At 69.8% G+C, this 55,299-nt stretch carries 58 protein-coding genes (1 of these 58 cut by a window edge); 31 read left to right on the top strand and 27 right to left on the bottom strand.

Annotated elements, in window-relative coordinates:
• Together ACFOYY_RS06865 and wecB are read right to left on the bottom strand one after the other, a co-directional pair.
• Positions 1–196: the start of a glycosyltransferase family protein gene (locus tag ACFOYY_RS06865; RefSeq protein WP_386188694.1), read on the bottom strand. Its footprint begins 1,877 nt before the window's first position; the window shows 196 of its 2,073 coding nt (coding positions 1–196); the start codon lies at positions 194–196; its stop codon lies beyond the left edge, outside the window.
• Between the two features lie 62 nt (positions 197–258).
• Entirely contained in the window at positions 259–1,428 is a 1,170-nt protein-coding gene (wecB, locus tag ACFOYY_RS06860) for a non-hydrolyzing UDP-N-acetylglucosamine 2-epimerase (RefSeq protein ID WP_362912264.1), read from the bottom strand.
• A 56-nt stretch (positions 1,429–1,484) separates the two neighbouring features.
• Between wecB and ACFOYY_RS06855 the strand changes: the two genes are divergently transcribed.
• The 7 genes from ACFOYY_RS06855 to hisC all read left to right on the top strand — a co-directional run bounded on the left by ACFOYY_RS06855 (position 1,485) and on the right by hisC (position 10,762).
• Positions 1,485–3,155 carry a glycosyltransferase family 4 protein gene (locus ACFOYY_RS06855; RefSeq protein WP_362912266.1) on the top strand — a complete coding sequence of 557 codons (1,671 nt, stop codon included), beginning with the start codon at positions 1,485–1,487 and terminating at the stop codon, positions 3,153–3,155.
• Positions 3,156–3,353: 198 nt separating this feature from the next.
• Positions 3,354–4,616 (top strand): nucleotide sugar dehydrogenase, encoded by a 1,263-nt coding sequence (locus tag ACFOYY_RS06850; RefSeq protein WP_362912268.1) that lies wholly within the window; start codon positions 3,354–3,356, stop codon positions 4,614–4,616.
• A 19-nt stretch (positions 4,617–4,635) separates the two neighbouring features.
• Positions 4,636–5,724, top strand: coding sequence for a glycosyltransferase (locus ACFOYY_RS06845; protein WP_352011150.1), 1,089 nt, complete (start codon positions 4,636–4,638; stop codon positions 5,722–5,724).
• Positions 5,725–5,784: 60 nt separating this feature from the next.
• A complete protein-coding gene (locus ACFOYY_RS06840; protein WP_386188690.1) occupies positions 5,785–7,599 on the top strand; it encodes a DUF4434 domain-containing protein in 1,815 nt (604 codons plus the stop codon).
• Between the two features lie 19 nt (positions 7,600–7,618).
• Positions 7,619–8,284 carry an NUDIX hydrolase gene (locus ACFOYY_RS06835; protein WP_352011148.1) on the top strand — a complete coding sequence of 222 codons (666 nt, stop codon included), beginning with the start codon at positions 7,619–7,621 and terminating at the stop codon, positions 8,282–8,284.
• 357 nt (positions 8,285–8,641) lie between these two features.
• Positions 8,642–9,505 carry a hypothetical protein gene (locus tag ACFOYY_RS06830; RefSeq protein WP_386188688.1) on the top strand — a complete coding sequence of 288 codons (864 nt, stop codon included), beginning with the start codon at positions 8,642–8,644 and terminating at the stop codon, positions 9,503–9,505.
• Positions 9,506–9,700: 195 nt separating this feature from the next.
• Positions 9,701–10,762, top strand: a complete 1,062-nt coding sequence (gene hisC / locus ACFOYY_RS06825; RefSeq protein ID WP_362912272.1) for a histidinol-phosphate transaminase — start codon at positions 9,701–9,703, stop codon at positions 10,760–10,762.
• Positions 10,763–10,855: 93 nt separating this feature from the next.
• Here hisC and ACFOYY_RS06820 read toward each other — a convergent pair whose 3' ends face one another.
• The 5 genes from ACFOYY_RS06820 to purD all read right to left on the bottom strand — a co-directional run bounded on the left by ACFOYY_RS06820 (position 10,856) and on the right by purD (position 17,651).
• Positions 10,856–11,794 (bottom strand): EamA family transporter, encoded by a 939-nt coding sequence (locus ACFOYY_RS06820; protein ID WP_386188686.1) that lies wholly within the window; start codon positions 11,792–11,794, stop codon positions 10,856–10,858.
• A 416-nt stretch (positions 11,795–12,210) separates the two neighbouring features.
• The gene (locus ACFOYY_RS06815) at positions 12,211–13,500 is read right to left on the bottom strand and encodes a GTP cyclohydrolase IIa (RefSeq protein WP_352011144.1); all 1,290 of its coding nucleotides are present in this window, start codon (positions 13,498–13,500) and stop codon (positions 12,211–12,213) included.
• A gap of 227 nt (positions 13,501–13,727) precedes the next feature.
• Entirely contained in the window at positions 13,728–14,993 is a 1,266-nt protein-coding gene (gene murA / locus ACFOYY_RS06810; RefSeq protein ID WP_352011143.1) for a UDP-N-acetylglucosamine 1-carboxyvinyltransferase, read from the bottom strand.
• Between the two features lie 268 nt (positions 14,994–15,261).
• On the bottom strand, positions 15,262–16,296 hold the full coding sequence (locus ACFOYY_RS06805) for a hypothetical protein (RefSeq protein WP_352011142.1): 1,035 nt from the start codon (positions 16,294–16,296) through the stop codon (positions 15,262–15,264).
• Between the two features lie 122 nt (positions 16,297–16,418).
• A complete protein-coding gene (gene purD, locus ACFOYY_RS06800; RefSeq protein ID WP_386188684.1) occupies positions 16,419–17,651 on the bottom strand; it encodes a phosphoribosylamine--glycine ligase in 1,233 nt (410 codons plus the stop codon).
• Positions 17,652–18,091: 440 nt separating this feature from the next.
• Between purD and corA the strand changes: the two genes are divergently transcribed.
• The gene (gene corA / locus ACFOYY_RS06795) at positions 18,092–19,207 is read left to right on the top strand and encodes a magnesium/cobalt transporter CorA (protein WP_352011140.1); all 1,116 of its coding nucleotides are present in this window, start codon (positions 18,092–18,094) and stop codon (positions 19,205–19,207) included.
• 2 nt (positions 19,208–19,209) lie between these two features.
• Here the strand turns inward: corA and ACFOYY_RS06790 are convergent, their stop codons facing one another.
• Positions 19,210–20,136, bottom strand: a complete 927-nt coding sequence (locus ACFOYY_RS06790) for a glycerophosphodiester phosphodiesterase family protein (protein WP_386188682.1) — start codon at positions 20,134–20,136, stop codon at positions 19,210–19,212.
• A 159-nt stretch (positions 20,137–20,295) separates the two neighbouring features.
• Between ACFOYY_RS06790 and ACFOYY_RS06785 the strand changes: the two genes are divergently transcribed.
• Both ACFOYY_RS06785 and ACFOYY_RS06780 read left to right on the top strand, forming a co-directional pair.
• A complete protein-coding gene (locus ACFOYY_RS06785) occupies positions 20,296–20,871 on the top strand; it encodes an RNA polymerase sigma factor (protein ID WP_386188680.1) in 576 nt (191 codons plus the stop codon).
• Positions 20,868–22,043, top strand: a complete 1,176-nt coding sequence (locus ACFOYY_RS06780; protein WP_386188678.1) for a hypothetical protein — start codon at positions 20,868–20,870, stop codon at positions 22,041–22,043. The genes ACFOYY_RS06785 and ACFOYY_RS06780 overlap by 4 nt, the downstream gene beginning before the upstream one ends.
• A gap of 649 nt (positions 22,044–22,692) precedes the next feature.
• Here the strand turns inward: ACFOYY_RS06780 and ACFOYY_RS06775 are convergent.
• Positions 22,693–23,256, bottom strand: coding sequence for a TetR family transcriptional regulator (locus ACFOYY_RS06775; protein ID WP_386188676.1), 564 nt, complete (start codon positions 23,254–23,256; stop codon positions 22,693–22,695).
• 80 nt (positions 23,257–23,336) lie between these two features.
• Between ACFOYY_RS06775 and ACFOYY_RS06770 the strand changes: the two genes are divergently transcribed.
• Positions 23,337–24,203 carry an SDR family NAD(P)-dependent oxidoreductase gene (locus ACFOYY_RS06770; RefSeq protein WP_386188674.1) on the top strand — a complete coding sequence of 289 codons (867 nt, stop codon included), beginning with the start codon at positions 23,337–23,339 and terminating at the stop codon, positions 24,201–24,203.
• Between the two features lie 90 nt (positions 24,204–24,293).
• Positions 24,294–24,803: a GNAT family N-acetyltransferase gene (locus tag ACFOYY_RS06765; RefSeq protein ID WP_386188672.1), complete on the top strand. Its 510-nt coding sequence runs from the start codon at positions 24,294–24,296 to the stop codon at positions 24,801–24,803.
• A 468-nt stretch (positions 24,804–25,271) separates the two neighbouring features.
• On the opposite strand, the gene ACFOYY_RS06760 is transcribed toward ACFOYY_RS06765, so the two are convergent.
• From ACFOYY_RS06760 to ACFOYY_RS06735, 6 genes are all read right to left on the bottom strand, one after another.
• Entirely contained in the window at positions 25,272–25,565 is a 294-nt protein-coding gene (locus ACFOYY_RS06760; protein WP_352011133.1) for a BldC family transcriptional regulator, read from the bottom strand.
• A 10-nt stretch (positions 25,566–25,575) separates the two neighbouring features.
• Positions 25,576–25,809 carry a hypothetical protein gene (locus ACFOYY_RS06755; protein ID WP_352011132.1) on the bottom strand — a complete coding sequence of 78 codons (234 nt, stop codon included), beginning with the start codon at positions 25,807–25,809 and terminating at the stop codon, positions 25,576–25,578.
• 259 nt (positions 25,810–26,068) lie between these two features.
• Entirely contained in the window at positions 26,069–26,398 is a 330-nt protein-coding gene (locus tag ACFOYY_RS06750) for a hypothetical protein (protein ID WP_386188670.1), read from the bottom strand.
• A gap of 59 nt (positions 26,399–26,457) precedes the next feature.
• On the bottom strand, positions 26,458–26,802 hold the full coding sequence (locus ACFOYY_RS06745) for a hypothetical protein (RefSeq protein ID WP_386188668.1): 345 nt from the start codon (positions 26,800–26,802) through the stop codon (positions 26,458–26,460).
• Entirely contained in the window at positions 26,799–27,014 is a 216-nt protein-coding gene (locus tag ACFOYY_RS06740) for a hypothetical protein (RefSeq protein WP_386188666.1), read from the bottom strand. The genes ACFOYY_RS06745 and ACFOYY_RS06740 overlap by 4 nt, the downstream gene beginning before the upstream one ends.
• 150 nt (positions 27,015–27,164) lie before the next feature.
• On the bottom strand, positions 27,165–28,364 hold the full coding sequence (locus ACFOYY_RS06735) for a helix-turn-helix domain-containing protein (protein ID WP_386188664.1): 1,200 nt from the start codon (positions 28,362–28,364) through the stop codon (positions 27,165–27,167).
• A gap of 388 nt (positions 28,365–28,752) precedes the next feature.
• On the opposite strand from ACFOYY_RS06735, the gene ACFOYY_RS06730 reads away from it, so the two are divergent.
• On the top strand, positions 28,753–29,229 hold the full coding sequence (locus ACFOYY_RS06730) for a DNA-binding protein (protein WP_386188662.1): 477 nt from the start codon (positions 28,753–28,755) through the stop codon (positions 29,227–29,229).
• A gap of 654 nt (positions 29,230–29,883) precedes the next feature.
• Here the strand turns inward: ACFOYY_RS06730 and ACFOYY_RS06725 are convergent.
• Positions 29,884–30,552, bottom strand: coding sequence for a TetR/AcrR family transcriptional regulator (locus ACFOYY_RS06725; RefSeq protein ID WP_386188660.1), 669 nt, complete (start codon positions 30,550–30,552; stop codon positions 29,884–29,886).
• 85 nt (positions 30,553–30,637) lie between these two features.
• On the opposite strand from ACFOYY_RS06725, the gene ACFOYY_RS06720 reads away from it, so the two are divergent.
• The 3 genes from ACFOYY_RS06720 to ACFOYY_RS06710 are packed head-to-tail and all read left to right on the top strand — an operon-like array spanning position 30,638 to position 33,605.
• Positions 30,638–32,581 carry a fumarylacetoacetate hydrolase family protein gene (locus ACFOYY_RS06720; protein ID WP_386188658.1) on the top strand — a complete coding sequence of 648 codons (1,944 nt, stop codon included), beginning with the start codon at positions 30,638–30,640 and terminating at the stop codon, positions 32,579–32,581.
• A complete protein-coding gene (locus ACFOYY_RS06715; RefSeq protein WP_386188656.1) occupies positions 32,578–33,174 on the top strand; it encodes a DUF2867 domain-containing protein in 597 nt (198 codons plus the stop codon). The genes ACFOYY_RS06720 and ACFOYY_RS06715 overlap by 4 nt, the downstream gene beginning before the upstream one ends.
• Positions 33,171–33,605: a DUF6463 family protein gene (locus tag ACFOYY_RS06710; protein ID WP_386188654.1), complete on the top strand. Its 435-nt coding sequence runs from the start codon at positions 33,171–33,173 to the stop codon at positions 33,603–33,605. The genes ACFOYY_RS06715 and ACFOYY_RS06710 overlap by 4 nt, the downstream gene beginning before the upstream one ends.
• Positions 33,606–33,678: 73 nt before the next feature.
• Here ACFOYY_RS06710 and ACFOYY_RS06705 read toward each other — a convergent pair whose 3' ends face one another.
• Positions 33,679–34,128, bottom strand: coding sequence for a carboxymuconolactone decarboxylase family protein (locus ACFOYY_RS06705; protein WP_386188652.1), 450 nt, complete (start codon positions 34,126–34,128; stop codon positions 33,679–33,681).
• A gap of 83 nt (positions 34,129–34,211) precedes the next feature.
• Between ACFOYY_RS06705 and ACFOYY_RS06700 the strand changes: the two genes are divergently transcribed.
• From ACFOYY_RS06700 to ACFOYY_RS06685, 4 genes are all read left to right on the top strand, one after another.
• Complete coding sequence (locus ACFOYY_RS06700) at positions 34,212–35,117, top strand: sigma-70 family RNA polymerase sigma factor (protein WP_386188650.1); 906 nt, start codon at positions 34,212–34,214, stop codon at positions 35,115–35,117.
• 81 nt (positions 35,118–35,198) lie between these two features.
• Positions 35,199–35,675 carry a lamin tail domain-containing protein gene (locus ACFOYY_RS06695; RefSeq protein WP_352011121.1) on the top strand — a complete coding sequence of 159 codons (477 nt, stop codon included), beginning with the start codon at positions 35,199–35,201 and terminating at the stop codon, positions 35,673–35,675.
• 115 nt (positions 35,676–35,790) lie between these two features.
• Complete coding sequence (locus ACFOYY_RS06690; protein ID WP_352011120.1) at positions 35,791–36,309, top strand: SigE family RNA polymerase sigma factor; 519 nt, start codon at positions 35,791–35,793, stop codon at positions 36,307–36,309.
• Positions 36,306–37,421 (top strand): hypothetical protein, encoded by a 1,116-nt coding sequence (locus ACFOYY_RS06685; protein WP_386188648.1) that lies wholly within the window; start codon positions 36,306–36,308, stop codon positions 37,419–37,421. The genes ACFOYY_RS06690 and ACFOYY_RS06685 overlap by 4 nt, the downstream gene beginning before the upstream one ends.
• A 57-nt stretch (positions 37,422–37,478) precedes the next feature.
• On the opposite strand, the gene ACFOYY_RS06680 is transcribed toward ACFOYY_RS06685, so the two are convergent.
• Positions 37,479–38,870 carry a hypothetical protein gene (locus ACFOYY_RS06680; RefSeq protein WP_386188646.1) on the bottom strand — a complete coding sequence of 464 codons (1,392 nt, stop codon included), beginning with the start codon at positions 38,868–38,870 and terminating at the stop codon, positions 37,479–37,481.
• A gap of 310 nt (positions 38,871–39,180) precedes the next feature.
• On the opposite strand from ACFOYY_RS06680, the gene ACFOYY_RS06675 reads away from it, so the two are divergent.
• Positions 39,181–40,863 (top strand): hypothetical protein, encoded by a 1,683-nt coding sequence (locus tag ACFOYY_RS06675; RefSeq protein WP_386188644.1) that lies wholly within the window; start codon positions 39,181–39,183, stop codon positions 40,861–40,863.
• A gap of 40 nt (positions 40,864–40,903) precedes the next feature.
• On the opposite strand, the gene ACFOYY_RS06670 is transcribed toward ACFOYY_RS06675, so the two are convergent.
• Positions 40,904–41,479 (bottom strand): TetR/AcrR family transcriptional regulator, encoded by a 576-nt coding sequence (locus tag ACFOYY_RS06670; protein ID WP_352011116.1) that lies wholly within the window; start codon positions 41,477–41,479, stop codon positions 40,904–40,906.
• 55 nt (positions 41,480–41,534) lie between these two features.
• On the opposite strand from ACFOYY_RS06670, the gene ACFOYY_RS06665 reads away from it, so the two are divergent.
• Positions 41,535–42,458, top strand: coding sequence for an alpha/beta fold hydrolase (locus tag ACFOYY_RS06665; protein ID WP_386188642.1), 924 nt, complete (start codon positions 41,535–41,537; stop codon positions 42,456–42,458).
• A gap of 164 nt (positions 42,459–42,622) precedes the next feature.
• Here ACFOYY_RS06665 and ACFOYY_RS06660 read toward each other — a convergent pair whose 3' ends face one another.
• Complete coding sequence (locus ACFOYY_RS06660) at positions 42,623–43,096, bottom strand: hypothetical protein (RefSeq protein WP_386188640.1); 474 nt, start codon at positions 43,094–43,096, stop codon at positions 42,623–42,625.
• A gap of 73 nt (positions 43,097–43,169) precedes the next feature.
• The gene (locus tag ACFOYY_RS06655) at positions 43,170–44,150 is read right to left on the bottom strand and encodes a GlxA family transcriptional regulator (RefSeq protein ID WP_386188638.1); all 981 of its coding nucleotides are present in this window, start codon (positions 44,148–44,150) and stop codon (positions 43,170–43,172) included.
• A gap of 121 nt (positions 44,151–44,271) precedes the next feature.
• Between ACFOYY_RS06655 and ACFOYY_RS06650 the strand changes: the two genes are divergently transcribed.
• A complete protein-coding gene (locus ACFOYY_RS06650; protein ID WP_386188636.1) occupies positions 44,272–44,856 on the top strand; it encodes an HD domain-containing protein in 585 nt (194 codons plus the stop codon).
• Positions 44,857–44,861: 5 nt separating this feature from the next.
• Here the strand turns inward: ACFOYY_RS06650 and ACFOYY_RS06645 are convergent, their stop codons facing one another.
• Positions 44,862–45,359, bottom strand: coding sequence for a winged helix-turn-helix transcriptional regulator (locus ACFOYY_RS06645; protein WP_386188634.1), 498 nt, complete (start codon positions 45,357–45,359; stop codon positions 44,862–44,864).
• Positions 45,360–45,421: 62 nt separating this feature from the next.
• Here ACFOYY_RS06645 and ACFOYY_RS06640 point away from each other — a divergent pair, with 62 nt between their 5' ends.
• Complete coding sequence (locus ACFOYY_RS06640; protein ID WP_352011109.1) at positions 45,422–45,820, top strand: nuclear transport factor 2 family protein; 399 nt, start codon at positions 45,422–45,424, stop codon at positions 45,818–45,820.
• 94 nt (positions 45,821–45,914) lie between these two features.
• Here ACFOYY_RS06640 and ACFOYY_RS06635 read toward each other — a convergent pair whose 3' ends face one another.
• From ACFOYY_RS06635 to ACFOYY_RS06625, 3 genes are all read right to left on the bottom strand, one after another.
• Positions 45,915–47,198 carry an adenylosuccinate synthase gene (locus ACFOYY_RS06635; RefSeq protein ID WP_352011108.1) on the bottom strand — a complete coding sequence of 428 codons (1,284 nt, stop codon included), beginning with the start codon at positions 47,196–47,198 and terminating at the stop codon, positions 45,915–45,917.
• A 113-nt stretch (positions 47,199–47,311) separates the two neighbouring features.
• Positions 47,312–47,728: a DUF3151 domain-containing protein gene (locus ACFOYY_RS06630; protein WP_352011107.1), complete on the bottom strand. Its 417-nt coding sequence runs from the start codon at positions 47,726–47,728 to the stop codon at positions 47,312–47,314.
• A 73-nt stretch (positions 47,729–47,801) separates the two neighbouring features.
• Complete coding sequence (locus ACFOYY_RS06625; protein ID WP_362777731.1) at positions 47,802–48,290, bottom strand: MarR family winged helix-turn-helix transcriptional regulator; 489 nt, start codon at positions 48,288–48,290, stop codon at positions 47,802–47,804.
• 68 nt (positions 48,291–48,358) lie between these two features.
• On the opposite strand from ACFOYY_RS06625, the gene ACFOYY_RS06620 reads away from it, so the two are divergent.
• The 4 genes from ACFOYY_RS06620 to ACFOYY_RS06605 are packed head-to-tail and all read left to right on the top strand — an operon-like array spanning position 48,359 to position 51,286.
• Complete coding sequence (locus ACFOYY_RS06620; RefSeq protein WP_352011105.1) at positions 48,359–49,114, top strand: SDR family NAD(P)-dependent oxidoreductase; 756 nt, start codon at positions 48,359–48,361, stop codon at positions 49,112–49,114.
• Positions 49,111–49,821, top strand: coding sequence for a hypothetical protein (locus ACFOYY_RS06615; RefSeq protein ID WP_386188631.1), 711 nt, complete (start codon positions 49,111–49,113; stop codon positions 49,819–49,821). Before ACFOYY_RS06620 ends, ACFOYY_RS06615 begins: the two co-directional genes overlap by 4 nt.
• On the top strand, positions 49,818–50,639 hold the full coding sequence (locus ACFOYY_RS06610) for an SGNH/GDSL hydrolase family protein (RefSeq protein ID WP_352011103.1): 822 nt from the start codon (positions 49,818–49,820) through the stop codon (positions 50,637–50,639). The genes ACFOYY_RS06615 and ACFOYY_RS06610 overlap by 4 nt, the downstream gene beginning before the upstream one ends.
• Entirely contained in the window at positions 50,636–51,286 is a 651-nt protein-coding gene (locus ACFOYY_RS06605) for an NAD(P)-dependent oxidoreductase (protein WP_386188629.1), read from the top strand. The genes ACFOYY_RS06610 and ACFOYY_RS06605 overlap by 4 nt, the downstream gene beginning before the upstream one ends.
• A 240-nt stretch (positions 51,287–51,526) precedes the next feature.
• On the opposite strand, the gene fbaA is transcribed toward ACFOYY_RS06605, so the two are convergent.
• A complete protein-coding gene (gene fbaA, locus ACFOYY_RS06600) occupies positions 51,527–52,549 on the bottom strand; it encodes a class II fructose-bisphosphate aldolase (RefSeq protein ID WP_352011101.1) in 1,023 nt (340 codons plus the stop codon).
• Positions 52,550–52,716: 167 nt separating this feature from the next.
• Between fbaA and ACFOYY_RS06595 the strand changes: the two genes are divergently transcribed.
• Positions 52,717–53,436 (top strand): DedA family protein, encoded by a 720-nt coding sequence (locus tag ACFOYY_RS06595; RefSeq protein ID WP_352011100.1) that lies wholly within the window; start codon positions 52,717–52,719, stop codon positions 53,434–53,436.
• An 88-nt stretch (positions 53,437–53,524) separates the two neighbouring features.
• Complete coding sequence (locus ACFOYY_RS06590) at positions 53,525–53,932, top strand: hypothetical protein (RefSeq protein ID WP_352011099.1); 408 nt, start codon at positions 53,525–53,527, stop codon at positions 53,930–53,932.
• Here the strand turns inward: ACFOYY_RS06590 and pyrE are convergent, their stop codons facing one another.
• Positions 53,933–54,469 (bottom strand): orotate phosphoribosyltransferase, encoded by a 537-nt coding sequence (gene pyrE, locus ACFOYY_RS06585; protein ID WP_362777740.1) that lies wholly within the window; start codon positions 54,467–54,469, stop codon positions 53,933–53,935.
• 267 nt (positions 54,470–54,736) lie between these two features.
• On the opposite strand from pyrE, the gene ACFOYY_RS06580 reads away from it, so the two are divergent.
• On the top strand, positions 54,737–55,299 hold a 563-nt coding region (locus tag ACFOYY_RS06580; protein WP_449343609.1), incomplete at its 3' end, for an NYN domain-containing protein.

Raw genomic sequence — 55,299 nt, 5'->3', positions numbered from 1 at the left:
GCACCTTCGTGGACTCCAGCTTCCACTGGGCGTAGTCGGCGCGCGCCTCGGCGATGGCCAGCCGCCGTTCCAGGTCGCGGACGCGCTCCTCGAAGCGCTCGACGACCTTGCGCTCCTCGGGAAGCCAGTTGATCGGCCCAAGACGCTGGAACTTCGGCTCTTCGGGGGTCTGCTCAGACTGCTCAGGGGAACTCATGGGAATCGCCTTTACACCGAGGTCGTGCCAGCGTACGGCGTGCGCCGTACCGAAAGGGCGGTTTACAGGGAATTGGGCGGTATGACCTGGCCTGCGGGGGAGAGGTTGCCCCCCTTGAGCCAGGCGGCGATCACCCGGGCGATCCTGGGACCGGCCTTGCCGTCCCAGAGCGGGGGAAGGTCCCCGGACGGCGTCGTGGCGCCCTCGGCCAGCGCGCGGTCCGCGGCGACGGCCAGCTGCGCCGGGGTGACCAGGCGGTTCGTGCCGTGGGTGATGGTGATCGGCCGCTCGGTGTTCGGCCGGACCGTCAGGCACGGCACGCCCAGCATGGTCGTCTCCTCCTGCACCCCGCCCGAGTCGGTGACGACCAGCGAGGCGCCGCGGACCAGCGACAGGAAGTCGACGTAGCCGAGCGGATCGACGATGAGCAGGTTCCCGCCGGTCACCAGCCCCGCGTCGGCCAGCCGCTGCCTGCCCCTGGGGTGGATCGGCACCACGATCGGCAGGCGCGCGCTCACCTCAAGGACGGCGTCGACGAGCTCCTTGGCCGAGGCCGGGTCGTCCACGTTCGCGGGCCGGTGCAGGGTGGCCACGCCGTACCGGCCGGTCAGGCCGAGGCGGGAGCGGATCGGGGCCGGGTCGAGGTGGTCCAGCGCGGAGAACAGGCTGTCGATCATCGGGTTGCCCACCAGGTGGACCCGCGCCGGGTCGACGCCCTCGTTGGACAGGTGGGACAGCGCGTCCGGCGAGGTGGCGAACAGGATGTCGGACAGCGCGTCGGTGACGACCCGGTTGACCTCCTCGGGCATCTCCCGGTCGAAGGAGCGCAGGCCCGCCTCGACGTGCGCGGTCGGCACGTGCAGCTTGGAGCACACGAGGATCGCCGCGAGCGTGGAGTTCACGTCGCCGTAGACGACGACCAGCGTGGGACGGTGCTCAAGCACGACGTCCTCAAGGCCGGTCAGCAGGGCCGCGGTCTGCCGCGCGTGGGAGCCGGAGCCCACCCCGAGGTTGGCGATCGGCTCGGGCAGACCCAGGTCGGCGAAGAACACGTCCGACATCAGCGCGTCGTAGTGCTGACCGGTGTGGATGATGCCCTGCCGCACCCCCAGCTCCGCGAGCCCGCGCACCACCGGGGCCGCCTTCACGAAGTTGGGCCGCGCGCCGAGCACGTGCAGGACGAGGGGATTGTCGGGGTCCGGGGTCGTCCCCGTGGGGGCGTAGTCCCTCATTGACCTCGCCTTTCATGCGGGAGTGGGGCAAACGATGCCTATGGTACGGTCACGGCGTGGTATCCGATGCCAGCACGCCAGACTCCTCAAAGGTTTCCGCGAAGTCGGCCCGTGCCGGGCTGAGCGGCCTGCTGAAGGGGTTCGCCAAGCACCCCGTGATCGTCTCCCGGGTCGTGGCGGCCAAGGTCAAGTCCGATCCGGTGCGTGTGGCCCAGGCCGCCGCCGAGACGCTCCCGCCGAGCCTGCGCCCCGTCGTGGGCCGCTTCGCGTGGCCGGCGGCGCGACAGGCCAGGCTGGTCGTCCGCAAGCTCGGTATGCGCATGGTCAAGGGGCCGTGGGCCGAGGCCAAGGAGCACTTCGACTCGGGCCGGATGAGCGAGGCCGTCGCCGTGCTCCAGGGGCACACCAGGTATCCCTTCATCAAGCGCAGGGCCACCTACTACGCCGGTGAGCTGGGCGCCATCCAGCCCAACCCGATCCCGCCCAAGGACAAGGTCATCGTGGGGGAGCGGGTCGAGGGGCGGGTGCTGCACTGCGTCACCAACGCGCTGCCGTTCACCCAGGCCGGCTACACCGTGCGCACCCACCGCATCGTCACCGCGCAGAAGGCCGCGGGTCTCGACCCGCACGTGGTGACGAGCTGGGGCTGGCCGATGATGCAGGGCCACGCCGACGCGACGCCGTACGAGGAGATCGACGGCATCCCCTACCACCGGCTGATCCCCGACGGCGGTGAGGTGCCCTTCGAGAGCCAGGGCCGCATGATCAGGGGCGCCGGTGAGGTGACCGAGCTGGTCAGGACCCTCAGGCCGCAGATCCTGCACGCCGCGACCGACCACCGCAACGGCTCGGTCGCGCTGGCCGTACGGGAGCGGACCGGCACGCCGATGGTCTACGAGGTCCGCGGCTTCCTTGAGGAGACCTGGGCCTCGCGCGACCCCAAGCGGATCGGCAGCCAGCGGCACGTGCTCCAGCGCGACCGCGAGGCGTTCATCATGCGCTCGGCCGACGCCGTGGTGACGCTGGCGGAGACCATGGCCACCGAGATCGTCGAGCGCGGCGTGCCGAGGGAGAGGATCTTCCTGGCGCCGAACGCGGTCGACGACTCGCTGCTGTCCGCCGAGTACGACGGCGCCGCGTTCCGTTCCGCGTACGGCATCGCCCCCGGCGAGGTCATCATGGGCTCGGTCTCCAGCATCGTGGCCTACGAGGGCTTCGCGACGATGCTGAGCGCCGCGGCGCTGCTGCGCGACCGGGGGACCCCCGTCAAGGTCCTGCTCGTCGGCGACGGCGCCGAACGGCCCGCGCTGCTCGAACAGGTCGAGGAACTCGGCCTCGGCGACGTGGCGATCCTGCCCGGCAGGGTCGGTCCCGACGAGGCGCTGCAGGCCCAGGCGGCCATCGACATCTTCGTCTGCCCCCGCGAGGACCTGCGGGTCTGCCGACTTGTTACACCATTGAAACCTGTCGAGGCGATGGCGCTCGGCAAGCCGGTCGTGCTGAGCGATCTCCCCGCCCTCTCGGAGCTCGTCGGCTCCGACGGCGCCGGGCTTCTCGTCGCCCCGGGCGACCCCGAGGCCCTCGCCGACGCGCTCGCCGCGCTGCGCGACGACCCCGAACGGCGGGCCGAGATGGGGCAGGCGGGACGGGCCGAGGTGGCCGCCAAGCGCACGTGGAGCCGCGTCGCGGAGACGTACCGTGACCTTTACCGATCACTTACCGCTTGATGACCTTCGGAAGACTCCCAGAAAACAACCGGTTTGTGATGCGTTCAATGGCATTAGACGTGGCTCGTTCGGACTTGAGATAGCCTTTGCGACCATGAAGTGTTGTTTCCGGCATCCCAAGGTCACCCGGTGAGCGAGCGCAACGAGCCCGCCGGCGACACTGGCGCCCCCGTGGGCGGGGCCGGCGAAGGAGGCCGAGTGAGCACCTACGACCTGGCCGTCATCGGTCTCGGATATGTCGGCATGCCCCTGGCGAAGGAGGCCGCGGGGGCCGGACTGCGCGTCGTCGGCTTCGAGGTCGACCCCCTGAAGGTGGAGGCCCTCAACGCGGGCCGCTCCTACATCGACGACCTGACGGACGCCGACCTGGAGCACATGCTGGCCGGTGGTTTCACCGCCACCCTGGACGAGTCGGTCCTGGCTGAGAGCGCGACCGTGGTCATCTGCGTGCCGACCCCGCTCGACGAGGACCACCGCCCCGACCTGTCGGCCGTCGAGGGCGCGACCGCGACCGTCGCCCGTAACCTCTCCAGGGGCACCCTGGTCGTCCTTGAGTCGACCACCTGGCCCGGCACCACCGACGAGGTCGCCCGCCCCATCCTTGAGGCCTCCGGCCTCGCCGCGGGCACCGACTTCCACCTCGCCTTCTCGCCCGAGCGCATCGACCCGGGCAACGCCAAGTACGGCATGCGCAACACCCCCAAGGTGGTCGGCGGTTACACGCTCGCCTGCCGGGAGCGCGCGGTCGGGTTCTACTCCCGCTTCGTCGAGCAGGTCGTGCCGGTCAGCGGCACCCGCGAGGCCGAGATGGCCAAGCTGCTGGAGAACACCTACCGGCACGTCAACATCGCCCTCGTCAACGAGATGGCGATCTTCTGCGACGAGCTGGGCGTGGACCTGTGGGAGGCCATCGAGGCCGCCTCGACCAAGCCGTTCGGCTTCCAGAAGTTCCTGCCCGGACCGGGCGTCGGCGGCCACTGCATCCCGGTCGACCCGTCCTACCTCTCCTACACGGTGCGCAAGCTGGGATACCCCTTCCGGTTCGTCGAGCTGGCCCAGGAGATCAACGAGCGGATGCCGGCCTACGTGGTCGCCCGCGTCCAGCGGCTGCTCAACCGGCACAGGAAGGCCGTCAACGGCTCCAAGGTGCTTCTGCTCGGCGTCACCTACAAGCCCGACATCGCCGACGAGCGCGAGACCCCGGCCCTCCCGGTCGCGCGGGCGCTCGTCGAGCTCGGCGCCGACCTGGTCTTCGCCGATCCCTACGTCAAACAGTGGCGGGTCGACGGCGTCGAGGTTCCCCGCGAGGAGGACCTGGCGAAGGCCGTCACGGAGGCGGATGTGACGCTGCTGCTCCAGCAGCACGCCGCCTTCGACCTATCGATCGTCGAGGACCACGGCAGGCTCGTGCTCGACACCCGAGGCGTTCTCGCCGAGGGTGAACGCGTCGAGCGGCTCTAGTAACGAAGGGCTGCGCGCAGTGCACGTGCTCGTCATGACGGTGGTGCATCACCCCGAGGACGCCCGGATTCTGCACCGGCAGATCCGCGCGCTGGTGGACGCCGGTCATGAGGTCACGTATGCCGCGCCGTACACCGCGCGGGGCGTCATGGCCCGGTCGTGGGTGAACGGCGTCGATCTCCCCAGGGCAGCCGAGCGTAAGCGGCTCACCGCCGTGCGCGCCGCCCGCAAGGTCTTCAAGCGCATGCGTGGCCAGGTGGATCTCGCGATCGTGCACGACCCCGAGCTGCTGCTCGCGGTCGTCGGCGTGCGCAACCGGCCCCCGGTGGTCTGGGACGTCCACGAGGACACCCCCGCGACCCTGTCGCTGAAGCCCTGGCTGCCCGCGTTCCTGCGCCCGCCGGTGCGTTTCCTGGCCCGCCTGCTTGAGGGTACGGCCGAGCGCCACCTGCACCTGCTGCTGGCCGAGAGCGCCTACGCGGGCCGCTTCCACAGGACGCACCTGGTGGTGCCGAACGAGACGTGGGTCCCCGACCAGGTGACGGCGCCGGGCGGCGACCGGATCGTCTACCTCGGCTGGTTGTCGGAGGCGCGCGGGGTGCGCGAGGCCATCGAGGTGGCCAGGCTGCTACGGCCGCACCGGGTCGCGGTCGAGCTGATCGGCTACGCCGACCCGCAGTCGCGCCCGATGCTGAACGAGGCGGTCGCCGAGGGCCTGCTCGAATGGCGTGACTTCATGCCGAACGACGAGGCGCTCAAGCGGCTCGACGGCGCGCTGGCCGGGCTCTCGCTGCTGCGTGACGAGCCCAACTACCGGCACTCCATGCCCACGAAGATCGTGGAGTACATGGCGCACGGCATCCCGGTGATCACCACTCCCTCGCCACGGGCGGTCGAGCTGGTCGAACGCTACAACAGCGGTGTCGTCGTGCCGTGGCAGGACCCCAAGGCCGTGGCCCAGGCCGTCGTCTTCCTGCGGGACGACGTCAAGGAGCGGCATGGCCAGGGCGCGCGGGGGTACGCGGCGGCCCGTGCGAACCATCACTGGCCGAACTCGGCACGTCGTTTCGTCTCCCAGCTTGAGGCGTGGGCGGGGGTCAAGAGCTGATCTCCGGCACGGGGAAGCCGTTTATGTCCGCCTGATCGTGAGAACGGTAGTGTCCTGAAAGTGCGCTGGCTGACCGCTTTCCTGGGCCTGGCGATCCTCGCAACCGCCGTCGTGGCGGTCGTGATGGTCCTGCCCCGTGGCGAGAGCGCCTCCACGGCCCAGAGCACACCGTCCACCTCTTCGCAGAGCCCGCCGGACCCGTCGGCCTCCCCCTCGGGCACGCCGTACACCGATCCGTGCGGGACGTTCGACACGGCCGTGCGGTCGCCGTACGCGCTGACCGGCTACTGGCTGATCCCCACGACCGACCACTGCACCTGGCGCAGGCAGTTCACGGCCATCCACGAGGTGGGCGGCGACACCGTGATCCGGATCGGCTGGGGCCTGCAGGCCCGCAGGACCTCCGAGGACGGCCGTGTCCTGGAGAAGGAGGGGAGCAAGGCCGACCCCCGCTACGCCTCCTGCGTCGAGGACGGTGTGCCGTGCGTCGAGGCGGCCGAGCGGGACCTCAAGGCGGCCAACCCGGGCAACCGGGTGAGCTGGACGTTCGTCTACCGGACCGACGAGGCGTTCGGCGACGGGCTGTTCCGCTGCCCGGCCTACGAGCGCCGGATCGTCGCCGGGGACACGGTCTTCTACCGGTTGCTCGCGCCCGACGACGGCACCGACGACCCCAGCTGCGACAACGTCAGGAACAGGGGACGCGGCTACCACCTGATCCTGGTGGCCGCCGCGAAGAAGGACAGCCTCACCGAGCTGCTCGACCTCGGCGACCGGTTCGGGGTGAAGGTCTTCCCGGCGCTGCCGCTGGCCCCGCGTGACCCGGCGCAGAGCACCCGCGCCTCGGAGCGCGGCACCGACACCCTGACCACGCTCACCCGGCGCATCCTGCAGGACTACGGCGACCGCTTCGCGAACCGGACCTCGCTCGGCGGGTTCTACCAGCCGTTCGAGCTGCAACTGCGGGACATGAAGGCCGAGCATCCGACGCTGGCGGTCTACGCCTCCCAGCACCAGATCGTCGAACAGGAGATGCCGGGCAAACCCATCCTGGTCAGTCCCTACCTGGACGCGCGCAAGCGGCTGCCGTTCAGCGCGACGCCCCAGGAGGTGGCCAAGGGCTTCGAGGCGCTGGCCAGGACCGGCGTCGGCATCATCGCGCCGCAGGACAGCCGGGGCACGGGCAAGGTGGGGCTGTTCTGGCCCGACCAGCGGGGCCAGCGGGTGGACGAGCGGCTGAGGTCCGTCGTGGGGGAGACGACCAACGGCGACGCCTACCACGGCTCGACCCGCGACTACTACCGGGAGATGGCGGCGGCCAGGACCAGGATGGTCGAACAGGGCTACGACGTGCAGCTCTGGGCCAACGTCGAGGCGTTCGAGCCGTCGTCGGACGAGCCGTGCGCCGCCAGGACGGGCACCAGGGGGCGCACCGACAAGAAACGGCTCGACACCGCGGTGACCCAGGTCGGCCGGTACGTCTCGAAGATCGTCTCCTACATGTGGAGCGACTTCTTCACCTGCGGTTCGCCGTCCCTGTCCGAGGAGGTCGCCAGGGACGCGGGCAGGCCGATCCCGGTCGACGCCGTCCACCGTCCGCGTGACATCCAGGACGGCGTCGAGATCCGCGGCTACGACATCCCGGTCGGCTCGACGGTGACGATCACCTGGCCCGGTCAGGAGACCCCCGAGGTCACCAAGGTCACCGGGGTCGATCTCGAAGCGCTCCCGGCCGACCTGCCGGAACGCGTCAGGACGGCGTGGTTCCCGTTCAACTGGAACGGCGTGCCGCAGGGGACGTGGGTGCGGATCAAGGTGACCGCGCCCGACGGGCGCGCGGCGGCCGAGTCCTTACACGTTCGCGTGGGCTCCTGAGCGGTGTAACGTGCCTGACATGGTTCCGCGCATCCCCGTCAGCGTGGACCTTGTCGTTCTCACAGTGCGGTGCCAGGAGCTGAGCGCGCTCGTCTGGCGGCGGGACAAGCAGCCCTACGAGGGGCGCTGGGCCCTGTCCGGCGGCTTCATCCACCTCGACGAGGACCTCCCCGCCGCCGCGGAGCGCGTGCTCGCCGAGCGGGCGGGCCTGCCCGGGGCGCCGGTCCACCTGGAGCAGCTGCAGACCTACGGCTATCCCGACCGTGACCCGCGCCAGCGCGTCCTGAGCGTGGCCTACCTCGGCCTGGCCCCCGACCTGCCCGCCTCGACCGAGGCCCACATGAGCTGGCAGCCGGTCTCCTCGCTCAGGGAGATGGCCTTCGACCACCGGCGCATCATGGTCGACGGGATCGAAAGGGCCAGGGGCAAGCTCGAATACACCCCGCTGGGCGCCGCCTTCTGCCCGCCCGAGTTCACGGTCGCCGATCTTCGCCGGGTTTACGAGATCGTCTGGGGTCGCGCGCTCGATCCGCGTAACTTTCACCGGAAGGTCACCAAGGCGGAGGGCTTCCTGGTGCCGACGGGCCGTACGACCACCCGTGACGGGGGCCGTCCGGCCAAGCTGTACCGCAGGGGACCTGCGGTTTTCCTGCATCCCCCGATGCTGCGCTCCCTGAAGGAGTAGGTCCGGAGACAGTCCCCACGGGGAAGGCTTCCGACGCATCGAATCTCAAGGGATGAAAACCATTCCCTCGTTATAGACATGAAAATGGTTATCGCTTACGCTATTTCCACACTGAGAGGTTAAGAACGCAAAATCTTGAAATTTCAGGATGTCGTCGGGGTTGTTCCGCGACGATTGTCCTGGTGGTCTCGGCGACCGTGAACCCGGCACCGGACGGCGACGGCTCACCCGGCGAACGGCCATGCCTCCTCACCGTCAGGTGGTGGGGGCGGAGGCCGGGCCGGGGCGGGAACCGTCCGGACGCGTGACGCCCTTCCTAGGCACGGAACAGGCTTTTCTCAAGACAGGAGAGTGCTGATGGCGCGGCGGACACTTGCGCCCGGCGTGGAGATCTTCTCGGTGACGACCGGGACGGTACGGCAGGCGGCGGGCACGACGGGACGTTCCGAGACCGAGCCCCGCGGGCGACTGCGGGCCGGGGCGGGCAACGGCCACGCGGAACGCCGCGCGGGCCGGGCCGTACCCGAGGAGTCCGCGAAGGTGACGGTGCTGCGGACCGCCGCGGGCGAGTTCCTCCCCGTCCAGCAGGAGATCGGCGGAGACCTCGACCAGCTCGACCCGGGAACGCTGCGGACCTTCGAGGACCGTGGGCTGCTGGTCGAGCGTGAACCCCGCTCCTGGCCGGGTCCCGTCGCCGTGGTCGGCGGCGGAGCCATCGCGCTCGCGCTGTCCGAACTGCTCGCGCGGATCGGCGCCGAGGTCCACCGGGTGCCGACCCCGGACGCCGCCCTCGGCTGCGCCGCCGTCAGCTGGTGCCAGGACGACCACCCGCCCGCCGAGTGGGCCAAGGCCGACGTCCTGCTCACCGAACGCTCGATCGCCTGGCAGCGCTGCTCGGTCGAGGGCGCGACCGCGGTGCTCGAACCCATCTCCTCGGGCCCCGAGGACCTCACCCACTCCGACGTCAGGGCCAGGCGGCTGGCCGCCTCCGCCACTCCCGGGCACCTGCAGGCCTACTGGAGCAGCGAGCGCCGCAGAGGGCCCTCCCCGGTCGGCCCCGCCGAGGCCTGGTTCGTCGCGGCGCTGCTCGCCGCCGACCTGGAGGCCTGGGCCGCCCGCCGTACGGTGTCACGGGGGTTGAGGCTGGTCGACCTGATCAGCCTGACCGTGACGGAACAGCCGATCCTCCCGCTGTCGGTGGTCTCCTCAGGGGACGCCTGACCGCGAAACGCCCATGGACAGGCGCCGGGTCCCCGGGGGGGTGGAACCGGCGTCTACCGGCCGGCGACCGGACATCCCACGTCCGGTCGCCGGCCGGACATCTTTCACCCGTTCGGCTCGGAGACCTGCTCGGAGGCCTCCGCTCCGGCATTCCAGGAGGATGCCCCATCCGCCTGCTCCTCATAAAGTAAGGTCATGCCTCGTTTCCGTGCGATTCTGGACACCGTGCCCCCCTATCGGGCGGGCAAGGCCGTGGTGTCAGCCGACGGCCGGTCCTTCAAGCTGTCCTCGAACGAATCCCCCTACGGTCCGCTTCCCTCCGTGGTCGAGGCGATCTCCAAGGCGGCCGCCCAGGCTCATCTGTACCCCGACCCCGGGGTGGGCGCGCTGACCAACGCGCTGGCGGAGCGCTACGACGTGCCCGCGGAGCACGTCGCGGTCGGCGCGGGCTCGGTGACGCTGCTGCAGCAGCTCTTCGAGACCGTGGGCGAGCCGGGGGCCGAGGTGATCTACGCCTGGCGGTCGTTCGAGGCCTACCCGCTGATGGCCGACCTGTCGGGTTCCACCTCGGTGCGGGTCCCGCTGGCCGACGAGACGCACCACCTCGACGCCATGGCCGAGGCGATCACCCCGCAGACCCGCATGATCTTCGTCTGCAACCCGAACAACCCCACCGGCACGGTCGTGCGCTCGGCCGAGCTGGCGGCCTTCCTCGACCGGGTCCCCGAGGACGTGCTGGTCATCCTCGACGAGGCATACCGCGAGTACGTCAGGGACACCGACGTCACCGACGGTCTCACGATCTACCGCGACCGGCCCAACGTGGCCGTGCTGCGCACCTTCTCCAAGGCGTACGGCCTGGCCGGGCTGCGGGTCGGCTACCTGATCGGCAACGAGCCCGTCGCCGCGGCCGTCCGCAAGACCGTGGTGCCCTTCGCGGTCAACCACCTCGCCCAGGTGGCCGCGGTCGCCTCGCTTGAGGCCGAGGCCGAGCTGCTCGAACGGGTCGAGACCGTGGTCAAGGAGCGCGACCGGGTCCGTGACACGCTGATCTCCCAGGGGTGGACGGTGCCGGTCACCGAGGCCAACTTCGTCTGGCTGCGCCTGGACGGGCGCACCCTTGAGTTCGCCGGGGCCTGCGCGGCCGAGGGCGTCGCCGTGCGTCCCTTCGAGGGTGAGGGCGCCCGCGTCTCCATCGGCTCCCCCGAGGCCAACGACACCTTCCTGGCCGTCGCGGAGGCCTTCCTGAAGGGCTGACGCACCCGGGGCCCTGGGGGAAGTCCCCTGGGGTGTCCCAGGGCTCCCACGGGGCTCTCAGGCCCCTGTGGTCCCTTTTGCAGGAACCCGTCCCTACGCGGGGGCGGGTTCCTTCTCTGTCACGACCGGCGCCTTCCTGCGTTCGGTCGAGACCACCAGCGCCACACCGACGACGATCACCAGGCCCGCGACGACCATCGAGCCGGTGACCACCTCGCTCAGGATGAGTCCGCCAAGGACGACCGCGACGACGGGGTTGACGTAGGCGTAGGTCGAGACGAGGGAGATGGGGGCGTTGCCCAGCAGCCACGCGTAGGCGGTGAAGCCGACCAGCGAGCCCATCACGATGAGGTAGGCGAGCCCGATCCAGGAGCGCCCGGAGACGGCCGCGAGGTTCAGGTGCTCGCCCGACGCCGTGCCGACCAGCGTCAGTCCGACGCCGCCCACGAGCATCTCGACCGTGCTGGCCGCGAAGGGGTCGGCGGGCATCGGGATGCGCGAGGACAGGAACGAGCCCACCGACCACGAGATCGAGGCCAGCAGGATGATCGTGATCGCCGTGCCGTTCGACGAGCCGCTCGCCCCGGTCAGGGAGAGCACCGCGACACCGGCGAACCCGACGAGCACCCCGGCCAGGGTCAGCGCCCGGGGCCTGTCCCGCGCGACGACGCGCAGGATCACCAGCCACAGCGGCACGGAGGCGACCAGCAGCGCGGCCAGGCCGCTGGAGATGTGCTGTTCGGCCAGCGCGACCAGGCCGTTGCCCGCGGTCAGCAGCAGCACGCCGACCAGTGCGGCGCCGCCGAACTGCTTGGCCGTCATCCTGAAGGGGCCCGGTCCCTTCAGCAGCAGAATGACCAGGCTGAGAATCACCGCGGCGGAGGTGAAGCGCATCGCTCCGCTGAGCAGCGGGGGAAGCGTCTCGATGACCACCCGGATGGCGAGATAGGTGGAACCCCAGACCACGTAGACGATCGCCAGCGCGCCCCAGACGAGGAGAGACGTGCGTCTGTCAGCAGCGTCATAAGCCATAGCTCCTGACAATATCCCCTTATATGGAGAAACCTCTCGCGGATTTCAGTCCTTGAGACGACCCTCCCGAGCCTCGGAAACAGCAAGCGCCGTCACCCCCCGGATGTCCTCGCGGACCCGGAGGGTGACGGCGCGGCGGCCCCGGGGTATGGGCCGTGCTGCAGTACGGCGCAGGCCCCGGAGCCACGGACACACGAAGGTCGCGGCCCAGACCGCGACAGGGGCCCCGGCGGAGGCTGCGACCTCAACGGTCTCAGTGGCCTCGGCGGAGCCCGGACAGCCCTTCTCCGCCCCGGAAGCCCCAGGGGTCTCCGAAGTCCTGGCAGGGACTCCGGTGGGGACTTCGTGGGAGGCGTCGAAGGGAGCCTCGACAGCCGCGGCAGCGAACCCGGCGGCCTCGGCGGTCTCGGCGGACCTCAGCGGGTTCCCAGCTTCTCCACGATCAGCCGGTAGAGCTGGCGTGGACGACCGGGCTGCGGAGTGCGGTTCGGCGGAAGCGGCCACGCGAGCCCCTCGTCGACCAGCGTGCGCAGCAACCGCCGTGCCGTACGCGGGGTGACGCCGAGCATCTTGCCCGCGCCCTCCGCGTCCACCACGGTGTCCCCGCCCTCCAGCTTGGCGGCCAGCCGTGCCAGCACCTCCACGCCCTTGGGCTTCAGCGGTCCGCCGCCCTGCGGAGGCATCCTGGGCGCCGGGATGAGCGCCCTGCCCTCCCGGTCGACGGCGAAGCCCTGGGCCTGCTTGCCCGCCTGCGTGCGCGCCAGGGCGGCCCTGGCGTGCGACTCGGCGTCATGCGTCGTACGGCCCATGCCGACCCCGACCTCGACCGCCAGCCCCAGCTCGTCACGCACCCGGGCCGCGAAGGGCAGCACCCGGAAGCCCTCGGTCGCCGTGGCGACCGAGCCGCGTGTCGCGGTGACCATGTAGCTGTGGTCGTCGACCGCGGTCACCGAGGCGTTGATGCGGTTCGCCTCCTGCACCAGCAGCCTGTGCAGCGACAGCCTCAGCTCGTCACGCCAGTAGCGCGGCGCGGCCCTGCGGACCGGCTCGCGGAGCGTGGGAACCTCGACCAGCACCACCGTGAGCTGAGACTCCTCCAGCCTGTGGTGCGCCCCGAGCAGCGCCGCGGTGTGCAGCGCCGTACGGACCGCGGCGGAGGTGGGGCGGATCCTGACCACCGGAACCCCGGCCGTCTGCAGCCGGTCGGCGACGGCGGGCAGGCAGGTGAGCGCCCCGCTGGTGTTCCCCTGGCGCGCCAGGCGCTCGTGGAAGGACGCGATCGTGCCGGTGGCTCCCGGCTCGTCGCGGCTGTGCACGTCCCCGGCGGGCAGCCCGAGGTCGGCGTAGGCCTCCTCGATGTCGGCCCGTCCGAGCACGTCGATGCTGACCCTCCTGGGGTCGATCCGCTCGTCCAACGCTGCCCTGGCCAACGCGGCGATCAGTGCCGCGCCGCCGAGCTGGACATACGTCGCGGGCATCGTCAGCACCCCCGATCGTCTGGCCAGGTCGTAGGGAACCGGGCTGGCGAACAGACAGGCGTCGACTCCCGCCCCGAGGCGGGTCACCTTGTCGGCCGCCTCCTGTTCGTCCCGGTACGCAGCGGCCACCAGGCGGCACGGCAGAGGTGCCGCCGCATGTCCCATAAGCATCACTCTTTCTACGAGGTCATGGGGGCCCACCACACCGATAGTGAGGTCCGGTGTCATGGCACCCGGGCGTGACACTCGTGGAGTTTCTTCGGCCCGCTCGACCAATGTTCGTCCCATCCTGCCGTCCCTGTTGATTCGGCTCTCTTTTGGAACGATCGCTTGCGAGGGCCGTAATGTCACGCCCGTTTAGAGGTCAATTCTTGGAGGAACCCACGGTCTAAACCCTGACTGACAGTGTTTACACAGGTCAGAGCGCTTTTTGGGAGACTGAAACCGGTTGATTATCAGGCAGAAATCTCTCGGTGGACATCCGCGCCCAGCGCCTGCATACGCTCGGCCAGATAAGAGTGGCCCCGGTCGATGAGATATCCTGACCCGATCACGGTCTCTCCCTGGGCCGCCAGACCGGCCAGGACCAGGGCGATGCCGGAGCGCAGGTCATGGGCGGTGACGTCGGTTCCGGTGAGCGGAGTGGCGCCCCGGACGACGGCGCTGTTCTCCTTCACTTCGATGTCGGCGCCCATTTTGTTCAGTTCTGCGGCCAATGCGAACCGACCGTCGAAAATCCGTTCGTGGATGTAGCTCGCGCCGTCCGCGAGACAGGCGACCGTCATGATCGGCGACTGCAGATCGGTGGCGAAGCCGGGGTAGGTGTCGGTGATCACGTTGATCGGGCGCAGCGGGCGGTCCCTGCGCACGTGCAGCACGGCGCCGTGGTCGGCGAACTCCACCCCCATCTGCTCCAGCTTGTAACGGACGACACCGAGGTGGTCCAGGTCGGCGCCGACCAGGTTGACCTCGCCGCCGGTGATCGCGGCGGCCATGGCGAACACGCCGGCGTCGAGCCGGTCGGGCATCACGGTGTGCTCGACGGCCTGCAGCTCGTCGACGCCCTCGACGGTGATGAAGCCGGTCCCGCCGCCGCTGATCCGCGCGCCCATCCTGGTCAGCATCTCGATCACGTCGAGGACCTCGGGCTCAAGGGCCGCGTTCTCGATCACGGTCGTGCCGCGCCCGAGGACGCCCGCCATGATCAGGTTCTCGGTGCCGGTGTGCGAGGGGGTGTCGAGGTACAGCGTGGCGCCGGTGAAGCCCGCCGTCTTGACGTGGATGACGGCGTCGCCCTCGTCCACGACCGCGCCGAGCCGCTTGTAGCCCAGGTAGTGGAAGTCGAGGTTGCGACTGCCCAGGTTGCAGCCGCCGACCCCCTCGATGACGGCCTCGCCGAGGCGGTGCAGCAGCGCCGGGACGAACAGCACCGAGCCGCGGAACCGGCGGGCGATCTCGGCGGGCAGCACGGGGCTGCTCAGCGTCGAGGCGTCGATCACCAGCGTGCGTTCGGCCTCGTGGAGCTCGACCTTGGCGCCGACGGCCTCGGCCAGCTCGACCGCGCGGCGGACGTCCTCGATGATGGGGACGTTGCGCAGCACGGTACGGCCTCTGGGCGCCAGGAGGGCCGCGCCGATCATGGGAAGCACGGCGTTCTTGGCGCCCTGGATGAAGGCGGTTCCACGGAGGGGATTGCCACCGCGCACGCGGTAACGGACCATGCTTCATGCTCCTTGGGGGTGGGGGACGATATTCGTACGACATGGGGGGCGGTGGCCGGAAGGCGTCGGCCAACACTAGCCGTTGGATGCCCCTGAACCTGCTATTTCGTGGGGAAACCGGACCCGGTCAGCGGACTGACCAGAAGCTTCCGCGCGAAAGTCTCGACGGTTCCCACATGACAATTTCCACTCGGCCGTGAAAGCTCCAGCGGTTCGTGTGCCCCGCCGGGCGGACCGTGCGACGCCTGCGTCACCGGCCAGAGTTTATTCACGCGGTACGGGTGCCCCTGCCCGAGGGGGTCAGCGGGGAGGCGGCCGTCAGCAGGGTGTCGGCCCGCTGGTCCACGAAGCGGGTCACGACCTGCTGGCCGTACCCGAAGACCATGGCCCAGACCAGGATCGCAGGCTGGGAGCCGAGCCCGGACATGCCCGGGACGAACCCGGAGTTCAGGATCAGCAGCCCGAGCACGGCCGTCGCCACCCCGGCGGGCGCCTTGAGCAGGGTCTGGGCGACCGCCAGCGAGTAACGCGTGGACAGGTCGGCGCGGGTGGACAGCGAGGCCGCGCTGGACAGCGCCGCGCCCAGCACGCCGACCAGGGCGACGAGCGGGACGTCGCCGTGACCGGGCCGGTGGCCGCCGGTCGGGCAGATCTGGGCGGGCATCAGGCCCTGGGCCTGGACCACCGACTGGTTGCCGCACATCGGTACCGCGTCCGGCCAGATGGCGCCGACCGCCACCAGGCCGAACACGATCACCGACAGCATGAGGACCCCGCCGAGCAGCAGGTTGCGGAAGCTGCGGACCCGGCCGCTCTCCATCGCCTGCGCGGTGTAGGCCGCCCGCAGCACCGACTGCATCAGCGGCCGGTCACCCTCGCCCAGGTCTCCGGCGGCGATCCTGGCCTGCAACTGGACCAGCCTGGGGTCGTCTCCGGGCAGGTAGGCCCTGCCGATCGCGAGGACCTCGGTCGCCCGGCCGCACAGCTCGGGCGTCGGCAGCACGCCGTACAGCATCACGGTCGCGCTGTTGACGTTCGACCAGGCGCCCTCGACGGCGTGACCGGTCAGCCAGCGGCGCAGGCCGTGCCTGCTCCTGGCGTAGGACTCGGCGCGGGCCAGGTGCGTGCCGATGCCCTCGCCCGCCGAGGCGGACGAGCCCGTGCGCTCGCACGCGGTCAGCGCGCGCTCGGCGTCGGCCCTGATCTCCTCGCTGCGGGTCGCCACGTACACGCGCCAGATGCCGGGCCAGCGCAGGACGCCGGTGTCGCCGATCCGTTCCGGGGAGACTGCGTCGAGCGACATCGTTCCTCCGTTGGGCGCGGGCCGTGGGGGATCGGGCCGGGAGTGTTCCCGGCCCTCGGGGTGTGCCGATTCGACGGTACGTCCCCGTGCCCCGGGACGCCGGGCCTTCGCGGAGCCGGGGCTCAGAGGCCCTGGACCGCGATGTCCGTACGGTGGTGCGAGCCGCGCATCCGGATGCGGCCGACCGCCTGGTAGGCGGCCTCGCGGGCGGCGGCGACGTCGGCTCCGGTGCCGACCACGCTGAGCACCCGCCCGCCCGCCGACAGGACACGGTCGCCGTCGGCGGCGGTCCCGGCGTGCAGCACGTAGGCGTCGTCCGCCACCTCGGAGAGCCCCTCGATGACATCGCCCTTGACCGGGTCCGCGGGGTAGTTCTCCGCCGCGACGACCACGGTCACCGCCGCGCCCTCGTGCCAGGCGAGCGGACCGAACCGGTCGAGCGTGCCGTTCGCGCAGGCCAGCAGCAGGCCGGCGAGCGGCGTCGCGAGCCGGTCGAGCACGACCTGGGTCTCCGGGTCGCCGAACCGCGCGTTGAACTCGATCACCTTCGGGCCGTCCTTGGTGAGCGCGAGCCCGACGAAGAGCACCCCCGTGTACGGCGTGCCGCGTTCGGCCAGCTCGGCCACGGTCGGCAGGACGGTCTCGGCCATCACCCGGTCGGTCAGGTCGGCGGGTGCCCAGGTCAGCGGCGTGTAGGCGCCCATGCCGCCGGTGTTGGGGCCCTTGTCGCCGTCGTAGGCGCGCTTGTGGTCCTGGGCGGGCAGCAGCGGCACGGCCGTCGAGCCGTCGCAGAGCGCGAACAGCGAGACCTCGGGGCCGTCGAGGAACTCCTCGATGACGACCCGTCCGCACGCCGCCGCGTGCCCGAGCGCCTCCTCGCGGTCGTCGGTGACCACGACGCCCTTGCCCGCCGCGAGCCCGTCGTCCTTGACCACGTACGGCGCGCCGAACGCGTCGAGCGCCGCGGCGGCCTCCTCGGGCGTCTCACAGGTGTGGGAGCGCGCGGTCGGCACGCCCGCCGAGGCCATGACGTCCTTGGCGAAGGCCTTGGAACCCTCGATCCTGGCCGCCTCGGCCGAGGGGCCGAAGCACGGGATGCCCGCCTTCCTGACCGCGTCGGCGACCCCGGCGACCAGCGGCGCCTCGGGGCCGATCACGACCAGGTCGGCCCGCAGGTCCTCCGCGAGCCCGGCGACGGCCCCGGGGTCGGTCGGGGTGACCGGGTGGAGGGTCGCGATCCGCGCGATCCCCGGGTTTCCCGGAGCACAGTGGACCTCGGTGACCTGGGGGTCCGTCGCCAGAGACCGGCACAGGGCATGCTCGCGCCCGCCGGATCCAATCACAAGAATGCGCACTCGGGAGAGCTTATCCGCCGGGCATGGGACGACTGTCCACAGGCTGTGGACAAGGTGTTCGACCGCGTACCGCCCGGGGTTGACGAACTTCCGCGTGTCGATCTTCTCTGTGACATATCCTGATGAAAGAGCTGATCTAGCTGTAAACGGGACATGAATTTCGTTGGGTTCCGCATGATCGCCCCTTGTGACCGAGGGTATCCTGGGAGTCCGCCCCCAAGCATGTGCTAAGTTTGGGCGGCTTTGGCGTGTCTGATGCTGATTGGAGGTGGTTGGGGATGACCTCTGGCGATCCCAGCAGTACGTGCTCGCGCACACGTGCTGTGCGCACTCTCGACCACTCCACACCGGTGTCCGACCGGCTGCGCACGCATTCTCTTTGAGTTGAGGTGACACAACGTCGCGTGCGATCAGTGCCGGTTCGGGCGGGAAGGCCTGACATGCGCTCTTCGCTTCTGTTCCCCCGCATCAAGCACGTACGTGCCGTTCGTACCCCGCGTCCCAGCCTCTCGGCTGCCGACCGTGCGAACTCCCCCTGTGTCCCGCCGAGCGACTCGCTCGTCGAGTACGCCGCCTACGTCAACGGCAAGAAGATCGACGCCCTGGGCATCGTCGACGCCCTCGAACTCGTCCGCGAGCACAACGCCGCGCAGGAGAAGGGCAACGCCTTCGTCTGGGTCGGCCTGCACGAACCCGACGCCCCCGAGGTCGAGTGGCTGGCAGAGGTCTTCGCCCTGCACCCCCTCGCCGTCGAGGACGCCGTCAAGGCTCATCAGCGTCCGAAGGTCGAGCGGTACGGCGACTCGCTGTTCGTCGTCCTGAAGACCGTCGCCTACCTCGACCACGACGAACTCACCGCGACCAGCGAGATCATCGGCACCGGCGAGATCATGGCCTTCGTCGGCCCCGACTTCGTGGTCACCGTACGGCACGGCACGCACTGTCCGCTGACCGAGGTGCGCCAGCGCCTTGAGGACAAGCCCAAGCTCCTCAGCAGGGGCCCGACCGGCGTGCTGCACGCCATCGCCGACCACGTCGTCGACAAGTACCTCACCGTGGCCGACCTCATGCAGACCGAGCTCGAAGACGTCGAGGCCATGGTCTTCGCCGAGGTCAGCGCCCGCGACATCGGCCGGATCTACAACCTCAAGCGCGAGATGATCGAGATGAAGCGGTCGGTGACCCCGCTGCAGTCACCGCTCGCCACGCTCGCCCAGCGCCGGATGATCCCCTCGGAGATGCGCGAGTACTTCCGTGACGTCGTCGACCACCTCGCCCGCGTCTGCGAGCAGGTCGAGTCGTCCAACGAACTGTGCAACTCGGTCCTGCAGGCCGCGCTGGCCCGCTCGAACGCCCTCGCCAACGAGGACATGCGCAAGATCTCCTCGTGGGTGGCCATCATGGCCGTCCCCACGATGATCGCCGGGATCTACGGCATGAACTTCAAGCACATGCCCGAGCTTGAGTCCGTCTTCGGCTACCCGCTCGTGATCTGCGTCATGGTGATCGTCTGCACGCTGCTCTACCGGGGGTTCCGCCGCAACGGCTGGCTGTGACGTCAGCCGACCGGCGCGCGCATCGGGGAGAGCGGGGCGGCCAACGGCAGGCCCCGCTCGGCCCACAGCACGCGCATCCGGTCGGGATAGTCGGTGACGACCCCGGCGACCCCCAGGTCGAGCAGCACCGCGGCCCTGGCCGGGTCGTTGACGGTCCAGGCGACCACCGGAAGCCCGGCCCTGGCCGCGTCGGACATCAACTCCTCGTCGAGCAGCACGTGGTCGGGCGAGAGCACCGTTCCCCCCGCCGCCAGCGCGGCGGCCGGAAGGTCGCCGCAGAAGTCGTCGAGATCGAGCCCGCCGAACCACGCCGGGTCCATCGTCGCCCGCTCGACCAGCGCATAACAGGGCGTCGCCGGGACCAGGGAGCGGGCGACGCCGAGAATCCGCCAGTCGAAGCTGAGGATCGCCGCCCCGCCGAGCCTGCCGTGCAGGTCCAACTCGGCGACGACCAACTCGGTCAGCTCACGCGGGTCGGCACTCAGGTCGGGCCGCGTCGGATCGGACTTCAGCTCGACGTGCAACCGCACCCGGTCGGCCCCGTAGGCGTTCACCAGGGCCAGCACGGCGCTCAGCGTCGGCATACGGGTGTCGGGAACCGGCACCTGGGTGGCGACGAACCGGTCACCCGAGACGAGCGGCAGCCGTACACCGCATTCGAGGGTGCGTAACTGTGCCAGCGTCAGATTCCCGACGGGCCTGCCCACGTAGGGGAACAGCGGGTCGCCGGGGAAGGCGGGGTAGCGGTCGGCGCTGGTGACCGCGGAGACCGTCAGGTCGTGGGTCAGCACCAGGCGCCGGTCGGCCGTCAGCGCGACGTCGAACTCAAGCGCGTCGACACCCAGCTCCAGGGCGTGGGCGAGGCCGGGCAACGTGTTCTCTGGCCGGAGGCCGCGGGCTCCCCGGTGGCCATGGATCTCGGCATGCACACAGGGGACCTTACAGACCCCGGACCCCGATTCCACAGCGCGGCTCGCCCCCTGTTTCCATCGCGCGTCAACCTTGTCACCGCATGTGGTTCGCAAAATCCTCACCAGTGGACAACCAAGGCGGCGCAGCGGATCGGGCCCGGTACGCGTTCCTAGGTCATGAACGGTGAGACAGTCGCTCAGGCGACCGCGCCACCCGGTGCCGGGGCGGTACTGGCGGACCTGTACCGCGAGCACCGGCTCGCCCTGGTCCGCCTGGCCGTACTGCTCGTGGGGGACAGGGAGAGCGCGGAGGACGTCGTGCAGGACGTCTTCTCCAGGCTGCACACCGCCGCGCTGAACGGCGGGCGCCCCGGGACGCTCACGCTGACGTACGTCCGCGTCTGCGTGCTGAACGCCTCGCGCTCCCTGCTGCGCAGACGCGGGGTCGCCGCCAGGCTGAGGCTCACGCGACGGGACTGGCCGATCGGCCCCGATTCGGCCTCCGGCTCCGGCTCCGGCTCCGGCTCCGGCTCCGCGGAGACGAGCGTGCTGCTGGGCGAGACGCGCCAGGAGATGCTGGCCGCGCTCGGCAGGCTGCCCAGGAGACAGCGTGAGGTCCTCGTCCTGCGTTACTACCTCGACCTGTCCGACGCCGAGATCGCCCAGGTGACGCGGCTCGGGCAGAGCACCGTACGGTCCACCGTCTCACGGGCTCTGGGACGGCTTGAGCGCGAACTGGGAGGAAAGGCATGACCGGCATCGAGGATCGGCTCAGGGACGCGCTGGCCGCCAGGGCCGAGGCCGTGACGGACGACGGACGGCCCCGCGTTCTCCCCGAACCGCACAGGCCGCTCGCGCGGCCCGGGTGGTGGGCGCCGGTCGCGGTCGCGGCGGCCATGGTGCTCGTGGTCGGCGTCGTCGTCGTGGGAACGCGAACGCGGCTGGTCACGGCCCCGCGACCCGTGTCCTCCTCCGGCGCCCTTCCCCCGCCGATCAGACAGGTGTGGCCGGACGCGGTGCACGAGATCCCGACGACAGGGCCCGGCGGCCGGACGTTCACTCCGGAGACGTTCGTCACCGACTGGATCGTGGTCGGGCAGAGTCTGCGGAAGGACCGGTTCGACGGGCTCTGGGCGTACGACGTCGTCCGGCGGAGGTTCAGCCTGATCGCGTCGTTGAAGGAGCCGATCGACGGGACGCCGGCCTTCGGGGACGGCCATCTGGCGTGGTCGACCACCCGGGGCCGGACGACCGAGGTGTGGACGGTGTCGATCGCTGGCGGCACACCACGGCGGCTCGCCAGGTTCCCCGCCGCGATCGACGACGACGACAATTACGAGGGGATGAGCCTGGCCGTGGCAGACGACGCGGTCGTGTGGTCCCCGCCGGGGGGCGGTGTTTACCGGGTCCCGCTGAAGGGCGGGAAGGTGTCCCTCATCGAGGGGACGAAGGGCCAGGGGCTGGTCGAGTGGCCGTGGGCCGGGTGGCCCAGGCGGGGCACCATGACGGACCAGTCGGTTCCCCGTCCCATGGAGCACCTGCGGAACGTGCTCTCGGGCGAGTCGAGGGACGCGGTCCCTCCGGCGGGACACACCTCGTGGTACGAGTGCGGCCTCACATGGTGTTACGGCGGCTCCAACGCCTGGCGACGTGACGGGACGGGCCTGCACGCGATGCCGGGGTCGACGGGCGGGGCGTCCTTCCTGGGCCGTGTCGTTCTGCTTGACCAGATGGACCACGCGGGCAACGGGGGACGCGGTCTCTACGACGCGGCCACGCGCCGCTCCGGCCTGCTGTTCCCCGTTCGGGCTTCCCTGAACCCGAAGGATCATCCTCCCGGCCTGTTCGTGGAGAAGAACCTGTTCTGGTTTAAGAAGGACAAGAAAACCCTGGTTCTGGTGAACCCCAATGCCATAATTCGATGAGGCTTTATTGGTTTCGGTCGGCTGGTAAACGGGTTCGGGTCCTCGACCTCGCGGGAGAGCCGTGGCGAAGGGGAAAAGTCCCGCGCCGCCTCCTGGGAGCGTCCGCCCGTGTCCTCGCCCTGGCGGCTCAGGAGGCGGGGAGACCGCGTCCCCCCGGGGCCCGGTTCGTTCGGAACAGGTCGGCCGCCGTGAAAACCCTGGTGACGACGGGAGTTGACAACCGGTCCTTACAGGATTGTTTCGGAAACGGTGTGTGCGAACTCGTGGGAAGGCCCGTACGGCGGTCGGGCCGAACGGGTCGTCGGGCTTTCCCGTCGCGGGGCCGCCCGAATGGGAGCCTGTTATGTCGGAACTGACATCCCCTGCTCGGAACAATCGCGGAGGAACAGGAAAACGGTGGTCGCATTCTTTTGGCACCGGATGTGGGAATTCACAATGCCACGAGGGCTGAATTCCTCTCGGCGCCGGTAGGGGCGATTTCCCGATGACGCCCTTCCGGGGCCGTACGGCGCGCTGTGGGGTTGCCCGGAGGGGCCGGAGTCCGAGATCCGGCTCGTCGTGGGGTGGGCGGGGCCGTACGGCCTTGGGGAGGCTCGGCTGAGGACCTGGATCCTCCCAAGGTCGTACGGCTCGCCGGGGCTTCGCCGGGTCAGCTGAGGAAGGCCGGGCGGAGCATGGCGAAGACCTGGTCCGTCAGGGTCGGGCGGTCGGCTGAGCCGCCGGTGCGCAGCCATTCACGCGCCACCGTGTCGAGGGCCGCCCCGGCGGCGACCGAGGCGAGGTCGGCCTCCAGCGGGGACAGGCCGCGCCCCGTCAGCGCCTCGACGATCAGGGCGCGGGCCTCGTCACGCTTCTGCAGGAGCCTGGCCCGTAGCGGGGGAGTGGACTCGATGAGCCGCAGCACCTCGATCTGCGTGTTGATGTGCGCCTCCCAGCCGCGCAGCACCGTGTGCAGGCACTCCCACGCCCCTTCCCCCGGTGGTCGGGCGGAGATCTCCTGGGCGACCCGCTCGGCCGTCGCCTCAAGCTCTCCGAGAAGCGCGTCCTCCTTGGTCGGGAAGTAGCGGAAGAAGCTCCGCTTGGACATCCCGGCCGCCCTGGCGATGTCGTCGACCGTGGTCTCGTCGAAGCCGCGCTCGGTGAACAGCTCAAGCGCCCGTGCGGCCAGCTCGGCGCGCACCGCCCGCCTGGTGCGATCTCGTAACCCCTCCATGACCCGAAATCATACACTCATTGCCAACCTTGGCACTTGGTGACATATTCAGGGCGACGCTCTTTGGATCGGAGGCTCTCATGCGTGGAAAGACCGTCCTGATCACCGGCAGCACCGGAGGAATCGGCAAGGAGACCGCACGCGGACTGGCCGCCCTGGGCGCCCGGGTGATCCTCGTCGGCCGTGACCCCGTACGCGCCCGGCGGGCGGCCGACGAACTGGGCGCGGGCGGCGGCCAGGTCGAGGCCCTCGCGGCGGACATGACCCGCCTGGGTGAGATGGCGGCCCTCGCCGCCCGGGTGGCCGAACGCTGCGACCGGCTGGACGTGCTGATCAACAACGTCGGCGCCAACCCGCCACGCCGTACGCTCACCGAGGACGGGGTGGAGACCACCTTCGCCGCCCACGTGCTGGCGCCGTTCACACTCACCCGTCTGTTGCTGCCGCTGCTCGTCGGCCGGGTCGTCAACATCACCGGGGGCATCCCCGGCGGCCCGATCGACCTGGACAACCTCCAGGCGGAACGGCGCTATCTGGGGTGGACCTTCGCCCAGTACAACCACACCAAGACCATGCAGATGGCGATGAGCCTGCGCTTCGCCGAGGAGGTGGGCGGGACCGGCGTCACGGTCAACGTGGCCTACCCCGGGCACGGCCACACGCCGATGAACCAGTCGCTGAAGGCGGCCGGATTCCCCTACCTCTACCGCCCGATCGTCCCGCTGCTGGGCCTGGTCGCCCCCCGGTTCTTCGCGGACCTCGGCAAACCCGCCCGCTCCAGCATCCACCTGGCCTCAAGCGCCGAGGTCGAGGGAGTGAGCGGAGCCTACTTCAGCATGAAGTGCCGCCGTACGGCCTGGCCGGAGAGCGCCCTGAACCGCCGCAACCAGGATACGATCTGGGCGCTGTGCGAGAACCTGACCCGCGAGGTCATCGGACGCCTCTGATGTAGGAGGCTAGGGGGATGACACGGTCACATATCACTGGTCTTCGAGCTCTTCGGGTCTCCCGGACCTTCCAGGTCGGCGGTGGCTCCCGTGGCTGACCCGAAGCGTCCCGTTCCCGTGATCCGCGAGGCTCGTGAGGAAGACTGGCCGCGGATCTGGCCCATCGTTCGCGACGTCGTCACCGCGCAGGAGACCTTCACCTACGACCCCGCCATGAGCGAGGACGACGCCAGGAACCTCTGGCTCCTGCCGGCCCCGGCCAGGGTGGTCGTCGCGGTCGACGGTGACCTGGTGCTCGGCACCGCCAACATGTACGCCAACCGGCCCGGCCCCGGCGACCACATCGCCTCCGGCAGCCTGATGGTCGCGGGGGAGGCACGGGGCCTGGGCGTCGGACGCGCCCTCGTCACGGACATGATCACCTGGGCGAGGCGGGAGGGGTTCGCGGCGATCCAGTTCAACGCCGTCGCGGACAGCAACAGGAGCGCGATCCACCTCTACGAGAGCCTGGGCTTCACCACCCTGGGCACGGCCCCCGGCGCCTTCCGCCACCCCACGGAAGGCCACGTCGGCCTCCGGATCATGTGGCTCCCCCTGTGACGGGTACGGCCTTGCTCACCGGATCACATGGGCATGTCGTGGAGAGGGCGCTGTGTGACACAGTGGCCTCCAGACAGGTTCCTGAGGACCGGGCCGCTGCCGGGAGGAGGGAAGAACCGTCGTACGACCCAGCCACATCCACAAAATGATCAACGCCCTGACCTGCACTTCTGCACTACCGTCGGACTGCCGCAGAACCAGCCGATCCCACCTTCGACCTAACCTGCCTGACCTGCGACTTTACCCCGGGTCCCTCATCACCCTGGAGGGTTCGCAACTCCAGGCGCGGCCGGTGCACCGTGTGAGCGATGGCGTCCCTCATCGCCCTGGAGGGTTACCAGTGACCTCTTCGGTGTGAACGAAGCGCTCTCCCGGTCCCCTCATCATCCTGGAGGGTTCGCAACACTGCGGAACGGCGAACCGCTCTCCGCGGCCGATGGGTCCCTCATCACCCTGAAGGGTTCGCAACTACGGAAGGCGCGGGATACCGGTGGCCATGTCGCCCGGTCGCTCATCACCCTGAAGGGTTCGCACCACTACAGGAGAAGCGTTGAGGAGGGCCTTGATGTCGGTTTCGCGGTAGCGGCGTTGGTTGCTGGGGGTTCTGACCGAGGGGATCTTCCCGGTGAGGGCCCACCGGTTGACGGTCTTGGGGTCGACGCCGAAGATGCGGGCGACCTCGCCGGGGGTGAGGAGTCGTTCGGTGGTGTCCGGTCCGGTGGAGAAGGTGCCGTCGGGGGCGACGGCCTTGAGTGGGGACATGGGGACTCCTTCAGTAGCGGAGGGTGTGCAGGATCTGGTCGTGCCGGGCGAGCGCGCGGACGAGCCGGTGCAGGGTCGTACGGCCGAGCACGTCGCGGGCCCCGGCTTTGCGCTGGTCGAGGCGCAGGGGTTCGTAGCGGACGGCCCACCACCTGGGGAGTCCGGGCAGGTTCCGTTCCTCGTACCGCCAGGCGGGGTGGGTGCTGATGAGCAGGTCGATCAGGCGCCGTTCGTCGTCGGTCATGGTCGTCCCTGGTTAGGGAGTGGAAGTGGGGGCGGGTGCCCGGCCCCGAGCCGGGGAGCATGCGGCCGGGCACCCTGGAGGAGGACCGGCCCCACACACTCGGGCCGGTGCGCCAGACGACTCCCCTTCCCCAGCACGCCAGCGTGCATGGGAACCGTCTTGCGGAGGTGTGCGGCTCAGGTCCCTCCTACCTGAGCCGCACGTCATGGAGTACGGCGAGCGACGGGTGGGATGACGTCCTCCGCCCGCCGTACCGGCTTCACGAGCGCAGCAGTCTGCGCAACGCCGTAGCCCGACCCGACACAATGGCCTGATCAGGACTTACGGCCTGAACAACCCGGGAGACCCGGGCCATCTGCCTGACCCGAGCGGTCTGGATGGCACGGGCGACGGCGACGGCCTGAATGCTCGGCGGCACCGTCGAGGGTGCCTGGGCGCTCAGCTTGCGGTCCAGCTCCTCAGCCGACTCGGCCCGCACCAGCAGCACGTCCCCGGCGTACGGCCTGCCGAACAGGACACTCCGGTAGGCGCTCCACAACCCGGTCATCGGGCTGTGGAACACCAGCCAGCCCAGGTGAGCCGTCTGCACGGAGTCACAGGTTCGATCCGAAAACTTAGAAACTTGACGAGGCCCTGCGGGAAGTGGCATCACGCCGCCCTCCCGCCCGGCGAACGCCGTCCACCGACCCTCGCCACCTTGGAGGTAAGGCGTCCCCGTCGAGCCAGCGAAGGCGGCGCGAGCCGAATCGCCCGGATCATCTCTGCCTCCCGCATCCGCTCCTCCAACCCCTCGGAAGTGGAGTCCTCGACGATCACCGGACGCGGACCGTCCCAGGAGGCCATCGCGTAGAAGGAACGTCGCCCCAGGCTGTAGAGGACGGTCCAGTCGGCCCAGGCCAGGTTGATCCGTTCAGCCTCAGCCCGCGCAGGCCCGTCCCACACCCGCCGATACACCGGCGCGTACGGCAGGCCGTCCCGATGCCGCCCGGTCACGAAGGCACCCCCTCGGCGATCTCCTCCTGACGGGCAACCGCCTCCCGGACCTCCTCGAAGGTGTCGGCGTCCACGGTCGGCTCGGCCCCCGCCCGCAACGCCGTACGCGGGAAAGCCCGATTGCGGATCGCCCAGAACCGCCCGGCATCACTGATGATCAGCCGCCACCCTGGGATCGCCGTTGCGGGCGCGCTGGTCCTGTCGTCACTCACGGATCGCAACTCCTTCGCGATCAAGAACCTGCTCGACACCTGTGACGGCCGAGCGGGTCACCGCATTGGGGACGGCCGTAACGCTACGCACACGGTGAGTTACTCGACAGGGACAGAACCCACTAGTTCCGCTGCTCAAAGATGGTGCGACTAGTGCGCAACCCCCACGAAATCAGCGAGTGCCACGATGCCGCGCGGCCGGTGAGGCCGGGCGAGCAACTCCCGGATGACGACCTTGCTCAGACCGCTCTGCCGCAACCACGCGGGAGCGATCCTGCGCAGATTACGCAGTGTCTCCACCGAGTCGGAGTCCCGGTAGGTCTGCGCCTGGGCATGCGCGACATCAAGCAGGAACCACGACTTCCAGGAGTCGGGCACCTGACCCGTCAGCGGAATCCGCTTGGCGAGCCGCAGAACAGAGCCCCACTCACCGGCCGCCGCCTCCACCGCCACCGCCTGCATCGCCACCGCCGTGGGCCCGAACACCGACGTCCAGCGATTGCTGGAGTCCTCCCCACTCCGCTGAGCCGCCGCACGGGCGACGGTCAACAGGTCCCGCGCCGTGTCGAAACGTTCGTTGCGCGCCGCCGCACTCATCGCGGACAGCAGCAGGCCGCCGTACACGGAGATCTCGTTCTGCGAAGCCGTACGGAGCCTCGGCTCGACCTTGTCTGCGGTGGCCAGCGCCACACTCTGCGAGTCGTCCAGGCGGCCGGTACGGATGAAGATCCAGCTGACGCTGTTGGCGATCATCGCCGGGAGCAGGGGGTCGTTCGACTCCCGCGCGGTCTGCCGCGCCCGGTCCAGGGCGAGAAGCGCCAGGTCCTCCATGCCGTTACGCGCCATCACGTGCGCGCCGAGCTGCATCGTCTTGGACAGCACCCCCCGGGCGCGAAGCGCGGTGCCGTTGGTGTGCTCACGTACGGCGACGCGCCCCTCGGCCAACAGCCCGGGAAGGATCTCTCCTAACGCGCTCAGATCACCCTCGTGATAGATCGTCCACGCGTCACTGACACTGCGTCGCAGCGCCGCGACATCCGGCGGGGTGTCCTCGGCGTCGGTCTCGGTCGGCGGCATGAAGTCAGCGGCCGGGATCAGAGCACGGCGAATCGCCGTGACCTTGGGGTCTCTGGCGCCCTCCTCAGGGACGACACCGAGCAGAAGCGCCGTCGTGTCCAGGTCAAGCGCACGGGCGAGGGAGTTGATCGTGGAGATACGGGCCGACTGCCGCTGGTTCTGCTCAAGCTTGCGAATGGTGTCCACGTTGACACCGGAACGCTCGGCCAGGATCTCCTGGGTGAGCCCCTCCACAGACCGGCGAGCCACCCTGAGCCGCTCACCAACGGTCATGTCCGGACGAAGTTCTAGGGTGTTGCGATCACGCATAGCCCTGCACCTTCCTGAAGGCCAACACCTTCAGAGTAGGCGCGCGGCCCCCTGGCCTTTAGGGGATGCCACCGGAATGCGGTGGAAACGGGCCGCGTCCGCCGGAGACTTCAGGTCAGGCGGTGGGAGCGGAAGCCGGGGTTTCGGCTGTGGATGGCAGCGCCCGCTGCGGTCCCATCCTGCTGAGCTGGTCAGACGCCGTTCCGGGAACCGGAGATCCGAGGTTCTGTCCAGCGTGCCGATTGCTGTTTGGGGCTGGTGACGCGTTCTTACCGGTACCCACAATGGACCGTTCGCGAGACGACTAGGCCTGGGCTGCCTCAGCCGGTGTGGCCCAAGGTTGATCTAGTACATGAACGTTATGTTGAAAACGGATCGTTTATTCGGCATGCTGTCATGCATGTCCGATGTCTTCACCCGGCCCGATTCCGGGGCGCAACGCGCCGAACGCGGCTACCATGCTCTGACCCACCTCGTTGAGCGGCATGCTGGCGATGCCGCGCGTCGAGCGCGGCAGATTCATCCCGACATGCCAGCCCCGCATGAGGTGGTTCGGCTCGTGGCGGGACTGGTCGGCGGTTCCATATGCCTGGAGGCGGGCGAGCCGGTCATCGATCACGACGACCTCGTCGCCGTGCTGACCCTTTTGCCGGGCATTCGAGCCGACCTCGACTCGACCGAGTTGTTTCTGCTCACGACCGCCAGAAAAAGGGGCATGACCTGGCAGGACATCGCCTTCGGTCTCGGCCTGAACACTGCCCAAGCTGCCCGGCAAAGGTACGAACGCTTGGGCGCTCGATCCGAGAGCGGGCCGCCTGCCGACAGATGATCTACAGACTCCGCAGGCCGTTCCCTCACGCCCGACGCGCCGCCATGTTCATCCCGTCATGGGGAGCAGACCAAGTAATCCGGAAAGAGCTGATAAGGCTGGTCAAGCGGTGGAGGCGGAAGCCAAGTTTTCGGCTGTGGATATCCGTTCCCGGCGTGGGATCGGATTGCTTCCCGCAGCGGTATGGTTGCGCCGGCCTGGTCAAACGCCGCCCCAGGAACCGGACAGAATATGCGTTCTGTCCGGTCAGCGCCGCGGCACGGCACGTTTCCGCCGTATTCCGGTAGCACCCCTTCAGGGCGAAAACGCGGATCCCCGGCTTTGTAGACGGTGTGAAATTCGGAATGTTCGACTTTGGCCCCATGGGCCCGTCACCATGGACAGAGCTCGTACTCCGGGGCCGCACCTAGAAGATGATCAACGCTCTGACCTGCACCTTTGCACTACCGTCGGACTGCCGCAGAAACAGCGAACCCCGCTCCTGCGGCGCCCGGCCCGGCCTGGGACTTTACCCTCGGGTCGCTCATCACCCTGAAGGGTTCGCAACAAGGACTCCCAGTAGTGCAGGACATGTCGTAGAGGGGGCACTCATCACCCTGAAGGGTTCCCAAGGCGGACGCGGGTCACGACTCATCCCCCGGTGACCGGCCCTCGTCACTCCCGGTCGGTTCCGGTGCCCTCCAGGACCGTGGAAAGCAAGGCTCGGAGGGCGGTGCGGACGGCTTCCAGGTCTACTGCTTCCGGGGTTATCCGCCACTGGGCGTGGATGCCGATGACGGTTCCCACCAGGACGACCGTGAACGCCTCCGGGGTGGTTCCCGGGGGAACGGCGTGTTCCGGGATCCAGGCTCGTACGGCCTCCCTGAGGGCCACGTGGAGCCGGGCGTAGTGGTCGCGGATCGGTGAGTCGGCCTCGACGGCCTCGGCGAGCAGGGTGATGAACAGGCGTGCGACGGGCATGCGGATGAAGGCCATCACCTGCTCCAGCGGGTCGCCGCGCACCTCCCCTGAGATCCGGCCGGAAGCCGAGCCTCCTGAGGCCGGGCCGGAAGTCGAGGCCGGGTCGGAAGCTGCGGCAGGACCGGACGCCGGGGCCGGGCCGAAGGCGGTCAGCATGGCGTCGAGGCGGTCGTCGATCACCGCCTCAAGCAGGCCCAGCTTGTTGCCGAAGTGCCAGGGGATGGAGCCACGGCTGATACCGGCCCGGTCGGCGATGTCGATGAAGCTCGTCTGCCGGTAGCCCTTCTCGGCGAAGAGTTCGGACGCGGCCGTCACCAGCAGCCGGCGGCTCTCCTGCGTCATCTCGGTACGTCGCGTGGCCATGTGACCCATCAAACCAGGTATGCCCGATGACCTACCAAGTGCTGATCGATATATTCTATGTCAGCCAACATAGAAAGAGGCATCCATGCGTTGGGTCACCTACGAAACGGACGACGGCGACCGCGTCGGAGTGGTCGACGACGACCGGATCCACCCGATCGGGCCGGGCGTCAGCCTGATCGACCTCATCGGCCAGGGTTCGGAGAAGCTGCGCGCGGCCGGGGAGGCGGCACTGACCTCGGAGGCGCACACGGTCCCGCTGGCCGGGGTCAGGCTGCGCGCGCCGATCCCGCGTCCGCCCTCGATGCGCGACTGCCTGTGCTTCCTGGACCACATGCGCAACTGCCAACAGGCCATGGGGCGGCCGCGCACGCTCAAGGACGCCTGGTACCAGATCCCGGCCTTCTACTTCGCCGCTCCCTCGACGGTCGTCGGGCCGTACGACGACGTGGCGATCTCCCCGGGCAGTTCCTGGTTCGACTTCGAGCTGGAGATCGCGGCGGTCATCGGCCCCGGCGGCCGGGACCTCACCCCGGAGCAGGCCGAGGAGCGCATCGTCGGCTACACCGTCTACAACGACTGGTCGGCGCGGGACCTGCAGACGCACGAGGCCGCGCTGGCGATCGGCCAGGCCAAGGGCAAGGACGGCGCGACCACCCTCGGCCCGTTCCTGGTCACCCCGGACGAGCTTGAGCCCTACCTTCGCGACGGCAGGCTCGCGCTGCGGGTCGAGGCGACCGTCAACGGCCGGGTCATCGGCTCGGGCCGTACGGACTCCATGGACTGGAGCTTCGGCGAGGTCGTCTCCTACGCCTCACGCGGTGTCGACCTGCTGCCCGGTGACGTGTTCGGTTCGGGTACGGTGCCCGGCTGCTGCCTCGTCGAGCACCTGTCCCTGGCGGACCCGGCCTCCTTCCCCGGCTGGCTGAAGGACGGCGACGTCGTCGAGCTGGCCGTCGAGGGGCTGGGCCGTACCCGGCAGACGGTTCGCGCGTCGGTCAGGCCGTACGCGCTGACGCCTCGGGAGAACCCCGACCGGCGTCCGCCGCGGCCCCGGGTGAACAGGGCGCCGTCGCGGCTGCCCTACACGCGCGGTCTGCACGAGGTCGGCGCGGACGTGTGGGCCTGGCTGCTGCCCGACGGCGGGTACGGCCTGAGCAACGCCGGGCTGGTCGCGGGCGAGGGCGCCTCGATCCTGGTGGACACCCTGTTCGACCTGCCGTTGACGGCCGAGATGCTCCACGCGATGGGTCACGTCACCGCTCGGCACCCGCTCACCCACGCCGTCCTCACCCACTCCAACGGCGACCACACCCACGGCAACCAACTGCTCGGCGAGGGTGTCGAGATCGTCGCCGCCACGGCCACCGGCGCGGAGATGCCGCACGAGATGCCCGCGGAGCTGCTGACCGCCACCCAGGTCATGGACGTCGGCCCCGCGACCCCCTACCTCCGTGAGCGGTTCGGGCCCTTCGACTTCGGCGGGATCCGTCTGAGGCTGCCCGACCGGACCTACGACGGGGAGCTCACCCTGGACGTCGGAGGGCGTGAGGTGCGCCTGACGAACCTCGGTCCCGCCCACACCGGCGCCGACACGGTCGTGCACGTGCCCGACGCGGGGGTGCTCTTCGCGGGGGACCTGCTGTTCGTCGGCTGCACGCCCATCGTGTGGAGCGGCCCGGTCGGCAACTGGATCGCCGCCTGCGACAGGATGATCGCCACCGGCGCCCACACGATCGTCCCCGGCCACGGCCCGGTCACCGACCCCGACGGCGTTCGCGCGGTACGCGGCTATCTCACCCATGTGGTCGAGCAGGCCGACGCCGCCCACGCCCGGGGCGTCCCCTTCGCGGAGGCGGCCAGGACCGTCGACCTCGGGGAGTACGCCACCTGGCTGGACGCCGAGCGGATCGTGGTCAACCTGCACCGCCGCTACCGCGAACTCGACCCCGAGACCACGCCCGAACTGAGCCGGCTGACGCTGATGGCGATGATGGCCGACTGGGACGCGATACGGGGGCTCTCGTGAGACTCCCCGGAACCGCGCACACCCGCCTGCCCTGGCGGGTCCACGAACTCACCGGGGACTTCACGGTCGAGGACGTGTGGTCGTTCCGTACCCCCGGCGCCGGGCCCGACGACTTCCCCACGATGCTCGCGGCGATGCGGACCGCCGGGGGGATCGCGAAGCTGCCCCGGCCCGCGCGGTTCCTGTTCGCCCTCCGCTGGAGGATCGGCGCGCTGCTCGGCTGGGACAGGCCGTCCTCGGGCGTCGGCGCGCGGGTCGGCTCGCTGCGCGACCGCCTGCCCGACGACCTCCGCGACGCCCCCCGTGGCGCCGACAGCGCGACCATGCCGCTCAAGGCGGTCTACGAACTCGACACCGAGTCCGCCAGGGAACTGGCGAACAGGACCGTGCACACCGTGATGCACCTGGGCTGGGTTCGAGGCGCCGACGGTGACCACGAACTGAGGATGGCCGTCCTCGTCAAGCCCAACGGCCTGTTCGGACGGCTCTACATGGCCGCCATCGCGCCCTTCAGGTACCTCGTCGTCTACCCGGCGCTGACCCGGCGATGGGAACGCGCCTGGTGTGACCACGCGGAAAGGACGCCCCGATGAACTCCAGGATGCTCCGCTGGGCGAGCGGGATCATGATCACGCTGGGCGCGGGGCACCTGTCCGTGGTGGTGCTCACCGGCTGGGCGCGGATCTCCGACTGGGTACGGCAGGGCCTGTGGGCGGCCGTCCCGTTCCTCGGCACGAGCGGCGACACGGCTCAGCTGGTGGAGGCCCTGCGGGACAAGACGATCTTCTGGGCCGGTCCGGGAGGCTTCGCCGTTCCCCTGGTCCTGCTGGGCTGCCTGACGTGGCACCTCGCCGGGCGTGGGGTGACCGTACCCGCCGGAGTCGGCTGGGGTGTCGCGGTGTGGTCCGTGGTGGGCGGCGTCGTCCTCGTGCCGTCCCCGTTCTTCCTCGGGGCCGTCGCCGGAGCGCTCATCGTCCTGGCGGCGCGGAGGGGAGTGGGTGCGCCGACCTCGCACGGGAGCTGAGCCGGTCACCACGGGGGCGTCCGGCTCACGCTCCCGGCGGGGCGTCGTCCGTCGCGACGACGCCCCGTCCGGTTCACCAGGTCTTGCCGGCCTGCTCGCGGATCGTGTGGTTGATCCGGTTGAAGAAGTTGGTCAGCGCGATCTCCATGGTGATCGCGTTCAGTTGCTCGCCGGTGAAGTGGTCGGCGGCGTGGTCCCAGATCTCGTCGGTCACGCCGGGGGCGCCGTCCTGGATCCGGGTGGCGGCCTCGGCCAGTGCGAGCGCGGCCCGTTCCTCGTCGGTGAAGAAGGACGTCTCGCGCCACGCGACGACGTGGTGCAGCCGCTCGTCGGTCTCACCGGCCTTCTTCGCCGAGGCGACCGAGGCGAAGACACACGGGCTGCAGCCGTTGATCTGGCTGACGCGCAGATGGACCAGCGACAGCAGACGGCCTTCGACGCCTCCGGAGTGAATCACCCTGTACAGCTTCGTGATCCCCTCGATCAGTTCGGGGCTTGCCGTACCTTTCAGACGTGCTTCCATGGTTCCTGCTCCCTTGTCGGTTACCTGAGCCCGTTCCGGCTCGTCATCACCCATGACGGAGCGGTTCTGCGGAAGGTAACAACATGCCCGACACCGGCCAGGCCAGGCCCGCCGATCCGATGGCCGAGGCGTTCGAGTCGCAGCGCGACCGGCTGCGCGCGGTCGCCCATCGCATGCTCGGATCACACGCTGACGCCGAGGACGTGGTCCAGGAGGCGTGGCTGCGGCTGTCCCGCCAGGACGCGGCGGTCGCTGGTGACACCGCCGGCATCGCCAACCTCGCCGGGTGGCTGACCACGGTGGTCGCCAGGATCAGCCTCGACGTCCTGCGGACGCGCCGGGCCCGCACCGAGGTGCTCCTGGACGACCGGCTGCCCGAGTTCGTGGTGACCCCCGATGACGGTCCCGCTCCCGAGGAGGACGCGGTGCTCGCCGACTCGGTCGGGCTCGCGCTTATCGTCGTCCTCGAATCGCTCCGGCCGAGTGAGCGGCTGGCCTTCGTGCTGCACGACCTGTTCGCGGTGCCGTTCGACGAGATCGGCAAGATCCTCGGCAGGTCGACCGACGCCGCCAAGATGCTCGCCAGCCGGGCCCGCAGGAAGGTGCGGGCGACCGAGCGTCCGGCGGGTGCCGGTCGGGAGCGGCGCGAGGTGGTCCAGGCCTTCCTGGCGGCCGCCCGCCGTGGCGACTTCGAGGAACTGCTGCGCCTGCTCGACCCCGAGGTGAGGCTGACCGTCGACACCCCCACCGGAGAGATCGTCGTCCTCGGCGCGACCAGGGTCGCGGCGGGCGCGCGGCTGTCCTCTGGCGCGGGCGCCCTCGGCCGGGCGGTGCTCGTCAACGGCCTGCCCGGCTTCGTCTCCTGGCATCAGGACGGCACCCCACTCTCCGTCCTGGCGTTCACCGTCACCGAGGGCAGGATCGCCGCCATCACGGCCCTCACCGACCCGGCCAAGCTCGCGCGGATGAACCTGCCCGACCCGGCGTGAGCCGTCGGGACCTGCTCAAAAGACGTGTGAAGTGCGAGGATCACTAGCAGAGTTACCTTTTACTGCACTTCCGGAGGATTGGTGCGTTCTCTCCCCCTGGCCTGCGCGGTGGCACTGGCCGCCGCCACGCTCGTCCCCGCCCTGCCCGTTCAGGCCGCCGCGACTCCGTCCCTCCAGATCACCCGTATCTGGTACAACTCGCCTGGGTCACCCGATTTTGGGGCGAACAGCAGCCTGAACGGCGAGTACATCCAGGTCAAGAACACGACCCGGCGAGCGGTCAGCCTCAAGGGCTGGACCATCCGCGACGAGACGCGTCGCTCCGACCACGTCTACACGTTCGGCGCCTTCACCCTCGGCGCGGGCAAGACGGTGACCCTGCGGACCGGTAAGGGGAGGAACACCGCGACCACCCGGTATTGGGGCAGGAGCGGGGGCACGCTCGCCTACATCTGGAACCAGACCAGGGACACCGGCTACCTGCGTGACCCCAGGGGGAAGCTGGTCGACTCCTGCTCCTACAACTCGTCCCGGGTCGAGTACGTCAACTGCGTCTAGGACCCGGTGAACCGCCGAGGAGCCCGCGCCGGAAGGGGCGGGCTCCTTCCATTTGAGATGTCCTGCAACCTTTCGCTGGTTTGGCCGCGTTGGGAACCGGCGAGAGGAGATCACATTGGATCGTCACGACGGCTTCCGCGAGTTCGTGCTCGCCCGGCAGCAGGCGCTGACGAGGACCGCGTACCTGCTCACGGGTGACGCGCACCTCGCCGAGGACCTGCTGCAGAGCGTGCTGATCAAGGTCGCCAAACAGTGGCCCAAGCTGTCCGTCGACGGCAACCCCGAGGCGTACACGCGCAAGGCGCTGATGAACCAGTACATCTCGTGGCGGCGGCGGTTACAGCGGGAGTGGCCGAGCGCCTCTCCACCCGAGCGGGGCGCCTCCCACGACGAGGCGACGATCGACCGGATCATGCTGCGTCAGGCGATGACCAAGCTGACGCGTAAGCAGCGCGCCGTACTCGTGCTGCGTTTCTGGGAGGACCTCACCGAGACGCAGACGGCCGAGGCGCTGGGCTGTTCGGTCGGCAACGTCAAGAGCCAGACCCACCGCGCGCTGGCCCGCCTGCGCAGGCTCGCGCCCGAGTTGTCCGACCGGAGTTCCCTTTCCTTACTGCAGGAGGTGGCGGTATGACGAGGCTGCGCAGAGCCCTGAACGACCTCGCCGAGGAGGCGCCCTCGGCGGACCTGTCCGGCATGGTCGACCGGATCCTGACGGGGAACCGGCGCAGACGGCACACGACCGCCGTGCTGGCCGCCGTCGCCACGGTCGTCACGGTCGTGGCCACGGGCACGGTGATGGCGACCGTGACGCGGTCCCGGTCCCCGGAGGTGGCCACGTCACTGCGGGCGGGCGCGATCGCCGACCTGCCCGGGGGGAACGTGGGACCGCTCGAATACGCGTACGAGACGCCCTGCAAGGTGGACAAGCGGAAGGCCCTCGACTGCTCCTCCGCGGAGTGGCGGGTGGTCACCCGCGCGGGCACGACCTACCGGCTGCCGCAGGCGCTCGCCATGACGGCCCAGAACCACCGCGTGCCCGTCTCGATCAGTCGGGACGGGCGCATGCTCGCCTACTACAGCAGGAAGGCCCGGGCGCACGTGGTGCGCGACCTCGTGGGCGGTTCCGAGACGACGTCCCCCGTCACGGTGAAGGAGTCGCAGATCGGCGCGGGCTCCATGCTCGTGCTCTCCGACGACGGCCGTCATGTGGTGTTCGACCCGCGTGAGGGGACCAGGAAGCCGGGACTGCTGATCGACGTGCGCACCGGCACGACGGTGCGGGTGCCCGGCCAGTACGAGGCGGTCAGCGTGCGCGGCGGCGTCGCCGAGCTCGTCCGGTACCTCAGGACCGACCTGCGGCTGATGCCCGTCACCGGCGGAGGCAGGACGGTGCACTTCGACGGCACGTTCACGGGCTTCAGCGAGATCTCTCCCGACGGCCGTACGGTCGCCGCCTTCGAAAGACGCGACGCCAAGAAGTGGGTCCAGGAGCTGCGCACGTTCACCCTGCTCGACGTCGGCACCGGGCGCAGGGTGCGCGAGGTGCCCATCAACGGCCTCCCGGAGGGGGAACCCGTCATGGCCACCGGTCCCTGGCTGAGCGGGTCGGAACTCACGGTCGTCGTGCGGGACTCGAAGCGCACCTATGTCTACGGGGTCGACATCGGCACCGGGAAGGCCCGCCGGCTGGCCGACCATCAGAACGCGCCGTACCTGACCCTGCCGGGGATCGCGAGCGAGTGATCCACCGAGCGTGTGGGAAGGGCGTCGGACAAGGGGGCTCCGACGCCCTTCCGGCGTTCAGCTGGAGAGTTGGCCGTGACGGGCGCGCATGCCGTCCACGAGGGTCTTGAGGGCGGCGGCGGTCGGCAGCCAGGGGTCGGCCAGAGACTGGGTGGCCTGGGCGACGAGCTGGTCGGCGAGGTTGGACACCGGCGTCGCCGCATTCGTCACGTCCGCGGCCCACAGGTAGGCCGCGTTCCCCGCGGGTAGGGGCGTCCCGGCCGCCAGGACGTGCACGGTCTGCTGCGCCTGACCCCAGCCGACCAGCCGGTGCAGGTCGGCCAGGACCTCCTCCATCACCGCGAGGTCGTAGGCGGTGATCAGGGGAAGGACCGGTGAGGTGTCGACCGGGGTGGTGGAGCGGCCGCCGGGCCCGTGGTGCAGGGTCATCGAGATCTGCTGCGACTCCAGCATGAGCTGCCGGTACAGCAACTCGGTCGGCGCCTCATCCAGCCAGATGTAGGAGTTCTGGTACTTCTGGACGAACACCATGTTCTGCCACACCCACAGCGACCGCGCCCAGCCCTTGGTGAGACGCTCCTGGGCCTCCGTCAGAGCCTGGCGCACCCTGGTCTCCTGCGGAACCGTCAGGGCCGGACCGGCGGCCGGGGCGAGTACGGCGAGCGGCGCGGGCGCGGGCAGGACGAGGTTCGTGTGGCGCCTGGCCACCTCGGCGTAGTGGTCGGCGTTGGTCTTCATGGCAGGCCAGTCGACCGTGGCGAAGCCCGCCGCGCCGAAGTAGATGTGGTCCACGATGTCCTTGCCGGCGATGTGGAAGGACTCGTGCAGCAGGGTGCGGACCCGGCCGTCGGTGCGGGCGTCCGCGAACGCCATGGGGACGGTCAGCGACTCGGGAGACGACACGGCCCCGGCACCCTGGATGGCCAGGTCACCACGGCTGTCCAGCAGGATCATCCGGTTGTCGTAGAGGCGCCTCAGCCCGTTCGCGGCGTCGGTGAACCTCTGCTTGATCTTCGGCAGCCTGGTGCCGTCCGGCAGGTTGAAGACGGCGGCGATGTGCGCGTCGGCGTTGCCCGCCGCGATCTGGGTGAAGGCGGTGGTCGCCTCGTCCACCATGGCCTTCAGCACCGCCTGACCGGCGTCGCCCGGAGGCTGGTTCTTCCGGTTTCCGGCCTGCGCGACGTACGGGGTCTTGTCGGCGAGGACCGCGATCAGCTTTTCCAGGGTGTCGTTGGCCGCCGCGTTCGCGTAGTTCAACGGGGCGGCGGTCCTGGCGTAGTTGTCCACGCCGGTACTGCCGAGCGCGACCCGCAACGCGCCCAGGTCGGCCGGCCGGACCCTGTCGTAGGCGCGCCGTACCAACCGGTGCAGCGTCGCACGGAGCGGAGGCTGGGGGAGCTGGGGGTGGGTGAACGGTTCCTGCTGGGTCACACCGCTTAACGGCAGCATGAATTCCCTTCCACATCCGCGTTTTCCCTCGCGACGGATGTCGCGTATGTCAGATATGACACCCACCACAGAAAATGCGTTTACCGCCCGGGCGAATCCCCCGGCCGCGTCGCGCTGAGGGCGGTGAGGCGAAGGCCGACAGGAACAGGAAGCCGCCGGCCATCGCGAGCCGACGTTGCGGAAGCTCTTGCGTGCCTTTGGTGAAATATCCCGGTCTAATAGGAAATATATCTACTTTAGTCTAATTGTCGCTATTGTGATCCACTGCGAAAATCGCCGCATGCGACGCAAAACACCTAAATTGCAGGTCATGACGGTCGCCATGTTGGTCGCCGGTATGACGTGGGCCGCGACGGGCGCGGCGTCCGCGCAGATCTCCCCCACGAAACCGCCCCTCGATCCGGCGGGGACCGAGAAGGACCCGCCTTTCACGTTGGGGCAGATCATCGCCGAGTACGGGAACACCGACCTCTGCGAACCGGGAAGCGGACCCGGCGGACCGGCCTTCAACGCCTTCGGAACCCAGCCGGTCCCGTTACCGGGGCAACGCGTCGTCAGAATCGTCATCACCGGTGACTCCTACATGTCCGGTGAGGGAACGAGTGACTACTACAACAAGAAGGGCGTCGTCCCTCCGCCGATGATTCCCGGGCCCAACGGGCCGGTTCCCGCCCCCGGATACTCCGCCGAGGACTACCAGACCGACTGGCGGCACAGGTCGCCCAACGCCGCCGTCATGGTGGCGATCGACCAGTTGCGGCGGGCCAATCCCGACGTCCACTTCGACGTACGGTTCAACGCCTCCTCCGGCGCGTCGTCGCAGCACTACTTCGTCCGGCAGCTGGACAACGAGAACCGCGACAACCCGCCGCAGCAGGAGGGCATCACCCGGGAAACGGACCTGGTCATCGCCGGATTCGGCGGCAACGACGTCCAGTTCGGGCCGCGGGTCCAGGACATGCTGAAGGGGGGCGCCGCGCAGAGCGCGATCATCAGAAACAACCTGCCCCTGCTGGACACCTCACGCGCGGACGAGACCGAATGGGCGGACTCGGCTCCCCCCACTCCTCCGCTGCAGCGCCCGCTCACCACTCCCTCGACGCTCTCGGCCCGCTATGTCCAGCTGGTACGCGCGATGCACGCCTCCGGGGGGTCGAAGACGAGGGTCATGCTCGTCAACTACCCCCAGAGCGTGAAGGCGGGGCAGCTGCCGACCGGGGTGATGGGCAGGCTCCTGAACTGGCACAACACCAACCTCGACCAGCTGGAGCCGCTGGCGGGCCAGTTGACCGCCTCGATGAGGAAGGCGATGCAGGTCCTGGTCTCCCACGGTGTCCAGGCCGACCTGCTCGACATCCAGAACGCCTTCGCCGGACACGAACTGGGCAGCCGCAGCCCGTACGTCCGCAACCTGGCCATCCAGGCGGGGCCCACGACCTTCAACAGGGTCCAGCAGACCGCGCACCCCACCAGGGCCGGCGCCGCCGTACTGGCGAACTACTACGCGCTGATGATCGCGGCCGAGGTGGGTGTCAAGGCGGTGCCCGAGGCGGGCGCGCCGGCACCGGACGCTCCGGCCCGCCCGTGCCAGTCGTCGACGGTGTGGGAGCCGCCGGACTGGACCCCGGGCGACGGCGGTTCCACCGGCGGCGGTGGTGGCGGTGGCGGAGGCAGGGGCGGTTCCCCCTGGGCTCCGACGGGCGTCGTCATCGGCACCCCGCCCTCCTCCTGGCTCTTCCCCGGCGGAGGCAACCCGAGCAACCCGGGCAACCCCGGTAACCCGAACCCCGGTACCCCGACCGGCACCGACCACGGCACCGTCGTCGTCCTTGAGCCGGTCAAGACGGTCCGGCCGGGCGACCCCGTCCCGGACCCCAGCCTCCTGAACCCCTTCCCGACCGGGGTGCCGAACAGCGGCGGAACGACCGCCACCTGTCAGCAACTGCTGTACATCCCCTGCACCCCCACCATGGTCAAGGTGCCGATGCAGTAAGGGCACGGGCCCTCCGGCGCCGGAGGGCCCGTACCGATGGTCATGAGGCCGGATCGGCGGCGAGGCGGTTCAGCTGCAGGTCGAGGGTCGCGACGGCCGTGTCGCGGTCGGTCTCACCCAGCATGAGCGCGTCGGCGAGCGCGCCCGCCGCGCCGAGCAGGATGCGCGCCTCCGCCTCGGCGGCGACGGCCGGACCGTAGGCCTCGGCGACGAGCCGCGTGACGGCGGCCGTCGCGGCGGACAGCCCCTCCCGGTAGAGCCGGTGGAGCTGGGGGTTCGCGGCGGTCGAGGCGAGGAAGGCGTGGCCCGTCAGGATCTGTTCGGCGCCGAGGTCCACAAGTGCCAGGAGGACCTGACGCAGCGCCGTACGCGGCGGATCACCCGGCCGTACGGCTGCCGCGAAGGCGCTCTCGATGTCGTGCCGCCGCATGGTCGCGGCCAGCCGCAACAGCTCTTCCTTGGCGGGGAAGTAGTGCTGGACCAGGCCCTTGGAGATCGAGGCCTCCACCGCGACGCGCCCGACGGTCACCGCCTCCGGGCCCTCGCGCACGCACAGCCGAAGCGCCGCCCTGGCGATCTCCTCACGCCGCGCGTCGTGGTCCACGCGCTTCGGCATCATCACCTCCGTGGAGCGTTTACAGTACGATCGTATCGTAAACGAGGGGGTTGCCATGGACACCATCGCGCCGAACGTCGGAGCGGCATTCAGGGCGGACAGGCTCGGTCACTTCCACGACGCCGCCGCCTACGCCAGATATCGGCAGGCCTACGACCGCGCGCTGGCGACCCTGCCCGCGCCGAGCGCGACGCTGGACGTGCCGACCGGCTTCGGCACCGTCCGCGCCTACCGGTTCGGGCCCGCCGACGGGGTGCCGCTGTTGCTGCTGCCCGGTCGTGCGGCGGCCGCGCCCATGTGGGAGGCCAACCTGGCGGGCCTGGCGAGGAACCGCCCGGTGTACGCGGTGGACCTCATGGGAGAGCCGGGCCTGTCCGTGCAGACCCGGCCGCTGACCTCCTCCGAGGACCAGGCGGCCTGGCTCACCTCACTGGTCGACGCCCTGCCGGAGCCGGAGCTCCACGTGCTGGGGCTGTCGATCGGCGGCTGGTCCGCGCTCAACCTCGTCGTCCGCCGACCGGCCGGGATCCGCTCGCTCGTCCTGCTCGAACCGGCCGTCACCTTCGGCGGCATCACCTGGAAGGTCGTCGTCGTCTCCCTGGGGTCGGTGCTCCCCATGCCCGGCGCGGTACGGCGACGCCTGCTGAGCTGGATCTCCGGTGGCGCCGACGCCTCGGAGGACGAGCCCGTCGCCGAGCTGATCGCCTCCGGCATGCGTGACTTCACCGCCGCCCTTCCCCGGCCCGACTACCCCACCGACGAGCAGATCGCCGGGATCGACCTGCCCACCCTGGTGGTGATCGGCGGCCGGAGCATCATCCACAATCCGGAGAAGGCCGTGGCACGGGCACGCCGCCTCCTGCGGCACGGCACCGTCGAACTCTGGCCGGAGGCGTCGCACGCCGTCAACGGCGAGTTCCCCGAACGCGTCGAGACCACCGTCAACGCCTTCCTGGCCGAGGTCGAGCGCCGCCCGTGAACATGACGTCCGTCAAGTGAGAAGCGGCTCCGGCGGCCGTCGAACTCCGGAGAATCATCCCGAAAGGACGACCCACAACCACGGTGACCGCGACCGTGGCGACGCCGGTGCGGCCGACGCCCTCGCCTCCCCATCGAGGAACCGTCCGCCCCGCTGCCCGGTGGTCAGCCGGCCCCTCCGAATTCGAGGATTCTCCAGGGGGCGTCGTCCGCCTGCCTGCCGACCAGGAAGCTGTAGGGGTAATGGCGGTCGTCGTCAGGAGGCTCTTCGCTGCACCGGCGGATCTCGACATCGACGTGGACTCTTTGAACCTGCCGATAACCGCCGGGTCCATAGGTGTCGGAAATCGGTCTGCCGACTTTGGAGACCTTCACGTCGGCCCACGTGTTGATCGGGTCGTTCAGCCAGCCGTGGAAACGCCGGTGATAGGACGGCGTCGACAAGGCGCGGGCCACGTCGGGGTCACGCGCCGCGACGGCGGCGAGATAGGCGCGGACCACCACGTCCGCAGCGGCGTCGTCCTTCGGCATGGTGACCGGTGGCCCCTGCGAAACGTCGCACGCGGCACAGCTTCTGCCGTTGACCAGGAGGAACAGGATGGTCAGCGCGAGAACCGCACGTCCCGGCTTCGTTCGCACGATGCTCCGATCCCGGCGCCCGTCAGAATAGCCTGGTCTCCGTGATTTAAAAGAATGTCATCCGGCGAAATGCTCAGGTGGTGAAACGCTCGCGGTAGTCCGTCGGGGTGACGCCGAAGCGTTGTCTGAAGACCCGGTGGAGTGTCTCGACGGAGCCGAGGCCGACCGTGTTCGCGATGGTCCGCAGACCGCTGCCGGTGTGGAGCAGGTGCCGCGCCGCGGCCTCCACCCGGATCGTCTCGACGTAGTCGGCGGGTGTGACCCCGACCTGGCGGCGGAAGAGCCGTGAGAAGTGGCGGACGCTGAGACCGGCCCGGCGCGCGAGCGCCTCGTTGGAGAGGTCCTCGGTGAGGTGGTCCGGTATCCACGCCTGCAGGCGAGCGATCCCGGCGTCCGATGCCGAGGGGTGCGCGAGGAGTTCGCTGAACTGGCTCTGCCCGCCGGGCCGTCGCATGTACATGACGAGCCACCGGGCGACCCGGCGGGCCAGTTCGGCGTCGTGGTCCTCGGCGACCAGGGCGAGGGCGAGGTCCATGCCCGCGGTCACCCCGGCCGACGTCCAGATGCGCCCGTCCTGCACGAAGATCGAGTCGGGGGCGACGGTCACCTCGGGGTGGTCGGCGGCGAGCCGTTCCGCCGCCGCCCAGTGCGTCGTCGCCCGCCGTCCGTCGAGCAGCCCGGCCGCCGCGAGGATGTGGGCCCCGACGCAGACCGATGTGATCCTCCGTACGTCGTGGTCGGCGAGGGTGGTGAGCCACTCGACGAGCGGTTCGGCCCGCAGGACCCTGGGGCCGGTCGTGTCCAGCACCAGGCCACCGGGCACGATCAACGTCCCGATCTCGCGGCGCAGCTCCGTCCAGGAGACGTCGGCGGCGATCGAGGCGCCTCCCGCGCAGCGGACGAGGCCCGCCTCCGGTCCGGCGACCACGATCTCGTAGCCGGGTGCGCCCTCGCCGAGAAGGCGGTCGGCGGTGGAGAACACCTCAAGCGGTCCGGCGACGTCGAGCAGTTCGACACCGTCGTACACGGTGATCACGACGAGATGCGAAGTCACGGTGCCCACTCTGCCGTACGGATGCGATGGCCGGATATGACATGTGCATGTCCTTGCGGACATCGGTTTCGCCGATCGACGATGGTGATCGTCCATCCACCGGTGACGTACGGAGCACCCGATGATTCCCTCGATTCCCGACTCGCCCATCGCCCAGGCGGCGGCCGCCCTCGCCGCCGAGGCCGAGCCCGTGGATCTGCTCAACCACAGCTACCGCACCTACCTCTTCGGCCGGTACCTGGTCGCCGAACCCGGGATCGACGAGGAGGCGGCCTTCGTCGCGGCCATGCTCCACGACCTCGGCCTGGCCGAGGACTACCGCGGCGAGGCGGAGTTCGCGCGCGTCGGGGCCGACCACGCGTGCCGCTTCCTCGAAGGGCGTGGCTGGGATCCGGACCGGATCCACCTGGTCGAGGAGGCGATCCTGCGGCACGCCAACATCCACGCCGAGGAGGTGCCCGAGTACCGCGTGATCCAGGCGGGGGCCGCCCTGGACGTCGGCGGGCTCGGCTACGAGCACGTCAGGAGGGATGATCTCTCCGGCGTTCTGAGGGCCTATCCGCGCCTCGGCTTCGCCTCGCACATGCGCGACCGCTTCCTCGGCGAGATCCGACGGCACCCGGAGGGTTCCTTCGCCGAACTGGAGCGGGCCCTCGGGGCGACCGACCTGATGGGCGCCAATCCGATCGACAGGCTGGAGGAGTAGCCGCCTCAGGGGCTTTCGAGCACGGTGCCGATCAGGGCGGTGCCGCGGTCCGTGCGGCCGCCGGGGCCGGGGTGGTAGCCGACCTGGTCGGCGGTCAGTTCGTCGCCGCACGACCGGCAGGTCACGGTGGCCCGGGTGTCGTCGCCACAGGTGTGGTGCCGGACGATCAGCGGCGGCCCCGCGTCGTCGGCCTCCCAGCGGTCGCCCCACGCGGTCAGCGCGAGCAGGACGGGCACCAGGTCCCGGCCCTTGTCCGTCAGGTGGTAGCCGTACCGGTCGGGCCGTTCGGCGTAGCGCTCACGCCGGAGCAGGCCGCCCTCCACCAGCCGTTCGAGGCGCTGGCTCAGCACGTTGGTCGCGGCGCCCAGGTCGCGCTGGAGGTCGTCGAACCTGTGCAGGCCGAGCGTCACGTCACGCATGATCAACAGCGCCCAGGGGTCACCCACGATCGCCGCGGAACGGGCGATCGAACATGCGATGCCGGTGAAGTCCGTTCTGGTCATATTTGAGTCCCTTGCTTAAAGCAAGTCAGCAGGATACCTTGCGCTTCATGTATCACGCTATTGTGCGGTCCGTTGTCAGGAGAACCTGGCGCAAGGTGGGCGCGGGCGACTACGAGGCGGCGGTCGCGATGGCCGCTCCCGATGTGCGCTTCCGGTTCGTCGGGGACACGGCGCTGGGCGCGGACGTGCGGGGCCGCGACGCGTTCCGGGCGTGGTTCGCCCGTTTCGAGGAGCGTCTGCCCGGGGTCCGGCTGAGGCTCGTCGACGTCGTGGCCAACGGCTGGCCGTGGAACACCAAGGTCGCGGTGTGCCTGCAGGTCGTCGGCACCCTGCGGGACGGGACGCCGTACCGCAACCTCGCCATGCAGTGGGTCACCCTCCGCTGGGGCCGCATGGTCGACGACGTCGTCGTCGAGGACACCCTCAAACTCGACGCGGCCCTGCGCGGTTCCGAGGCCTGAATTCCCGGCGCGGGGGCACGGGAAGGCAGGGAGAGGGAAACGCGACGCGGGGACGGCGCCGGGCACCGTCCCCGCGTCCGCGGGCCGTACGGGATCAGATCAGCGAGTGGACCTGCAGGGTCTCGGTACGGCCGGGGCCGACACCGATGGCCGAGATGCGGGCACCGCTCATGCTCTCCAGGGTCTTGACGTACGCCTGGGCGTTGGCGGGCAGGTCCTCGAAGGACTTGGCGCCGGAGATGTCCTCCTGCCAGCCGGGGAACTCCTCGTAGATCGGCTTGGCGTGGTGGAAGTCGGTCTGGGTCATCGGGATCTCGTCGTAGCGGACCCCGTCCACCTCGTAGGCGACGCACACCGGGATGCGCTCAAGGCCGGACAGGACGTCCAGCTTGGTGAGGAAGAAGTCGGTGACGCCGTTGATCCGGCTGGCGTAGCGGGCGATGACGGCGTCGAACCAGCCACAACGGCGGTTGCGGCCGGTGGTCACGCCGTACTCGCCGCCGGTCGTGCGCAGCCAGTCGCCCATCTCGTCGTCGAGCTCGGTCGGGAACGGGCCGGAGCCGACACGGGTCGTGTAGGCCTTGAGGATGCCGATCACGCGGGTCAGACGGGTCGGCGGGATGCCGGAACCCGAGCAGGCGCCGCCGCTGGTCGGGGAGGAGGAGGTGACGAAGGGGTAGGTGCCGTGGTCGATGTCGAGCAGGTTGCCCTGACCGCCTTCGAGCAGCACGACCTTGTTCTCGTCGAGGGCCCTGTTCAGGATCAGGGAGGTGTCGGCGATGTGCGGCTTGAGACGCTCGGCGTAGCCGAGGTACTCGTCGAGGACCTTGTTCGCGTCGATGGACCTACGGTTGTAGATCTTGGTGAGGATCTGGTTCTTCTCACCCAGGGCGATCTCGATCTTCTTCTGCAGGATGCCCGGGTCGAGCAGGTCCTGGACCCGGATGCCCATGCGGTAGATCTTGTCGCCGTACGCGGGACCGATGCCGCGGCCGGTCGTGCCGATCTTGGCCTTGCCGAGGTAGCGCTCGGAGACCTTGTCGAGGGCCTTGTGGTGCGGCATGATCAAGTGCGCGTTCGCGGAGATGAGCAGACGCTCCGAGGAGACGCCACGGGCCTGGAGGCCGTCGATCTCACTCAGCAGCACACCCGGGTCGATGACGACACCGTTGCCGATCACCGGGATGACGTTGGGGGAGAGCACTCCCGTCGGCAGCAGATGCAGCGCGTACTTCTGGTCGCCGATGACGACCGTGTGTCCCGCGTTGTTGCCACCCTGGTATCTGACGACGTAGTCGACCTGGTCACCGAGCAGATCGGTCGCCTTGCCCTTGCCCTCATCGCCCCACTGGGCACCCACGAGAACGACAGCCGGCATCGTTAGTCTCCAACCGCAAAAACCAAAGCCCCTGACGCAATCGCGACAGGGGCTCTTGCGAGGTGAGAATACCTGACCTGGTGGGAAATGGGGATTGTCCGTTTCCTGGCGGGTCAGCGTCCGTTCAGTTCCTCGGCGGCGGTGGCGCTCGAATCCCTCAGGAACTGCTGGCAACGTTCCGCCTCGTCCTTCTCGCCTATGGCCTGGGCCGCGCGGCCCAGAGCGTGCAGGCAGCGCAGGAAACCGCGGTTGGGCTCGTGTTCCCAGGGGATGGGACCGTGGCCCTTCCAGCCCGCCCTGCGGAGCTGGTCGAGACCGCGGTGATAGCCGGTCCTGGCGAAGGCGTAGGAGGTCACCGCGTGTCCGGCGGCGAACGCCTCGTCGGCGAGGGCGCCCCAGGCGGCGGGGTAGGCGGGGAAGCGCGCGGCGACGTCTGAGGCCTGGGCGCCGGACTCCAGCGCCTGCCTGGCCTCGGGCAGGTCGGGCAGCCTGGTGGGCGGCGGACCGGCGAGAAGGTTCTCGGATTCCATAGGGACAGTCCTACCCGTTGGGACGGGGTCAGGCCAAGATCGGCCGCCTGAGACGTGCCTTACTTCTGCGGACTCAGCGGCGGTAGCCCGGATGGACTCCGGGGGTGAGGCCCTGCTGTACGGCGACGGCCTCCAGGAGGGCGGCGAGCTGCTCACGCTGGGCCTCGTCGAGGGCGGCGCAGATGTCGTTCTCGTGCGCGGTGCCCACCTCGCGCATCCCGGCCATCACGCGTGAGCCCTCCTCGGTGAGGTACAGGGCGTAGTTGCGGCGGTCCTGGGGGTTGCGCCGCCGTTCGACGAGCCCCTTGCGCTCCAGGCCGTCGACCAGCGTGACGACCCGGCTGGGCACGACCCCGAGCTCCCCGGCCAGGGACTGCTGGCTGCGTCCGGGACGCATGGCGATCATGCGCAGCAGACCGACGTCCGAGGGGGCGACGCCCAGGGCGCCGACCCGCTCGGCGAAGCGCGCCGCCGCGTGCGCGCCCACCTGCGAGAGCAGGAACGCGGTGCCCCTGGGCTTCGACCATGGCGCCGTCCCGCTGTCGTGCTCCTCTGTGGTCATGGAGCGATGGTAGCTGTAGTGAATAGTTCTCTGCTATGAATAGTTCAGTAAAGAGAACGGAGAAGAGCGTGTCCCACGACATGACGGGCAGGGTCGCGCTGGTGACCGGCGGCTCACGGGGGATCGGTGCCGAGACCTCCCGTGTCCTGGCGGCCAGCGGCGCGAAGGTCGCGGTGAACGGCCGCGACCGGGCGGCGATCGACGAGGTCGTCGCCGACATCACCGCACGGGGAGGTACGGCGCTTGCCGTACCCGCGGACGTCACCGACGAGGACCAGGTGTCGGCCATGCGCGAGCGGATCGAACGCGAGCTCGGGCGGGTCGAGATCCTCGCCGCCTTCGCGGGCGGCTCCGGGGCGCCCGCCCCCACGGCCGATCTCGGGGCCGCCCGCTGGCGCGCGGTCATCGAGTCCGACCTGACCTCGGTCTACCTGACGGTCTCCGCGTTCCTGCCCGCCATGGTCGAGCGGGGCCGGGGCGCGATCGTCACCATGTCCTCGACGGCGGGACGCCACCCCGGCGGGGCGAACGCCGCCTACGCCGCCGCGAAGGCCGGGGTGGTGATGTTCACCAAACACCTGGCCAACGAGGTCGGCGGGCACGGCGTCCGCGTCAACTGCGTGGCCCCCTCGGCCGTGCTCAACGAACGCATGCGGCGGTTCATGTCCGACGAGCAACTCGACGGGCTGGCCGCCTCCTACCCCCTGGGCCGCATCGGGCGTCCCGAGGACGTCGCCCAGGCCGTCCTGTACCTCGTCTCGGACGCCTCGTCCTGGGTGACCGGGGTCACCCTCGACCTGACCGGCGGCCGGGTGATCGTGTGAGCGAGACGACCGTACGGCGCAACGGCCAAGGCGGCCCTCCGCTGGGCGTCCTCGGCGTCGTGTTCACCGTGCTGTTCCTGGCCGGGATCATCGTCAGCACGATCATGGCGGGTGGCGCGACCTTCCCCTCGCCCTTCGGGGACGGGGTCGTCGACTACTTCAGGGAGAACGGCAACGCCGTCGCGGTGACCGGGTTCCTGCAGTTCGCCGCCTCGGTCCCGCTGGCCGTCTACGCCGCGACCGCCTCGGCCCGGCTGCACAACCTCGGCGTCCGCGCGCCCGGCGCCGTCATCGCCCTGACGGGCGGCGCGCTCGCCTCGGTCATGCTGACCATGTCCGCGCTGTTCAGCTGGACGCTCTCGCGCCCCGAGGTGATCGCGGAGCCCGGTGTGGTCCGCGCGCTGCACTTCCTGGCCTTCGCCGCCGGCGGCGTCGGGCACGTCGTCTTCCTGGGACTGCTCATCGCGGGCGTCGCCGTACCGGGCTGGCTGGCCGGGCTGCTGCCGCGCCCGTTCGCGCTGGCCGGCCTGGTGATCGCCGTGGTGGCCGAGCTGACCACCCTCGTCATCCCGCTGACCGGGCTGGCCGTGCTGCTGCCTGTGGCCCGTTTCGGCGGCATGGCCTGGCTGGTGGCCGCCGGATTCCTGTTGCCCCGCACCCGGACCCGCGGCAACGGCCGCCCGACCGTCACGAAGGAGACCCCGTGAACACCGCGATACTCGAAAAGCTCATCAGGTTCCAGCACCCGGAGAAGGTCCTCGGCTATCTCGGCGGGCTCGACGACACCCGCGTCGCCGCGCTCTTCGGTCTCGACGAGGACGCCTACCTGCGGATACGCCGCGACCACGAGGACCAGGTGCGCCGGACGGCGGAGGAACTGCTCGACGACCCGGCGTTCGCCGCGAAGGTGGACAGGCTGCCCTTCGAACCCGGCCTGCGCGTCGTGGCCGTCGGTGAGAGCACGACCGACGACCTGCTGTCCTGGTTCGAGATCCTGCGCCACCTCCTCGCCCTGCGGCGTCCCGGCGACGGGATCGTCCTGGTGAACACGGCCGTCTCCGGGCAGACGAGCACCCAGGCCCTGGCCGGCTCGCCCGCGGTTGCCTTCCAGCGGCCCGACTGGGTGCTGTGCATGCTGGGTGCCAACGACGTGCGGCGCTTCGGCGGTCCCGAGGGGCCGATCCTGGTCAGCCCCGCCGAGACCGGCCGCAACCTGGGAGCGCTGCGCGACATCGTCACCGCGCGCACCGGAGCCCGCTGGGTGTGGGTCGCGCCGAGCCCGATCGACGACGCGCGGGTCGCGGCCTACCAGCCGTTCCTGCAGGGCGGCTTCTCCTGGAGCGACCGCGACCTCGACCCCGTGGGCGCCTTCCTGGCCGCCCAGCCGGAGCCCGTGGTCGGCGGCGGCCCCGCCGTCGCGAAGGAGGGCGCCCACGCCCACCTCGACGACGGGGTGCACCTGTCCCTCGCGGGCCAGCGGGCCCTGGCCGTCGCCGTGGTCGAGACCCTCGCGGACCTCACGTGAAGCTGATCGTCTTCGGCGCGACGGGCGGCACCGGCCTGCAGGTCGTGGTCCGGGCCCTCGACGCCGGTCACGACGTCACCGCCGTCGTGCGGGACCCGGCGCGGCTCGGCGCGGGCGGTGCCGTGGGTGGGGACCCCCGGCTGACCGTGGTCCGGGGCGACGTCCTGGAACCCGGGACGTGGCGGCAGGACGTCGGCGGCCACGACGCGGTCCTGTCCTGCCTGGGCAGCAGGGACCGCAAACACCCCACGACCGTCTACTCGCGGGGCACGTCCAACATCATCGACGCCATGCTCGGCACCGGGGTACGACGGCTGCTGTGCCTGTCGTCCGCGGGCCTGGAGATCCCACCGGGAACCCCCTTGGCCCAGCGCCTGGTCACCAGGCTTGTCATCCAGCGCCTCTACCGGTACGGCTACGCCGACATGGCCGCCATGGAACGCCTCGTCAAGGCGGGCTCCGTGGACTGGACGATCATCCGCCCGCCCATGCTCACCGACAAACCGGCGACCGGGCACCCCCGCGCCGCGATCGACGGCCACCTGGAGGGACTGCGCAGCGTCTCCAGGGCGGACCTGGCCGACTACATGATCGGGCACGTCGAGGACCGGGAGACCTGGGGAAGGACGGTCGAGGTCGGTTCGTGACCCGGTGTCCGGCCCCTCGACGGGGGTGGGCCGGAAACGGTTTCCCGGCGGCCCGCCGTCAACCCCGAACGGGGCGGGCCGCCGGGATCTCCGGACGAGGTGACCCGCCGGAGCCTCCGAACGAAGCGGCCGGTCAGGGCCTCCGGACGGGGCGGGCCGCCGGGGTCTCCGGACGAGAGGAGCCCGGGTCCGAACGCGGACCCGGGCTCGAAGGACTCAGGCTCAGGCTCAGGCTCAGGCTCAGGTGAGCCTGGTGCCCGCGGACTTCAGGTGCCGGCAGGCCTCGGCGATACGGTCCGCCATGGAGGTCTCGGCCGCCTTGCCGTACGAACGGGGGTCGTAGGCCTTCTTGTTGCCGACGTCGCCGTCCACCTTGAGCACGCCGTCGTAGTTCTTGAACATGTGGTCGGCGATCGGGCGGGTGAAGGCGTACTGCGTGTCGGTGTCGATGTTCATCTTGATCACGCCGTACGAGATCGCCTCGTGGATCTCTTCGAGCAGCGAACCGGAACCGCCGTGGAAGACCAGGTCGAAGGGCTTCTCCTTGCCGTACTTCGTGCCGACGGCCTCCTGGATCTCCTTCAGCACGCCGGGACGGAGCTTGACGTGGCCCGGCTTGTAGACGCCGTGCACGTTGCCGAAGGTCGCCGCCAGCATGTAGCGGCCCCGCTCGCCCAGACCGAGGGCGTCGGCGGTGGCCAGGGCGTCCTCGGCCGTGGTGTAGAGCTTCTCGTTGATCTCTCCGACGACGCCGTCCTCCTCGCCGCCGACGACGCCGATCTCCACCTCAAGGACGATCTTCGCGCGGGCGGTCTTGTCCAGCAGCTCCTGCGCGATGTCCAGGTTCTCCTCAAGCGGTACGGCGGAGCCGTCCCACATGTGCGACTGGAACAACGGGTCCTGGCCGCGGGCGACGCGTTCGAGGGAGATGTCCAGCAGCGGCCGCACGAAGCCGGGGAGCTTGTCCTTGGGGCAGTGGTCGGTGTGCAGGGCGACCGTCACGGGGTACTTGGCCGCGACGACCCTGGCGTACTCCGCCAGCGCGGTCGCGCCGGTCACCATGTCCTTGACGGTGGTTCCGGAGAGGAATTCGGCGCCACCGGTCGAAACCTGGATGATGCCGTCGCTCTCCGCCTCGGCGAACCCTCTGAGCGCGGCGTTGAGGGTCTGGGACGAGGTCACGTTGATCGCCGGGTAGGCGAACTCACCGGCCTTGGCCCGGTTGAGCATCTCGGCGTAGACCTCTGGAGTCGCGATGGGCATCGGTGTCATCTCCCTAGAGACGGCGGTGAACTGCTGGCGCGGGGTCCGGCCGGGGCCAGGCCCTCAGCCAGTATTCCGGGTTCCTTCCCAGCCGGACAGTCCGGGCAACACTTGTGCCCGCGAAGATCTCTCGATCCGGGGGCTTTGCCCGGGTAGGCTTCACGCCGATGGACCTCCTGCATAACATCCTCGACCCGAAGTGGTGGCTCGGCCTTCTCGGCCCGTTCGCCACCATCGGCGTGCTCGGCATCATCTTCGCCGAGACCGGGCTGCTGCTCGGCTTCTTCCTGCCAGGTGACTCGCTGCTCGTCGCGGCGGGGGTGTTCAGCACGGCCGAGGCGGCCAAGGCCATACCCGGCCTGGAACCGCTCTCGTTCCCGGTGCTGCTCGTCCTGGCTCCCCTCTGCGCGATCGTGGGGGCCCAGCTCGGCCACCACCTCGGCGCCAGATACGGCCGCAAGATGTTCGACCGGCCCGACTCCCGGCTCTTCAAGCGGGAGTACGTGGAGAAGGCCGAATACTACTTCCAGCGGTTCGGCCCGGCCAGGGCGGTGGTCATCGCCAGGTTCATCCCGATCGTGCGGACGTTCCTGAACCCCGTCGCGGGCACGCTCGGCATGGACGCCAAGCGGTTCTTCCTGTGGAACTGCGTCGGCGCCGTGCTGTGGACCGACAGCCTGTTGATCTTCGGCCGCCTGGTCGGCTCCGCGGTGCCCAACGTCGACAGGTACATCCTGCCGGGCGCCCTTGTGATCATCCTGCTGTCCGTCATCCCGATCATTCGGGAGGTCCTGAAGAGCCGCAAGGAGGGCAAGGCCGTACAGACTCCGCAGGGCAGGCACCACCGGGGCGCGCCGACCGGCACCCCTGGTGAGCCCGGTCTCTGACCGTTCTTCCTCAGTCCGGCCGAAGCCCCTCCCAGGTCCGCTGCCTGCCGCTACTCTCCACACTGTGGGACGCCACAGGTCTGATCCGATGGGTATAGCGCGCCTCGGCCTCGCGGCTCTGGCGGTGCTGGCGCTCGTCGCCTTGGTCGTGATCGGCGTCAGGTCCCTGTCGGGAGCGCTCTCCGTCGCGGCCCCGAAGCCGACGCCGACCGTCACTCCGCCGTCCCCTGAGCCCTCCGCCGCCTCGCCGCGGCGGGTGCCCACGGTCGTGGTGCGGTGTGTGCGGGAACGTTGCCCCACGGTCTTCCTGAAGGAGGCCGGGGGCGACGTGCTGATCAACCGGGAGATGGACGACGGCGAGCAGGTCCGTTCCTTCGAGCGGAAGCTCGAAGTGGTGCTGGCCGACTCCGCCTCGGTCAAGGTGCTGGTGAACGGGGAGGAGCGCCCCCCGGGCAGTCCGGGGAAGCGCCAGGAGTTCACCGTCTCCCGTGACTGATCAGGCCAGGCCGAGGTCCCCGAGGGTGTAGGCGGTCAGGTACGGCAGGCCGGCGGCGGCGATCGCCGAGGCCGCGCCACGGTCCACGATCGTGGCGACCGCGACGACCTCGGCGCCCGCCTCGCGCAGCGCCTCGACCGCCGTCAGCGGGGAACCACCGGTCGTCGAGGTGTCCTCGACGGCCAGCACCCGCCGCCCGGCCACGTCCGGCCCCTCGATCCTGCGCTGCATGCCGTGCGCCTTCTGCGCCTTGCGGACGACGAAGGCGTCGAGCCTGCGGCCCCGCGCCGCCGCGGCGTGCAGCATGGCCGTGGCCACCGGGTCGGCGCCCAGCGTCAGCCCGCCGACGGCCTCGTAGTCGAGGTCCTCCGTGAGGTCCAGCATGACCCGGCCGACCAGCGGCGCCGCGTGCCCGTCGAGGGTCACCCTGCGCATGTCCACGTAGAAGTCGGCCTCCTTGCCGGAGGACAGCACGACCTTTCCGTGCACGACGCCCTTGTCCTTGATCTCGGTCAGCAGGTTCTCGCGATCGCTCATGGCAACAAGGTTAGGGTGGCCGCCGAGAGCCTTGTGCGGCGGGCGAATCCACGTGCCGCGGGGGCCTCAAGAACGGGACAAACTGGTACGGTCTGCGTAAACCCTCCGGCGTATGGTCATGCGCGGGTCGAATCGTCGGGATTCACCCTCGGACGATCAGCGGCTTGATTACCCTGAGAAAGGGCCGCCTGTTCTGGTCTCTCAAGGGGTTCTTTCAGGCGTTTGTGAGCCGGAAGGGCCGGGCCACGCAAGAAAGGGCGGTTTCGCGTGGATCGCTGCGCGCTTTTCGTGGACGCTGGATATCTGCTGGCCGACGGCGCTATGGCGGTGCACAGTACCCGTCATCGGGAGGAGGTCTCGTGGGACTACCGGGGACTGCTCTCCCTGCTCAACGAACTCTCCAGGGAACGCACCGGTCTGCCGCTGCTGCGCTGCTACTGGTACGAGGCCACCGTCGAGGGCCGTCGCACTCCCGAGCATGACGCGCTGGCCGACCTTCCCGGGCTCAAGCTTCGTCTGTCCCGCATCCGTCCCGGCCGCCGCGAGGGTGTGGACGCCCAGGTCCACCGCGACCTGATGACCCTGGCACGCAACGGCGCGGTCTGCGACGCGGTCGTGGTCAGCGGCGACGAGGACCTGGCCCAGGTCGTGTGCGACGCCCAGGACTTCGGGGTCCGGGTCACCGTCGTGCACATCACCGCGGACGGCAGCTGGGCCGTCTCGCGCTCGCTCCGCCAGGAGTGCGACGACCTGATCGAGATCAGCGCCTCCCATCTGAGGCCGTACGTCACCGTGACGTCGAGCGTCTCGGTCGGCGTCACGGTCACCCC

This window comes from Streptosporangium jomthongense, from assembly GCF_042650425.1.
Classification (GTDB): Bacteria; Actinomycetota; Actinomycetes; order Streptosporangiales; family Streptosporangiaceae; genus Streptosporangium.
This window is presented reverse-complemented; position numbering and strand designations above follow the sequence as displayed.

What these genes read in the sequence shown, in the direction of transcription:
- ACFOYY_RS06805 (WP_352011142.1), bottom strand. Translation starts at nt 16,296, where the DNA reads ATGTCGCTCGACGCAGTCTCCCCGGAACGGATCGGCGACACCGGCGTC.
- ACFOYY_RS06680 (WP_386188646.1), bottom strand. Translation starts at nt 38,870, where the DNA reads ATGCTGCCGTTAAGCGGTGTGACCCAGCAGGAACCGTTCACCCACCCC.
- ACFOYY_RS06710 (WP_386188654.1), top strand. Translation starts at nt 33,171, where the DNA reads ATGAACTCCAGGATGCTCCGCTGGGCGAGCGGGATCATGATCACGCTG.
- ACFOYY_RS06770 (WP_386188674.1), top strand. Translation starts at nt 23,337, where the DNA reads ATGCGTGGAAAGACCGTCCTGATCACCGGCAGCACCGGAGGAATCGGC.
- ACFOYY_RS06650 (WP_386188636.1), top strand. Translation starts at nt 44,272, where the DNA reads ATGATTCCCTCGATTCCCGACTCGCCCATCGCCCAGGCGGCGGCCGCC.
- ACFOYY_RS06720 (WP_386188658.1), top strand. Translation starts at nt 30,638, where the DNA reads ATGCGTTGGGTCACCTACGAAACGGACGACGGCGACCGCGTCGGAGTG.
- ACFOYY_RS06830 (WP_386188688.1), top strand. Translation starts at nt 8,642, where the DNA reads ATGGCGCGGCGGACACTTGCGCCCGGCGTGGAGATCTTCTCGGTGACG.
- ACFOYY_RS06785 (WP_386188680.1), top strand. Translation starts at nt 20,296, where the DNA reads ATGAACGGTGAGACAGTCGCTCAGGCGACCGCGCCACCCGGTGCCGGG.
- ACFOYY_RS06820 (WP_386188686.1), bottom strand. Translation starts at nt 11,794, where the DNA reads ATGGCTTATGACGCTGCTGACAGACGCACGTCTCTCCTCGTCTGGGGC.
- ACFOYY_RS06700 (WP_386188650.1), top strand. Translation starts at nt 34,212, where the DNA reads ATGCCCGACACCGGCCAGGCCAGGCCCGCCGATCCGATGGCCGAGGCG.
- ACFOYY_RS06645 (WP_386188634.1), bottom strand. Translation starts at nt 45,359, where the DNA reads ATGACCAGAACGGACTTCACCGGCATCGCATGTTCGATCGCCCGTTCC.
- ACFOYY_RS06815 (WP_352011144.1), bottom strand. Translation starts at nt 13,500, where the DNA reads ATGACACCGGACCTCACTATCGGTGTGGTGGGCCCCCATGACCTCGTA.
- ACFOYY_RS06705 (WP_386188652.1), bottom strand. Translation starts at nt 34,128, where the DNA reads ATGGAAGCACGTCTGAAAGGTACGGCAAGCCCCGAACTGATCGAGGGG.
- ACFOYY_RS06755 (WP_352011132.1), bottom strand. Translation starts at nt 25,809, where the DNA reads ATGACCGACGACGAACGGCGCCTGATCGACCTGCTCATCAGCACCCAC.
- ACFOYY_RS06625 (WP_362777731.1), bottom strand. Translation starts at nt 48,290, where the DNA reads ATGACCACAGAGGAGCACGACAGCGGGACGGCGCCATGGTCGAAGCCC.
- ACFOYY_RS06730 (WP_386188662.1), top strand. Translation starts at nt 28,753, where the DNA reads ATGAACGTTATGTTGAAAACGGATCGTTTATTCGGCATGCTGTCATGC.
- ACFOYY_RS06595 (WP_352011100.1), top strand. Translation starts at nt 52,717, where the DNA reads ATGGACCTCCTGCATAACATCCTCGACCCGAAGTGGTGGCTCGGCCTT.
- ACFOYY_RS06685 (WP_386188648.1), top strand. Translation starts at nt 36,306, where the DNA reads ATGACGAGGCTGCGCAGAGCCCTGAACGACCTCGCCGAGGAGGCGCCC.
- ACFOYY_RS06665 (WP_386188642.1), top strand. Translation starts at nt 41,535, where the DNA reads ATGGACACCATCGCGCCGAACGTCGGAGCGGCATTCAGGGCGGACAGG.
- ACFOYY_RS06725 (WP_386188660.1), bottom strand. Translation starts at nt 30,552, where the DNA reads ATGGCCACGCGACGTACCGAGATGACGCAGGAGAGCCGCCGGCTGCTG.
- ACFOYY_RS06675 (WP_386188644.1), top strand. Translation starts at nt 39,181, where the DNA reads ATGACGGTCGCCATGTTGGTCGCCGGTATGACGTGGGCCGCGACGGGC.
- corA (WP_352011140.1), top strand. Translation starts at nt 18,092, where the DNA reads ATGCGCTCTTCGCTTCTGTTCCCCCGCATCAAGCACGTACGTGCCGTT.
- murA (WP_352011143.1), bottom strand. Translation starts at nt 14,993, where the DNA reads ATGGTCCGTTACCGCGTGCGCGGTGGCAATCCCCTCCGTGGAACCGCC.
- ACFOYY_RS06835 (WP_352011148.1), top strand. Translation starts at nt 7,619, where the DNA reads ATGGTTCCGCGCATCCCCGTCAGCGTGGACCTTGTCGTTCTCACAGTG.
- ACFOYY_RS06630 (WP_352011107.1), bottom strand. Translation starts at nt 47,728, where the DNA reads ATGGAATCCGAGAACCTTCTCGCCGGTCCGCCGCCCACCAGGCTGCCC.
- fbaA (WP_352011101.1), bottom strand. Translation starts at nt 52,549, where the DNA reads ATGCCCATCGCGACTCCAGAGGTCTACGCCGAGATGCTCAACCGGGCC.
- ACFOYY_RS06780 (WP_386188678.1), top strand. Translation starts at nt 20,868, where the DNA reads ATGACCGGCATCGAGGATCGGCTCAGGGACGCGCTGGCCGCCAGGGCC.
- wecB (WP_362912264.1), bottom strand. Translation starts at nt 1,428, where the DNA reads ATGAGGGACTACGCCCCCACGGGGACGACCCCGGACCCCGACAATCCC.
- ACFOYY_RS06775 (WP_386188676.1), bottom strand. Translation starts at nt 23,256, where the DNA reads ATGGAGGGGTTACGAGATCGCACCAGGCGGGCGGTGCGCGCCGAGCTG.
- ACFOYY_RS06760 (WP_352011133.1), bottom strand. Translation starts at nt 25,565, where the DNA reads ATGTCCCCACTCAAGGCCGTCGCCCCCGACGGCACCTTCTCCACCGGA.
- ACFOYY_RS06635 (WP_352011108.1), bottom strand. Translation starts at nt 47,198, where the DNA reads ATGCCGGCTGTCGTTCTCGTGGGTGCCCAGTGGGGCGATGAGGGCAAG.
- ACFOYY_RS06735 (WP_386188664.1), bottom strand. Translation starts at nt 28,364, where the DNA reads ATGACCGTTGGTGAGCGGCTCAGGGTGGCTCGCCGGTCTGTGGAGGGG.
- ACFOYY_RS06670 (WP_352011116.1), bottom strand. Translation starts at nt 41,479, where the DNA reads ATGCCGAAGCGCGTGGACCACGACGCGCGGCGTGAGGAGATCGCCAGG.
- hisC (WP_362912272.1), top strand. Translation starts at nt 9,701, where the DNA reads ATGCCTCGTTTCCGTGCGATTCTGGACACCGTGCCCCCCTATCGGGCG.
- pyrE (WP_362777740.1), bottom strand. Translation starts at nt 54,469, where the DNA reads ATGAGCGATCGCGAGAACCTGCTGACCGAGATCAAGGACAAGGGCGTC.
- ACFOYY_RS06590 (WP_352011099.1), top strand. Translation starts at nt 53,525, where the DNA reads ATGGGTATAGCGCGCCTCGGCCTCGCGGCTCTGGCGGTGCTGGCGCTC.